Source organism: Marinifilum fragile (assembly GCF_963677365.1).
GTDB classification, from domain to species: domain Bacteria; phylum Bacteroidota; class Bacteroidia; order Bacteroidales; family Marinifilaceae; genus Marinifilum; species Marinifilum fragile.
This window is the reverse complement of record NZ_OY781962.1, coordinates 4,729,063-4,786,733: the sequence shown is the minus strand read 5'-3', so window position 1 is coordinate 4,786,733 and position 57,671 is coordinate 4,729,063. Positions and strand designations below refer to the sequence as shown.

Annotated in this window: 44 protein-coding genes and 2 tRNA genes (2 of these 46 only partly in view); 28 read left to right on the top strand and 18 right to left on the bottom strand. The window is 35.5% G+C overall.

All coding sequences use genetic code 11. The features are described 5' to 3' along the window. The 5 genes from ACKPCA_RS19445 to ACKPCA_RS19425 form a co-directional block, all read left to right on the top strand. A protein-coding gene (locus ACKPCA_RS19445) for a translocation/assembly module TamB domain-containing protein (RefSeq protein ID WP_321280591.1) crosses the window boundary here: on the top strand, positions 1-3,168 show its 3' portion. It extends 1,221 nt beyond the left edge of the window; 3,168 of the gene's 4,389 nt are visible here — the last part of the coding sequence; its start codon lies off the left edge, out of view; it ends in the stop codon at positions 3,166-3,168. A 151-nt stretch (positions 3,169-3,319) separates the two neighbouring features. Beyond that, positions 3,320-4,708, top strand: coding sequence for a sodium:proton antiporter NhaD (nhaD, locus tag ACKPCA_RS19440; RefSeq protein ID WP_054714726.1), 1,389 nt, complete (start codon positions 3,320-3,322; stop codon positions 4,706-4,708). Between the two features lie 126 nt (positions 4,709-4,834). Next, entirely contained in the window at positions 4,835-5,545 is a 711-nt protein-coding gene (locus ACKPCA_RS19435) for a MotA/TolQ/ExbB proton channel family protein (protein WP_054714723.1), read from the top strand. A gap of 6 nt (positions 5,546-5,551) precedes the next feature. Continuing rightward, on the top strand, positions 5,552-5,944 hold the full coding sequence (locus tag ACKPCA_RS19430) for an ExbD/TolR family protein (RefSeq protein ID WP_054714719.1): 393 nt from the start codon (positions 5,552-5,554) through the stop codon (positions 5,942-5,944). 3 nt (positions 5,945-5,947) lie between these two features. After that, positions 5,948-6,892, top strand: a complete 945-nt coding sequence (locus tag ACKPCA_RS19425; RefSeq protein WP_321280589.1) for a cell envelope integrity TolA family protein — start codon at positions 5,948-5,950, stop codon at positions 6,890-6,892. Between the two features lie 30 nt (positions 6,893-6,922). Here the strand turns inward: ACKPCA_RS19425 and ACKPCA_RS19420 are convergent, their stop codons facing one another. Next, positions 6,923-7,693, bottom strand: coding sequence for a sulfite exporter TauE/SafE family protein (locus tag ACKPCA_RS19420; RefSeq protein WP_321280587.1), 771 nt, complete (start codon positions 7,691-7,693; stop codon positions 6,923-6,925). A 209-nt stretch (positions 7,694-7,902) separates the two neighbouring features. Beyond that, entirely contained in the window at positions 7,903-9,183 is a 1,281-nt protein-coding gene (glyA, locus tag ACKPCA_RS19415) for a serine hydroxymethyltransferase (RefSeq protein ID WP_321280586.1), read from the bottom strand. Between the two features lie 417 nt (positions 9,184-9,600). Here glyA and ACKPCA_RS19410 point away from each other — a divergent pair, with 417 nt between their 5' ends. The 3 genes from ACKPCA_RS19410 to ACKPCA_RS19400 all read left to right on the top strand — a co-directional run bounded on the left by ACKPCA_RS19410 (position 9,601) and on the right by ACKPCA_RS19400 (position 11,370). Further along, positions 9,601-10,083, top strand: a complete 483-nt coding sequence (locus ACKPCA_RS19410; RefSeq protein ID WP_321280585.1) for a hypothetical protein — start codon at positions 9,601-9,603, stop codon at positions 10,081-10,083. A gap of 34 nt (positions 10,084-10,117) precedes the next feature. Then, a complete protein-coding gene (locus ACKPCA_RS19405; RefSeq protein ID WP_321280584.1) occupies positions 10,118-10,621 on the top strand; it encodes a hypothetical protein in 504 nt (167 codons plus the stop codon). A 137-nt stretch (positions 10,622-10,758) separates the two neighbouring features. Continuing rightward, positions 10,759-11,370 (top strand): hypothetical protein, encoded by a 612-nt coding sequence (locus tag ACKPCA_RS19400; protein ID WP_054714702.1) that lies wholly within the window; start codon positions 10,759-10,761, stop codon positions 11,368-11,370. A gap of 78 nt (positions 11,371-11,448) precedes the next feature. Here ACKPCA_RS19400 and ACKPCA_RS19395 read toward each other — a convergent pair whose 3' ends face one another. From ACKPCA_RS19395 to ACKPCA_RS19380, 4 genes are all read right to left on the bottom strand, one after another. After that, on the bottom strand, positions 11,449-13,224 hold the full coding sequence (locus ACKPCA_RS19395; protein WP_321280580.1) for a chloride channel protein: 1,776 nt from the start codon (positions 13,222-13,224) through the stop codon (positions 11,449-11,451). A gap of 786 nt (positions 13,225-14,010) precedes the next feature. After that, positions 14,011-15,021 carry a formimidoylglutamase gene (gene hutG / locus ACKPCA_RS19390; protein ID WP_321280578.1) on the bottom strand — a complete coding sequence of 337 codons (1,011 nt, stop codon included), beginning with the start codon at positions 15,019-15,021 and terminating at the stop codon, positions 14,011-14,013. 136 nt (positions 15,022-15,157) lie between these two features. Beyond that, positions 15,158-16,933, bottom strand: a complete 1,776-nt coding sequence (locus ACKPCA_RS19385; RefSeq protein ID WP_054714696.1) for a chloride channel protein — start codon at positions 16,931-16,933, stop codon at positions 15,158-15,160. A 312-nt stretch (positions 16,934-17,245) separates the two neighbouring features. After that, positions 17,246-18,943, bottom strand: a complete 1,698-nt coding sequence (locus ACKPCA_RS19380) for a chloride channel protein (protein ID WP_083464487.1) — start codon at positions 18,941-18,943, stop codon at positions 17,246-17,248. 421 nt (positions 18,944-19,364) lie between these two features. On the opposite strand from ACKPCA_RS19380, the gene ACKPCA_RS19375 reads away from it, so the two are divergent. The 6 genes from ACKPCA_RS19375 to ACKPCA_RS19350 all read left to right on the top strand — a co-directional run bounded on the left by ACKPCA_RS19375 (position 19,365) and on the right by ACKPCA_RS19350 (position 27,391). Continuing rightward, positions 19,365-20,312 (top strand): NAD(P)H-dependent flavin oxidoreductase, encoded by a 948-nt coding sequence (locus tag ACKPCA_RS19375; RefSeq protein WP_321280575.1) that lies wholly within the window; start codon positions 19,365-19,367, stop codon positions 20,310-20,312. Next, positions 20,313-21,551: a M16 family metallopeptidase gene (locus ACKPCA_RS19370; protein ID WP_321280574.1), complete on the top strand. Its 1,239-nt coding sequence runs from the start codon at positions 20,313-20,315 to the stop codon at positions 21,549-21,551. It begins immediately after the preceding gene. Between the two features lie 2 nt (positions 21,552-21,553). Next, positions 21,554-22,858 (top strand): M16 family metallopeptidase, encoded by a 1,305-nt coding sequence (locus ACKPCA_RS19365; RefSeq protein WP_321280573.1) that lies wholly within the window; start codon positions 21,554-21,556, stop codon positions 22,856-22,858. 195 nt (positions 22,859-23,053) lie between these two features. Then, entirely contained in the window at positions 23,054-25,312 is a 2,259-nt protein-coding gene (locus ACKPCA_RS19360) for a RelA/SpoT family protein (RefSeq protein WP_321280571.1), read from the top strand. A gap of 101 nt (positions 25,313-25,413) precedes the next feature. Beyond that, positions 25,414-25,872 (top strand): Fur family transcriptional regulator, encoded by a 459-nt coding sequence (locus ACKPCA_RS19355; RefSeq protein WP_054714678.1) that lies wholly within the window; start codon positions 25,414-25,416, stop codon positions 25,870-25,872. Between the two features lie 247 nt (positions 25,873-26,119). Continuing rightward, positions 26,120-27,391: an adenylosuccinate synthase gene (locus tag ACKPCA_RS19350; protein WP_054714676.1), complete on the top strand. Its 1,272-nt coding sequence runs from the start codon at positions 26,120-26,122 to the stop codon at positions 27,389-27,391. A 121-nt stretch (positions 27,392-27,512) separates the two neighbouring features. Here the strand turns inward: ACKPCA_RS19350 and ACKPCA_RS19345 are convergent, their stop codons facing one another. The 4 genes from ACKPCA_RS19345 to ACKPCA_RS19330 form a co-directional block, all read right to left on the bottom strand. Then, entirely contained in the window at positions 27,513-28,142 is a 630-nt protein-coding gene (locus ACKPCA_RS19345) for a hypothetical protein (protein WP_321280570.1), read from the bottom strand. A 207-nt stretch (positions 28,143-28,349) separates the two neighbouring features. Next, positions 28,350-29,714, bottom strand: a complete 1,365-nt coding sequence (locus ACKPCA_RS19340; RefSeq protein ID WP_321280569.1) for an MFS transporter — start codon at positions 29,712-29,714, stop codon at positions 28,350-28,352. Positions 29,715-29,971: 257 nt separating this feature from the next. After that, entirely contained in the window at positions 29,972-31,411 is a 1,440-nt protein-coding gene (locus ACKPCA_RS19335; protein WP_054714667.1) for an MFS transporter, read from the bottom strand. A 262-nt stretch (positions 31,412-31,673) separates the two neighbouring features. Beyond that, entirely contained in the window at positions 31,674-33,053 is a 1,380-nt protein-coding gene (locus ACKPCA_RS19330) for an MFS transporter (RefSeq protein ID WP_321280568.1), read from the bottom strand. Positions 33,054-33,328: 275 nt separating this feature from the next. Here ACKPCA_RS19330 and ACKPCA_RS19325 point away from each other — a divergent pair, with 275 nt between their 5' ends. From ACKPCA_RS19325 to ACKPCA_RS19315, 3 genes are all read left to right on the top strand, one after another. Then, entirely contained in the window at positions 33,329-34,747 is a 1,419-nt protein-coding gene (locus ACKPCA_RS19325) for a nicotinate phosphoribosyltransferase (RefSeq protein ID WP_321280566.1), read from the top strand. 38 nt (positions 34,748-34,785) lie between these two features. After that, entirely contained in the window at positions 34,786-35,904 is a 1,119-nt protein-coding gene (locus ACKPCA_RS19320) for an alanine racemase (protein WP_321280565.1), read from the top strand. A gap of 154 nt (positions 35,905-36,058) precedes the next feature. Next, entirely contained in the window at positions 36,059-36,508 is a 450-nt protein-coding gene (locus tag ACKPCA_RS19315; RefSeq protein WP_321280564.1) for a DUF2062 domain-containing protein, read from the top strand. Positions 36,509-36,603: 95 nt separating this feature from the next. On the opposite strand, the gene ACKPCA_RS19310 is transcribed toward ACKPCA_RS19315, so the two are convergent. From ACKPCA_RS19310 to ACKPCA_RS19300, 3 genes are all read right to left on the bottom strand, one after another. Continuing rightward, positions 36,604-38,079 (bottom strand): aminoacyl-histidine dipeptidase, encoded by a 1,476-nt coding sequence (locus tag ACKPCA_RS19310; protein ID WP_054714654.1) that lies wholly within the window; start codon positions 38,077-38,079, stop codon positions 36,604-36,606. Positions 38,080-38,332: 253 nt separating this feature from the next. After that, on the bottom strand, positions 38,333-39,475 hold the full coding sequence (locus ACKPCA_RS19305) for a DUF4831 family protein (protein WP_321280561.1): 1,143 nt from the start codon (positions 39,473-39,475) through the stop codon (positions 38,333-38,335). 51 nt (positions 39,476-39,526) lie between these two features. Next, positions 39,527-41,038, bottom strand: coding sequence for an NAD(P)H-hydrate dehydratase (locus ACKPCA_RS19300; protein WP_321280560.1), 1,512 nt, complete (start codon positions 41,036-41,038; stop codon positions 39,527-39,529). Between the two features lie 312 nt (positions 41,039-41,350). Between ACKPCA_RS19300 and ACKPCA_RS19295 the strand changes: the two genes are divergently transcribed. From ACKPCA_RS19295 to hemH, 4 genes are all read left to right on the top strand, one after another. After that, entirely contained in the window at positions 41,351-42,904 is a 1,554-nt protein-coding gene (locus ACKPCA_RS19295; RefSeq protein WP_321280559.1) for a peptide MFS transporter, read from the top strand. A gap of 188 nt (positions 42,905-43,092) precedes the next feature. Beyond that, positions 43,093-43,410: a DUF6787 family protein gene (locus tag ACKPCA_RS19290; protein ID WP_054714641.1), complete on the top strand. Its 318-nt coding sequence runs from the start codon at positions 43,093-43,095 to the stop codon at positions 43,408-43,410. Between the two features lie 16 nt (positions 43,411-43,426). Then, positions 43,427-44,332 (top strand): oxygen-dependent coproporphyrinogen oxidase, encoded by a 906-nt coding sequence (gene hemF / locus ACKPCA_RS19285; protein WP_321280557.1) that lies wholly within the window; start codon positions 43,427-43,429, stop codon positions 44,330-44,332. Between the two features lie 194 nt (positions 44,333-44,526). Beyond that, a complete protein-coding gene (hemH, locus tag ACKPCA_RS19280; protein WP_321280555.1) occupies positions 44,527-45,558 on the top strand; it encodes a ferrochelatase in 1,032 nt (343 codons plus the stop codon). Between the two features lie 59 nt (positions 45,559-45,617). Here the strand turns inward: hemH and tsaA are convergent, their stop codons facing one another. The 5 genes from tsaA to ACKPCA_RS19255 form a co-directional block, all read right to left on the bottom strand. Then, positions 45,618-46,106: a tRNA (N6-threonylcarbamoyladenosine(37)-N6)-methyltransferase TrmO gene (tsaA, locus tag ACKPCA_RS19275; protein ID WP_321280553.1), complete on the bottom strand. Its 489-nt coding sequence runs from the start codon at positions 46,104-46,106 to the stop codon at positions 45,618-45,620. A 243-nt stretch (positions 46,107-46,349) separates the two neighbouring features. Then, positions 46,350-47,756, bottom strand: a complete 1,407-nt coding sequence (gene aspA, locus ACKPCA_RS19270; protein ID WP_321280551.1) for an aspartate ammonia-lyase — start codon at positions 47,754-47,756, stop codon at positions 46,350-46,352. 296 nt (positions 47,757-48,052) lie between these two features. Further along, positions 48,053-48,559 carry a DUF4494 domain-containing protein gene (locus ACKPCA_RS19265; RefSeq protein WP_321280549.1) on the bottom strand — a complete coding sequence of 169 codons (507 nt, stop codon included), beginning with the start codon at positions 48,557-48,559 and terminating at the stop codon, positions 48,053-48,055. 174 nt (positions 48,560-48,733) lie between these two features. Then, positions 48,734-48,807 (bottom strand) — tRNA-Met (locus tag ACKPCA_RS19260). A 423-nt stretch (positions 48,808-49,230) separates the two neighbouring features. Beyond that, positions 49,231-49,304: transfer RNA gene (locus ACKPCA_RS19255), tRNA-Met, on the bottom strand. A 351-nt stretch (positions 49,305-49,655) separates the two neighbouring features. On the opposite strand from ACKPCA_RS19255, the gene ACKPCA_RS19250 reads away from it, so the two are divergent. The 7 genes from ACKPCA_RS19250 to ACKPCA_RS19220 form a co-directional block, all read left to right on the top strand. Beyond that, the gene (locus ACKPCA_RS19250; RefSeq protein ID WP_054714626.1) at positions 49,656-50,030 is read left to right on the top strand and encodes an START-like domain-containing protein; all 375 of its coding nucleotides are present in this window, start codon (positions 49,656-49,658) and stop codon (positions 50,028-50,030) included. Positions 50,031-50,186: 156 nt separating this feature from the next. Beyond that, entirely contained in the window at positions 50,187-51,644 is a 1,458-nt protein-coding gene (locus tag ACKPCA_RS19245; RefSeq protein ID WP_321280547.1) for an LptF/LptG family permease, read from the top strand. Then, positions 51,637-52,107 carry a nuclear transport factor 2 family protein gene (locus ACKPCA_RS19240; protein ID WP_321280546.1) on the top strand — a complete coding sequence of 157 codons (471 nt, stop codon included), beginning with the start codon at positions 51,637-51,639 and terminating at the stop codon, positions 52,105-52,107. Before ACKPCA_RS19245 ends, ACKPCA_RS19240 begins: the two co-directional genes overlap by 8 nt. Before the next feature lies 1 nt (position 52,108). Continuing rightward, positions 52,109-52,276 carry a DUF5522 domain-containing protein gene (locus ACKPCA_RS19235; protein WP_165836038.1) on the top strand — a complete coding sequence of 56 codons (168 nt, stop codon included), beginning with the start codon at positions 52,109-52,111 and terminating at the stop codon, positions 52,274-52,276. A gap of 2 nt (positions 52,277-52,278) precedes the next feature. Further along, positions 52,279-53,235 carry a methionyl-tRNA formyltransferase gene (gene fmt, locus ACKPCA_RS19230; RefSeq protein WP_054714617.1) on the top strand — a complete coding sequence of 319 codons (957 nt, stop codon included), beginning with the start codon at positions 52,279-52,281 and terminating at the stop codon, positions 53,233-53,235. Positions 53,236-53,521: 286 nt separating this feature from the next. Then, positions 53,522-55,306: an AMP-dependent synthetase/ligase gene (locus ACKPCA_RS19225; RefSeq protein WP_321280544.1), complete on the top strand. Its 1,785-nt coding sequence runs from the start codon at positions 53,522-53,524 to the stop codon at positions 55,304-55,306. A gap of 32 nt (positions 55,307-55,338) precedes the next feature. Continuing rightward, a protein-coding gene (locus ACKPCA_RS19220; protein WP_321280542.1) for a 3-hydroxyacyl-CoA dehydrogenase/enoyl-CoA hydratase family protein crosses the window boundary here: on the top strand, positions 55,339-57,671 show its 5' portion. 67 nt of this gene lie beyond the right edge of the window; the window shows 2,333 of its 2,400 coding nt (coding positions 1-2,333); it begins with the start codon at positions 55,339-55,341; its stop codon lies beyond the right edge, outside the window.

Sequence of the window (57,671 nt, the reverse complement as noted above, 5' to 3'; positions counted from 1 at the left end):
ACGGAAAATTTTAATCTGGGCGGATTAATCGAACAGGAAAAAGTTGGCGAAATCTCACTGAATGTTTCAATTAGTGGTTACACTTCTCCTGAAACCACCCAAGGAATCATGAAAGGAAACATTAGTGAAGTTGACTTTTACGATTACGCATACAAGAACTTAAGCCTGAACGGGTTCTTTTCAGAATCTCAATTTGATGGTAAAGTTTCCATTGAAGACCCTAATATAGGTTTTGATTTCTCTGGTAAAGTGGATTTCTCTCAAGAAATTCCAACAATGAACTTTAGTTCACACCTAAAACATGCAAAACTATTTCCATTACATCTAAACACAAGCGATCAGAAAGCGGAACTTAGCTTATCTGTTAATGCAAACTTTACTGGTAGCAGTTTCGATAATGCCAATGGGATCATAGAAATCAACAACACCAATTATAAGAATAGCTTAGGCGAATTCCTTTTAAATAAATTTACCATTAACTCTTTTACATCTCCAGAGTTCAAAAGAATGATATTAAATTCGGATGTTTCGGATGCTAATGTTGAAGGAAATTATGAAGTTGGCAAATTAATATCCTCCATTGCCAATCTTGCCTATTACTATTTACCTGCCTATGCTCCTGATAAAGAATACGAAAAAATAGATAGTACCAATAATTTTAAGTTTCAACTAAAACTTAAGGATACAGAACCAATTACTTCGGTACTATTCCCTGATTTTAGCATTGCACCAGAAACCAATTTAGAAGGTGAAATAATCGCTGTTGATCGTAAATTGAACCTTCATTTTGAAACTCCAAAGCTGGTTGTAGAAGGAAAATCTTTGGATGAATTAAAAATCGACCTAAGTACCGATAGCGATAAACTTACCTTAAAGGGAAGAACCAACAAGTTTAAATTCTCGGATAATTTTGGCTTATACAACCTTTCGCAAAAACTAATTGCTGAAAAAAACAAAATCAAACTCGATGTACTCTGGAACAATTGGGATAAAGTTACATATAGTGGATTTTTATCGGCAGAAGGGGAAGTGGAGAAGTCAGAAAAATCAGAAAATATAAAATGGGATATTAGCTTGCTGCCAAGCACAATTATTATGGCTGACAGCATATGGTCTATTCCTGAGTCCCGAATTGTTATCGATAGTACCAGTTATGAAATAGACAATTTTAAAATTGCACGAGAAAATCAATTCTTTGGTTTAGATGGTAAGATTTCAAATAATCCCAATGACAGTATAAACTTCAGAATCCAAAACATTAGTCTGAAGAATTTAAATGATTTGACACGCGAACAAAATATTGGTATCAATGGTACTGTGAAAGGTTATGTTCAGGTTTCTGACTTCTATGGTGACAGGCTATCCAATTCAAACCTAATGATTGAGAATTTAATTCTAAATCAGGATACTCTTGGTAATTTATTTCTAATCAGTGATTGGAACAAATACCAAAAAAAATTAAGCTTTTCGTCATTTACAGATTTCTCATCACGTAAAGAGTTAGAGGTAACCGGAGATTATTTCCCGGATTCTGATTCCTTAAGTATGGATATTAATATCGATAAAATGAGAATGGAATTATTGAATCCTTATCTTCAAGAAAATATATCTAATATTAAAGGCAATACTTCGGGAAGCGTGCATATCGAAGGTCGTACAGATGATTTAAAGCCAGTTGGAAAATTGAAATTTGAGCAAGCCGAATTTACTGTAAATGCACTAAAAACTACATATCACTGTAATGATAGCATTAGCATAATGCCTGGCGAGCTCCGATTCGATAATTTCACCATTAACGATCAAAATGATCAATCTGCTTTGCTTTTTGGAGCAATTACACACGAGCAATTCAATAACTTCCAGCTAGATCTTTCAGTAAATACTCTGAATTTTAATGTTCTTGATACAAAAGAAGCCGACAATGAACTTTTTTATGGCGAAGCGTATGTAACAGGTATCACTCACCTATTTGGGCCAATTAATGATTTGGAAGTAGAAATTAGAGCAAAAACAGATAAAAATACAAGAGTTTATGTTCCCATTAACAATAATGGAGATATTCAGGAAAGTAATTTCATTACATTTATTAATACCAATAGAACAGATCAAAATACTGAAGAAGAGGAATACAAAATTGATTTATCCGGAATTCGTATGAATTGCGACCTTGAAATTACTCCAGAAACTGATATTCAAATTATTTTTGACTCACAGATTGGTGATGTTCTTAAAGCCAAAGGAAATGGAAACCTAAAACTAGAAATCGATACCAAAGGGGAATTTAAGATATTTGGTGATTACACCATCCAAAAAGGAAGTTACCTTTTCACTTTGCAGAATGTAATTAATAAAAAGTTCGATCTAGCAAATGGTGGAAATATTAAATGGGCGGGCGATCCTTACAATGCTACCGTTAATATTGATGCTGTATACAACGTTAAAACAACCTTATACGACCTATTGTTGAATACACCATACATTGATATTAACAGAAAGATTCCGGTTCAATGTAATATGAATCTAAGCCAAAATCTTGAAAATCCAATCATCAAATTTAATATTGCATTTCCTACATTAGATCAGCAAACGCAAAGTATTCTGGAAGGTTTATTTACGACTGAAGATGAAACCAATAAACAAATCCTATCGCTTTTGGTTTTAAATAGATTTTACACACCTGAATACCTTCGATCTACTGATCCCGATTTCGAAAACAAAAATTCGAGCTATGCAGTTGGGGTAACTACCAGTGAGTTGTTATCCAATCAACTTTCCAATTGGCTGAGTCAAATTAGTAACGATTTTGATATTGGTGTAAGTTACCGCCCAGGAGATAACCTTACCAGTGATGAAATTCAAGTCGCTCTATCAACTCAGGTTTTCGACGATAAGGTAACCATTAATGGTAACGTTGGAACGAGCAATAGCCAGGAAAGAGCCAATGATATTGTTGGAGATGTGGATGTGAATATCAAATTGGATAAAAAAGGAAAGTTACAACTAAAAGCTTTTACGAGATCCAATGAATATTTAGTCTACGAAGAATCAAGAAACACACAGGGAATTGGTGTCTTTTACAAAGAAGATTTTAACACATTCTCTGGCCTATTCAAAAAATACATGAGCTTTTTAAGAGGCAATAAAAAAAAGAAAAATAAAGCTGAGTAGAATTCCTTTAAATTTTCTTCGTCAATGTTTCGCAGCATTAATAATTCTCGATTTTTTTCTTTAATTGCTAACTGATTTTGAAAAACAAATATTAGTATATTAGCAGTTTAAGTATCTAAAAAAATTTAAATCCCTAAAATAATCAATTATTATGTTTGCATTAATGGTTGTGGTATTTGTTCTTGGCTATACAGCAATTGCCCTTGAACATCCACTAAAAATTGACAAAGCAGCATCTGCTCTTTTAATCGGAGTGTTGACTTGGACTATTTACGTATTTGGCGGAGTTGACATCCTCTCTACAGGAGTAAGTAGAGCCTGGAATGAATACGTAGCGCATAATCCCGGAACGGATAATGCCCATGGTATGCTAGACTTCATAACTCATCATGAAGTACTTCATCACCTATCCGAAATTTCTACAATTCTATTCTTCCTTTTGGGAGCGATGACTATTGTTGAAATCGTAGACCAACACCAAGGGTTCAAAATCATCACTGACAAGATTAAAACTACTAACAAAGTAAAATTACTTTGGGTATTAAGTATTTTAACTTTCTTCATGTCTGCTGCTTTGGATAACCTTACTACTACAATTGTTATTGTAGCTCTAATCCGTAAATTAATTGACGACCAAAAAGATCGTTGGTTCTTTGCATCAATGGTTGTATTGGCTGCAAATGCCGGTGGTGCTTGGTCTCCTATTGGTGATGTAACTACCATTATGCTTTGGATTGGTGGTCAGGTTACAACAATCAATATCATCACTCGAGTGATTTTACCAAGTTTATTTACAATGATTGTTCCATTGATTATTGTAAGTACCTACATGAAAGGAAATGTTACACGTCCTCAACTTACTAATGGTGAAGACCAGGAATATACAACCTATAAGGAAAGAGTATCCATTCTTTGCTTGGGTGTTGCATCACTACTATTTGTTCCTGTATTTAAAACAGTAACTCACTTGCCTCCTTATTTAGGCATGCTATTCGGTTTAGGTGTAATGTGGGTAGTAACTGAAATTATGCACAAGGACAAGGATCAGGAATTCAAGAGCCGTTTAAATGTAACCGGTATTCTGAAAAAAGTTGACGTTCCAACAGTATTATTCTTCTTAGGTATTCTATCGGCTGTTGCAAGTTTACAATCTGCTGGTCACCTTGATATTTTAGCATCATGGCTGGATGATAACGTACACGATATTTATATCATCAACCTAATTATTGGTGTGCTTTCTTCAATTGTTGATAATGTACCTTTGGTTGCTGCTGCAATGGGTATGTATCCTATCGAGGGTGCAGAAGCTGTTGGTTATGCTTCAAACTTCGTTCAAGACGGTTTATTCTGGGAATTTCTTGCTTATTGTGCTGGTACAGGTGGATCTATGTTGATTATTGGTTCAGCTGCTGGTGTTGCTGCAATGGGTATGGAAAAAATCGATTTTATCTGGTACTTAAAGAAAATTTCTCTTCTTGCACTTATTGGTTATTTAGCTGGTGCTGGAGTTTACTATTTACAAGCGGTACTATTGCATTAGAATAAAATACAATTTCCCTTAATTTCTATAGGGGAATAAAATCAATAATATTAATTTAGCGAGATATAATATTCCTTATTATATCTCGTTTTTTTATGTATTAGATCAAACTAGAAAAAATTGTATATGAATTATCTATCGCTTATTGCAGGTGTACAGGAAATGGCTCAAAATGAATTGCCTATAGAAGGACAAGGAGCTGAAGCAACAGAACTAACTCTAAATTTTGTTGATTTAGCCTTTAAGGGAGGCTGGATCATGATTCCAATTTTTGCTCTTTCGGTAATTGCGATGTACATTTTTTTAGAAAGATATTTTGCTATTCGTAAAGCGACAAAAGAAGATGCAAACTTTATGAACCGCATTCGCGATTACATTCATGAAGGCAAGATAGATTCTGCTTTGGCTTTATGTCAGTCTAAAGATACTCCTGTATCTCGAATGATTTCGAAAGGAATTAAACGTATTGGTCGTCCGCTAAACGATGTAAATGCTGCAATCGAGAATATTGGTAACCTAGAAGTATCAAAATTAGAAAAAAACCTACCTACACTAGCCACTGTAGCTGGTGCAGCACCTATGATTGGATTCCTTGGAACCGTTATGGGGATGATTCAAGCATTTTACGACATGTCAAATGCAGGAAATAATATTGATGTTGGTTTGTTATCGAGCGGTATTTACCAAGCAATGGTAACTACTGTTGCGGGTCTTACAGTTGGTATTATTGCCTACTTCGCCTACAATATTTTGGTGGCCAAAGTTGAAAAAGTAGTTTTTAATATGGAAGCTACAACTACCGAATTCATGGATTTGTTGAATGAACCAATCAAGTAAGAAAGTATGGCTCTAAAAACAAGAAATAAAGTAAGTGCAGCTTTCAGTATGTCTTCCATGACTGATATTGTGTTTTTGTTACTGATTTTCTTCATGGTAACATCTACTCTTATTAGTCCGAATGCATTGAAATTGCTGTTGCCAAAAAGCAGTAACCAAACTGCAGCTAAACCAATAACAACGGTTTCTATCGATAAGAGTTTCAATTTTTACATTGAAACCACTCCTGTTCCATTCTCACAATTGGAACAAAAATTGCAAAGAAAACTGGCGAGAGAAGAAGATCCAACAATATCACTGCACGTGGATAAATCGGTTCCAATGGAACAGGTTGTTAAAGTGATGAATATTGCCAAGGACAACAAATACAAATTGATATTGGCAACAAGAGCAAAGTAGATTATGGAAGAATCCAAAAATAAGAGAATAGGATTTGCTGGTACACTATTTTTCCACATTGGATTAATCGTGTTATTGTATTTTCTGGGGTTTCGCACTCCCCTACCACTTCCTGAAGAAGAAGGGATTCTCGTGAATTTTGGAAACTCAAACCAAGGTGTAGGAAGAAGAGCTCCTGCACCTTCTAAAGCTCAGAAAAAAGTTGCCGTTGCCAATCCTGTTTCAGTACCTAAATCAGCACCTGCCAAAACAGAACCAGAGTCAAGCTCTGCTCAAGAAAAAGTGTTGACTCAGAATACCGAAGATGCTCCGGAGTTGCCATCTGCTGAAGAAATTGCAAAGAAAAAAGCTGCTGACGAAAAAGCAAGAAAAGCAAAAGCCGAAAGAGATAGATTAGCTAAAATAAAAGCCGAGAAAAAAAGGCAGGAAGAAATTCGAAAACAACAAGAAGCCGAAGCTGAAAGAAAACGCCTCGAAGAAATTGAAAGGAAAAAACGTGAAGCTGCAGAACGTCAGGCAAAAATTGATGCAATAAACAATAGAGCTAAAAATGTTTTTGGACAAGGCACTTCATCCAACTCATCTCAAGGTGTAAGTACTGGAAGTGGGAATCAGGGAAAACCAACCGGTTCGCCAAACTCTGACAATTACAGTGGAACTGGCCTGGGAAGTAAAGGTGTTTCCTACGATTTGCAAGGACGTAATTCCCTATCGATACCTAAACCTCAATATAACCTTCAAGAGGGCGGAAAAGTTGTTGTAGAGATAACTGTTGACAAGAATGGGAAAGTTGTTAATGCACGCCCAGGAATGCCTGGTTCTACTACCAGCAATTCAACACTTTTTGAGGCCGCCAGAAAAGCTGCGTTGAAAGCCAAGTTTAATTCAGATAGCAGCGCTCCTGCATATCAGAAAGGAACCATAACTTATCATTTCCAATTGAATTAGCAGTTCTAATGGACTGCGTTCTGACAACAGTTAAAACAATCCAATCATTTCGTAAACACCAAGAAACTTAAGGGAAGCGAATACAATAACACCTAATAAAATATATCGAACAAATTTAGCTCCCCAACTTACCGCAAAATTAGCTGCTATATAGGCTCCGATCATATTACCTGCGGCAAGAATAAAACCAATCTTATAATCGATTTGACCATTCATAATAAACACACCTATGGCAAATGGGGTATAAAGAAGAACAATGAATACCTTAATAGCATTGGCCTTAACCAAATCGAAACCAGCTCCCAATACCAAACCTGCCAATAGGAAAAATCCTACACCTGCTTGAATAAATCCACCATACAATCCAATAAAAAAGAAGATTACAATTTGCCATATGCTGGGTTTAGAACGAACCAATCCCGCCTGACCTTTTACCCAAGCATCAGGTTTATAGAGTACAATAAAAAAGAGAAATACCAATAAGCCACCAATGGTTTTCTCCATCATTTCTTCATTGATTTCAACGGCTAAACTGGCTCCTATTACCGAACCTATAATTGCAGGTATTGCCAACCATATTCCCTCTTTAAAAGTAAATACCTTCTGTTTCTTGAAACTACTTACTCCTACAATATTCTGCATCAAAATGGCAATTCTATTCGTACCATTGGCAATATTTGCTGGTAATCCCATAAACATCAACATGGCCAAACTAATAATCGATCCGCTACCAGCCAAAGTATTTAAAAATCCTGAAAATACGCCTACCAATACAATTAACAAATAATAATACCATTCCATAACAAAAGATTTTGCGCTAAACTACAGAGAATTATTGAGATTAGATATGCTCTATAACAAAATGAAAAAATCGTGGATAATTGAATGAAGATTTCTTTTTAACTCTATTTGCTCCTCCTGACTGCATTCTACAACAATATTCCTTTTAACCACAAAAAAAGGGAAGAACCTTAGTTCTCCCCTTTCACATATATTTTGGTATAATCTTCTTACCAAGCAAACATTGGACGCTCGCACATCATTTCGTTAACACGAGAACGTACTGAAGCAATTACCTCTTCATTATCAATGTTTGAGATTACCTCATCAATCATTTGAACGATTACTGGCATATCTTCCTCTTTCAAACCACGAGTTGTGATAGCTGGAGTACCAACACGTAAACCTGAAGTTGAGAATGGAGAACGTGAATCGAATGGAACCATGTTCTTGTTAATCGTGATATCAGCTTGTACCAATACATTTTCAACTTTCTTACCTGTAATTTCAGGGAACTTAGAACGAAGGTCGATCAACATAGAGTGGTTATCTGTACCATCAGAAATAACCTTGTAACCTAGATTTACAAATTCTTCAGCCATCACCTTAGCATTCTTCTGCATTTGGATAGCATACTCTTTGTAAGAATCAGTTAAAGCCTCACCGAAAGCAACAGCCTTAGCAGCAATTACGTGCTCTAAAGGACCACCTTGCTGTCCAGGGAATACTGCGAAATCCAATACAGCAGACATCATTTTAGTTTCTCCTTTAGGAGTTTTAGCTCCAAATGGATTTGGGAAATCTTTTCCTACCAAAATCAAACCACCGCGAGGTCCACGAAGAGTTTTGTGAGTTGTAGTAGTTACAACGTGACAGTGAGGAACTGGGTTGCTCAATAATCCCTTAGCAATTAAACCTGCTGGGTGAGCAATATCAGCCATCAAAATAGCACCTACTTTATCAGCGATTTCACGTAAACGTGGGAAATCCCAATCGCGAGAGTAAGCAGAAGCACCAGCAACAATCATTTTAGGATTGTGCTCTAAAGCCAATTTTTCTACCTCGTCATAATCAACCATTCCGGTTTCTTCTTTCACGTGGTAAGCAATTGGATTGTATAGGTTACCTGACAAGTTTACAGGAGAACCATGAGATAAGTGACCACCGTGAGCCAAATCTAAACCTAGAAATGTATCACCTGGTTTCATACATGCATAAAATACAGCAGCATTAGCTTGTGCACCTGAGTGAGGTTGAACGTTAGCATACTCAGCACCGAAAAGCTCACATGCTCTGTCGATAGCCAATTGTTCAGTTTGATCTACAATCTGACAACCACCATAGTAACGCTTTCCTGGATAACCTTCAGCGTATTTGTTAGTAAGGCACGATCCCATTGCGTCCATTACTTGCTGGCTCACAAAGTTTTCAGAAGCAATCAACTCGATACCATTTTTCTGACGTAGGTATTCCTGATCAATTAGGTCGAAAATTTGTCTATCTCTTTCCATTGTTGTTTGTCTTTTCCCCGATTAAATCGGATTAATTTAATGTTTTGTTAGTGTTTAAAGGGTAAAAAACCCATATTTACTGAACTTTCTTCCCCCTTGAAAAGATGATGCACCGCAAGATTCATATCATTTATCCTCTCCTTAAAGTGCAGGTTCAAAATTAGACAAATCGGGATATTAAAAAAATTATTTTGTGCTTATTTAACTTGTCAACGAACATTTCTAGAACATACAACAAAAACAATGATAAAATTTTATCAATCATAGCATTGTTCTCACATATCATGCAAAAGCACATACTCAACAAGGAAGAAAGGTATAAAATCTAATAACAGGATTATATTTTTTATACTAATCAACTTTATCGTAAATTTATCATTGTGAAAATTTATACCCTAACTCATAAATAAAACTGAAATGGAAATTGTTGAAACCAATCCTAAACAAAGACCCGGACTGTTAACTGTTTTATGTATACTTACTTTTATCGGTAGCGGATTTGGTGTTATCAATAACCTTATGGGGATGATAATGTCGCCCATAAAAAACTTTTTAGGTCCTGAGTTTTTCGAAATGGCACTAGAAGAAGTTCAAGAGGAACCAGCACGACAATTTTTAGAACGAGCTTTGGAAATTGGACAAAAAGCAATTGAACACATTTTTGAAATTTCTTTGACACAATTCTTATTGTATGCTGCTAGTTTAACGGGAGCAATCCTAATGTTTCAATTGAAAAAAGCAGGTTTCTATGTTTATGCAATTGCTCAAGTATTACTCTTATTTGTTCCTGCAATTTTTATTGGCTTCAATTTATTTGTAAACATCGGTATTTTATTCTCGAGTGTTTTTACCATTCTTTTTATTGCTCTTTATGCAATCAACCTGAAAAAAATGAACTAAATAATATTACTCATCCTACAAAACCTATTTAATTATGGAAGAAAATGTAACAACTATTGAATTGCCTAAAAAAAGACCAACTTTCTTAACCGTATTGTGTATTCTATCGTTTATTGGCAGTGGATTTCTTTTAGGAAGCAACATTTATCAGTACTTCATGTTCGATACAACATATGCCAAGCAAATGAAGATGTTGGAAACTCAACAAGAAGCATTATCAGATGCAGGTATTGAGTCTGGATTTGCATACAATAGTATCCAAAATGGAATTGTAACTCTTGAAAAAACATCACAAAACCTTGGTTTAATTTCAGGTGCCAATATTTTATTTGCTTTACTAAGTTTACTAGGTGTATTTTTAATGTTCAAAATGAGTAAAAATGGTTTTTACCTGTATACTTTTGCAAATTTATTCTGGCTGCTTGTCCCTCTTGCCTTAATAGATTTTGAAGCTACCATGATGAATACAGCGGTATTAGGTTTCTTTACCATTGTGTTTATTATCATGTATGCAGTCAATTTAAAACACATGAAATAGATCTTTTAAATTCAAATAATCTACAGAAGCTGTCTCAATTGAGACAGCTTTTTTTAATACTTTTTAAAATATTTTAACTCACAGCAAATACAGATGTTTTGTAATTTTATTGGGCAAAACCATTAGTCCTCGTTATCATGAAAAGCATAAACAAAATTTTATTTTTAACAGGTATTTTGCTGCTTACTTTTACTTCTTTTGGGCAAAACACCGAAAGCAAAAACTTACCTAAAAAAGACATTAAAGTAAACAAAGAATACGACAAAGATGGAAACCTAATTCGTTATGATTCTACCTATGTTTATTTCTGGTCATCGGATAGTACACACCAGTTTCAAAACGACTCAGCATTTTTAAACAGAATGGACATGAGTAGAATGCACAAAAGAATGCAGGAACAATTGAGTCGCTTTTTTGGTCCGGATAGCTTGAGACAAAAAAACAACAGACATCCTTTCTTTTCGGATGATTTTTTCAATGATGATTTCTTTGACAATAACTTTTTAGATTCTACAATGTTTCGAAGAAATTTTCACCAAAGGGATTCCAGTCAAAAAGACTTTCTTAAAGAGTGGGAAGAAATAATGAAAAGTAGAAGACAATTCAGACAAGAATACAATAGTAAAATGCAACAAGAACTGGACTCATTAAGAAATGATTTCCTGGAACAAAGACGAAAATATTATCAGAAAAGAGATTCAATATATCGCAAACACAATGGGATGCAAAACCAGACTATAGATCTATAATCTGAATTGCTATCCATATTTATTAATACCTTTCAAACACAGCCTGGCAATTCACATTGTCAGGTTTTTTATATATTACTAATCTGATGTAATCTTAACCAAATGCTGGCGATAAGCTGAAAATAATTTCGCCTTGGACACAAAACCAATATACTTACCATCATCAATTACCGGTAAATTCCACGCTCCTGTTTCTGTAAATTTCTTTAAAACCACTTCCATAGGATCTTTGTAAGAAATGGAAGCCGGTGGCATGATCATTACATTGCTTATTGGTGTATCATACATCTCTTTATCAAACATGATTTCTCGTACATCGTCCAATAACACAACACCAATTAAATAGCCCTCTTCGGTTAGCACCGGATATATATTCCTTTTCGATTTTGATATCACTTGGATTAAATCCTCCAGTGTAGCATCCTCGTTTATACTTTTCAAATCCTTCTCTATTACTTTCGATAGCTGCATAAAAGTAAGCACTGCCCTATCCTTGTTGTGGGTAATCAACTCTCCCCTTTTAGCCAATTGAGTTGTAACAATCGATTCTTTTTGCAAGCTTTTTACTGTTATAAACGAAATGGTCGTTGACAACATCAAAGGCACAATCAACTCGTAACCACTGGTAATCTCGGCAATCAGGAAAATTCCCGTTAAAGGAGCATGCAACACGCCACCCAATACACTGGCCATACCAACAAGGGTAAAATTACTTTCAGCTAGGGGAGGTCCCAAATTAAAGTGATTGTAAATGTATACAAACAAGAATCCAAGCATGGCCCCAGTAAAAGCCGATGGCGCAAAAATTCCACCTATTCCGCCTGCTCCCAAAGTAATGGATGTTGCTACTACTTTCAGAAATACCATACCTCCAATAAATATAACAACCATATACCAAACATGAGTGTAATTCTCGAATAGGCTGGATTGAAATACCTCATCCAAACGACCACCTATCAGTGCTTTTACCATATTGTATCCCTCACCATACAAAGCTGGAAAATAAAAAATAAGTACCCCCAGAATGAATCCACCAATAAGCATGCGATTCCTTAGCTTTTTGATATTCTCAAATTTATTTTCGATCCATAGATATACACGGGTAAAATAAACCGATATCAAACCGGAAAGTATCCCCAGCAGAATAAAAAAAGGAATATCGCTAGACTCAAATGGATGAGTAATGGCAAACTCAATTAAGATATCCTCATCTAAAAACAGTTTGGTAGTAATAGCCCCACTCACCGATGCCATCAACAAAGGAATGAGAGAAAAACGCGACAAATCGATGAGCAAAACCTCCAAAGCAAACACAATGGCAGCAATGGGCGTATTAAAAATAGCTGCAATGGCACCCGAAGCTCCACAAGCCAGCATCACAGTAATCTCCTTGTAGTTCAGGTGAAAGTTGCGGGCCATATTGGAACCAATGGCCGCTCCCGACGAAATGATGGGCGACTCCAGACCGATACTTCCTCCAAAACCTGCAGTTATAATAGATCCAATGACTGAAGAATAGGTTTTGTGAAGCTTTACGATGCTGTTGCGCATGGATATGGCATGTAACAATGATGTGATGTTGTGTTTTATGAAATCGCGAATGATATACTTTTTGAAAATTAAGGTGAGTCCAACACCAATCATGGGATAAAGGAAAAAGAGGTAATTTTGGTAGGTCCAGTCGATACCTTCCAATAAAAACTCTCTTCCACGGTATACTGCTGTTTTTAATACTAAAGCGGTCATGCCAGAGGCTACTCCAACAAAAACACTTAATATTAACATGAAGTTTTGATTGTTGATACGTTTTAATCTCCAGATTAAAAATCGTCGCCAGCGGGTTGTTCTTGCCATAGGGTTATACCATTTAAATTTCAATGTGAGCCATTGGCGAAACATTGAGATATTAAATTGAAATGCCGATATATAATTAGTTAGTCCAGTTGAAGCTAAGCACACAAAATGACTCTTACTAATTAATAATCGGTATTAAATTGGGTTGTATCTCCTAATTTAACGAATTTGATGATGAAACGAGCATGATTAAAATAATTATTAAACACGCACGCTAATGATTATTTTGATCTTGCGACTTCCATCCAACAAATGCAAGAAATTTTAAACGGATGAGTGAAAAACAAATAGCTTGTTTAGTTGTTTACAAGCAGTCTGAATATGAAAACAGACTGTACTAAATTTGAGACAAGATTCTAAATCGTAATTGTTGGAAGAGTATTTTTCTTGCGCCAGCCTATCAAAAAATTGAAAATTCACCCTCTGGCGCAATTCAGGACATCAATTTTCTGAAAATAGATCGCCTGCGGCAAGCCAGCAGGTTAATTTTTTTCTCAGCCATGTGCTGGCGCAATTTTGAAGCTTAAAAAATTGCTTGGCGAACCTCTGGCGCAATTTAGGAGGTCAATTTTTGATTTTTTGACCCTCTGGGGCGAGCCAGATGATCAACTTTTTGCTCGGCGAGAGTCTGGCTAGAGAAAAATAATCCTAGATCCCTCTAAAAATAGACATTCAAAGAAAATGAGGTGTTAATTAGGAAAAACCTAATAGGAGATTTTTAAGAAAAAAGCAACTATTCACGAATACAAAAAAGCCTGGCATTTCAGCCAGGCTATATATGTTTATCTAACAAGTACAATCCGAAGCAGAACCAAACTCGACTACCGAGTTGATGACTGCAAAAATGATAATCGCAGCCAATTTCGAAGTACGGTTGTCCTCATCGAAACGTGGAGAAACTTCGGCAATATCGAAACTAATTACCTTTCCTGATTGAATAACGGTTTTAATCAGTTTCACAATAATTTCGGGATGTAATCCAAAAGGTTGTGGTGCACTTACACCTGGTGCATAGGCCGATGATATTACATCCGAACAAAGAGTCATGTAAATCTTTTTTTGCTTCTTGGTAAATCGAACAATATCCTGCCCTACTGCAAACATACTGTCGTTGGAAATATCTTTGGCCATTAGGTATTTTACCCCCAAATCATCGGCTTTTTTAAACAAACTAACCGTATTGCCATATTGTTGGATACCAGCAACCATATAACGAAAATCTTTTTCATTCTCTTTACATCGATCAGCAATCTGTGCAAACATGGTTCCCGAGCTTGCACCATTTTGATATGGACGCATATCGAAATGAGCATCCAAATTGAATATTCCTAATTCCTGATTTTCTTGCTCTGCCAAATATCTTTCAATTCCTAAATAATGACCATAGGCAATTTCGTGTCCTCCCCCTAAAATCAATGGAAATAATCCCATTTTTAGCATTTTATAGACTGCCTCGGATAGTATATTTTGTACTTCTTCAAGCTTTACTCCATTGCTTACAATATTTCCACAATCGTATATATTGGTGCCTTTTGGAAAAGAACACGGCAGATTTGTCATTTCTTTTCGAATACTGTTGGGTGCTTTTGATGTTCCTTTACGTCCCAAATTTCGTTGAACACCTTTATCGCAACAAAAACCCAATAAACCAAAGCCATTTAAAGTCTTTGTTTGTGAATCTAGTAAATCAATTGGCTTTACTATTTGATGCCAACGAAAAGCATCGTAATCCTCCTCATCATCTATCCTTCCTTTCCAGATTTCAGGATCGATGGTTTTGTAATGTTTGTTGTTCATGATTAATAGTTTATTGCTGCAAATGTAAATATTATTAAAATCCATTTTTCAAATTCCAAGCCTCAAAATCAAGAAAAAAGCTCACTCATAACTGAGCAAGCTTTTATCTAACCTAAACTAATCTAAAATAAAACTATTATTCATCTGAAAAGTGTACCAAAACCCTTCGGTAAACATTGAAGATTTTGGCTTTGGATACAAATCCCAAATATTTTTCATCCTGCGTAACCGGTAGATTCCAAGCTCCTGTTTCTTCAAATCTCCTCATCACTTTTTCCATTGGAGCATTGGCATCTAAAATTGCAGGCGGCATTATCATTAAATTTCTTACATACGTTTCATCGTACATCTCTGGATTAAACATGATGTGTCGGATATCATCCAAAAGAACAATTCCCAATAGTTTATCATCCTCATCTACCACGGGGAAAATATTTCTCTGCGAGTGGGAAATAATTTTCACCAACTCTCCTAATGTGGCATCAGGACTTACTTTTTTCAAATCTGTCTCGATCACCTTACCCAATTTCATTAAAGTAAGAACAGCTTTATCCTTATTGTGAGTAATCAATTCCCCTCTTCTGGCCAAACGTTTGGTATAAATGGAATGGGGTTCAAAATACATAATGGTCAAGTAAGCAATTGTTGCCGTAACCATGATTGGGATGAACAATTCGTATCCACCGGTAATTTCAACAATCAGGAATATAGCAGTTAACGGAGCATGCATAACACCAGCCATCATTCCTGCCATTCCAATTAAAGTAAAATTACTTTCTGATAATTTGATAAAATTGAAACCGTTAATGAATCGGGCCACAAAAAATCCTGAAACTCCACCAAGAAACAACGAAGGTGCAAATATACCTCCAACACCACCACTGCCTGTGGTAACTGTTGATGCAATCACTTTAAATCCTAAAATCAACACAACATATCCCAACAACAACCAATAGTTATCTTTTAAAAAATAGAAGATACTATTGTTTACCAAATGGGTGTGATTTCCATCCAACAAAGCCTGAATCGTAGTATAACCTTCGCCATACAAAGGAGGAAATAAAAAGATCAGAATGCCCAATAAAACTCCACCAACCATCATTTTTCGATAACAGTTGGTAATTTTATCAAACTGACCTTCCAAATACATTGAAAATCGAGTGAAATAAAGCGAAACAAGCCCAGCAAATACACCCAAAAGAATGTAATAGGGAAAGTTACCTATTACAAATGGCTCTGCTACATGATAGGAAAGCAAAACGCCTTTCCCCATAAAGAAATAAGCTATACTAGCACCTGTAATTGATGAAATCAATAGTGGAATTAAGGAAGCCATGGTCAAATCCAACATCAAAACTTCCAAGGTGAATACCATTCCGGCCATTGGCGCTTTAAAGATTCCCCCAATTGCTCCTGCTGCTCCACAACCTACCATTAGGGTAATGATTTTTTGGTTCATGTGGAACATTCTTCCTAGATTTGAACCAATTGATGCCCCAGTTAACACTACCGGAGCCTCTGCTCCCACCGATCCACCAAAACCAATGGTTAAAGTACTCGCAAGTACCGAAGAATAGCTGTTATGAGATTTTATTAGAGAGTTCTTTTTTGATATGGCATATAAGATTCTTGACACCCCATGACCAATATTATCCTTAACAAAGAATTTTACGAACAGTACAGTTAAAAATATACCTACAGCAGGATATGCCAAATACAACAAGTTGGCAGACTCAACATGCAATCGGTGAGTTAGAAAATGGTGTGTAAAATGTATTGTATTTTTGAGTACCAGTGCAGCCAAACCACTTACCACTCCAACCAAAAAACTCAAAATTAAAACGAACTGTCGTTCTTTTATGTTTTTTACTCTCCAAATTAAAAATCGAGAAAGCAAACTTTTATTCTTCATTGCTCCGAATCAAGTTTTCTATTCCACATACATAAATTAAAAAGGTCGGATGGCTGCAGAAGTCAGGCGGCCTTAGGATAAATTACATAAAACTACCAGCCGGTTAGTTGGAGTTTATGTATTTTGCTGATTTTGGAACATTTAGAACCTACTGTCATGTAAACATCCCTCAAAAATTGAGTGCAAAAGTAATAGATAATTGGAAACAAAGAACTCTTTTTGCAAGATTTTTTCAATAGAACTTTCTTTCTACAATTAAGAAAACGTTTGCTTTTAAAACCGATATAAATTGATATTTAAATTAAGTGTACATTAATCCTCTGAGAAATGTTTCAACATCCTACGATAAGTTGAAAAAATTTGAGCACGTGAAACACATCCACAATACTTTCCATCTTTTAACACAACCAAATTAAACTTATCGGAATATTGATATTTTCTGGCAACATCAGCCATCGATTCATCGTGCTGAATTACTACTTGCGGCACCACCATTAAATCACGAACAAAAACACTATCATATTTTTCTGGCTGGAACATGATTTCACGAATATCATCCAGTTTTACAATTCCCTGAAAATTGTTTTCATCATCAATTACGATAAAAATATTACGCTGAGCTTTTGCAATAATTTTAACCAAATCTCCAAGTGTTGCTTCCGAATCAACGGTATTAAAATTCTTCTCAATCAACTTGGTAACACGCATAAGCGAAAGAACATTCTTATCCTTATCATGAGTCATTAATTCTTTTCGTTTTGCAAGCTGAATGGTATAAACCGAATGAGACTCAAAAGTTTTAACGGTTGCATAGGAAATAGTAGCCGTAATCATTAAGGGAACAAACAGTTGATAACCTCCCGAAATGTCTGCAATCAAGAATAGACCTGTTAATGGAGCATGCAAAACACCAGCGATCATTCCTGCCATTCCTATCAAGGCAAAGTTATTTACTGGCAAATCTCTTAAACCAAAATAGCCCACAACTTTTGCGAACAGAACTCCCGAATTTACACCCATAAACAAAGTTGGAGCAAAAATACCTCCCACTCCGCCAGCTCCAAAGGTGATTGATGCGGCTATTACTTTAAAGAATATGACCATTGCCATTAAAGCAACAAACACCCAAAAGTTATCTTGCAAGGCATAAAAAAATGAGTTGTTGTAGAGATATGAATAATCACCGGAAAGACATGCATTTATTGCATGATACCCTTCCCCATACAGTGAGGGCAAGAAGAAAATAATTACCCCTAATGCCAATGCACCAAAAATCAATTTCTTGTATGTATTTTCTATCTTATCAAAAATTGAATTGATAAACATGTACGACTTGGTGAAATAGGTAGCTATCAATCCTGTAAAAATACCAAGTGCAATGTAATATGGTAAATCTGTCATAACGAAACCTTCCTCTACATCGAAAGGATATAAAACATCCATACCCAAGAAGAAATAAGAAGTTACAACAGCTGATGCTGACGAAAGTAAAAGCGGAACCAAAGACCACATGGTTAGGTCAAGCATAATTACTTCCATTGCAAATACAATTGCAGCAATTGGAGCTTTAAAAATAGCGGCCATTGCACCAGTACAGGCACACCCCAATAACAGAGTAATTTGTTTGTAGTTAAGATGAAACAATCTCCCAATATTCGATCCCAAAGCTGCACCTGTCGCAACAGTTGGCCCCTCCAATCCAACCGATCCACCAAATCCCACCGTAAACGCGGATGTAACAATGGAGGAAAACATATTGTGGCGATTGATTTGTCCATTGGTCTTGGAAATGCTGTATAGAACATTTGGTATTCCATGTCGAACGGGACGTCGAATCACAAACTTGATAAATAATACAGCAACTGTAATACCAATGGTAGGATAAATTACATAGAGGATGTTCTGATACTGATCTGACGAATTGTTTTGTAATAGCTCACTGATAAAGTGTACCGAGTTTTTAATAATTACTGCACCGATACCCGATGTTATGCCGATAAGCACCGCCATAAAAGAGATAAATTGACGATCGCTCACATGCTTTAAGCGCCAAACTAAAAAACGTCTTAATAATGATTTTTTCTTCACTCGATAAACTTATAAAACCAAGCAAAACCACTTGATTGATAATGATTAATCCTCCATTAATGCTTTCCAGCATAAAAAAAGTAATATTGATTGGAAGAAACAAGAACCTTTGCACAAATCGAGCTAATATTTAATGAGAATTCAATATTCTATAATTAATCTAAAGAATAAGAGAATAAAAAGCTTCATTACCAATACTTGTATGCTTAAAATCATACTTCAACATCTTATTCTTATCAAGAATTTTTCTAAATTTGCAATCAAACAAATCATCTAATAAGGCACAAGAAAAATACAATGCTCTTGTGTCTTTTTTGCTTGTATACTAATAGAATAAAATATAATGACAAATAGAATTACATCTCTTTTTGGAATAGAAATTCCTCTTGTGCAAGGGGGAATGGTGTGGTGTTCGGGTTGGAAATTGGCATCTGCTGTAAGCAATGCAGGTGGTCTTGGTTTAATTGGAGCAGGATCGATGCACCCGGAAACTTTCAAAGAGCACATTCAAAAAGCAAAAGCTACCACTTCTAAGCCATTTGGTGTTAATGTTCCATTGCTTTATCCTGAAATGGATAAAATCATGAACATTATCATTAAGGAAGAAGTGAAAATTGTATTCACCTCGGCCGGAAGTCCTAAGAAATGGACACCTTTTTTAAAAGAGCATGGAATTACTGTTGTTCATGTCGTATCAAGCGCATTCTTCGCTAAAAAATGTGAAGATGCTGGAGTTGATGCTATTGTTGCTGAAGGATTTGAAGCTGGCGGGCACAATGGCAGAGAGGAAACAACAACAATGGCACTAATCCCTTCGGTTAGAAAAGCTACGACTCTTCCTGTGATTGCGGCTGGTGGAATTGGATCAGGACAAAGCATGTTGGCCGCAATGGTTCTTGGCGCCGATGGAGTACAAATGGGAACTCGTTTTGCAGTATCCGAAGAATCTTCAGCACATATTGATTTTAAAAAATCAGTAATTGAACTGGGCGAAGGCGGAACAAAATTGGCATTGAAAAAGCTGGCTCCAACCCGCTTGGTTAAAAATCAATTCTTTGAACAAGTAAATGATGCTGAATGCAGAGGTGCATCGCAGGAAGAAATGAGAGAGCTTTTAGGAAAAGGACGTGCTAAAAAAGGCATGTTTGAAGGAAACCTGGAAGAAGGAGAATTGGAAATTGGACAAGTTTCAGCCTTGATTTCCAAAATCCAATCGGTAGAAGAAATTGTGAGTGAGATAAAATCCGAATATAAGGAAGCATTAACTGGCTTAGCCAAATTCAATATCTAAATGATAGAATTCGATAAATTTACACTTGAAAATGGATTAAGAGTCATTGTTCATCGGGATGAAACAACTCCGATGGCTGCTGTTAACCTATTATACAATATTGGTTCAAAAGATGAAGATCCTGAACGCACAGGTTTTGCTCATTTATTTGAGCATTTAATGTTTGGTGGATCTGTAAACATCCCCAATTACGATGAACCTTTGCAATTGGTTGGCGGAGACAACAACGCATGGACAAGCAACGATGTAACCAATTATTACCTTACAGTTCCTAAAGACAATTTGGAAACTGCATTTTGGTTGGAATCTGACAGAATGCTGAGTTTGGCTTTCAGTGAAAAAAGCTTGGAGGTTCAACGAAATGTTGTAATTGAGGAGTTCAAACAAAGATATTTTAACCAACCTTACGGTGATGTTTGGTTGCATTTACGCCCATTAGCTTACAAAAAGCATCCATATCAATGGTCAACAATTGGAAAATCAATTGAACAGATCGAAACTGTACAACTGGATGAAGTCAAAGCATTTTTCTTTAAGCACTATGCGCCAAACAATGCAATACTTGTGGTGTCTGGTAATGTAGAAACAGAGAATGTAAAACACTTGGCAGAAAAATGGTTCGGACCAATTGAACGTCGGGAAATTGCTGAGCGAAATCTCCCTGAAGAACCGGAACAAACTGAATTAAGAACTTTACATTTAGAACGCAATGTTCCATTCGATGCTATTTATATGGCTTTCCACATGGGAAAAAGAATTGATGATGAGTTCTACTCTACCGATTTGGTTTCTGATGTTTTATCAAATGGTCAATCATCTAGAATTTTTCAGAAACTGATAAAAGAAAGAAACTTGTTCTCTTCTATTGATGCATATCTTACTGGTGATTTTGAACCTGGACTATTTCTGGTAACTGGCAAATTAAGCGAAGGAGTTTCTTTTGAAGAAGCTGAAGCTGCAATTTGGGAAGAATTAAATAAGATTGCCACAGAAAAGGTTACTGATTACGAATTGCAAAAGGTTAAAAACAAGATTGAATCGAGTCTTGTATTTTCCGAAATCAGCTACTTAAACAAAGCTATGAATCTTGCGACACACGAACTACTTGGCGATGCGAATGATATCAACACCGAGGTAGAGAAATATCGTAAAGTAAGCATTGATGATATACTAAACACATCAGCAAAACTTTTCAGAAAAGAGAATTGTTCGACTTTATATTATCACGCAAAAAAATAGGAATGGAAAAATTATATAGAAATACTGCTCCTGAGTTTAAAACTGTTGATAGTATAGAAATTCTTGGAGATAAAAGATATACCCTGAGCAATGATATTCCAGTACATGTAATTAATGGAGGAAGTCAGGATGTATTAAAAATAGAATTCATTTTTGATGCTGGAATATGGTATCAAAACTCACCTCTTGTTGCAAGCATGGCCAACAGTATGCTTAACGAGGGAACCAGCAAGTACAATGCTGCTGAAATTGCAGAAAAGTTCGACTTTTATGGAGCATACATTGGTTTTTCTGCGGCCAAACACGATGCAAGTGTTTGTTTGTACACATTAAACAAATACCTTTCGGAGACTCTGGAAATAACCGAAAACCTAATTAAAGATTCCATTTTCCCACAAAAGGAATTTGAAACTATTCTTTTGAATAAGAAACAGAGATTTCAAATTGAACATCAAAAAACAAATGTGCTTGCAAAAGATGAGTTCAGTAGCCTAATCTATGGAAAACAACATCCTTACTCGAATATTTTTGATGAATCAGAGTTCGATAAATTAGATATCAATACGGTTAAAGAATTCTATAAAACGCATTACATTCCTGATAACTGTAAAATTATCATTGCAGGAAAAGTAGATCAATCTGTTATCAACAAATTGGAAGAGTTGTTTGGTAAAAAAACTTGGCCCCAAAAGGATCATTTGATTGATGCAAAACACGAGATCCAATTATCAAAGGAAAATAAAAGCTTTGTATGTAAGGATGATGCCGTGCAGGCTTGTATTCGTATAGGTCGACCTATTTTCAACAAAACGCATAAAGATTATACCACACTACATCTTTTCAATTTAATTCTTGGAGGATATTTTGGTTCACGCTTGATGCAAAATATCCGTGAAGACAAAGGATATACATATGGAATTAATTCCATAATCATCTCTCATTTAAAAGGAGGACACTTTGTAATTGTAACCGAAGTTGGAAGTGATGTTTGCAAAGCAGCAATTGATGAAATCTTTAAAGAAATTAAAAGATTAAGAGAGGAATTGGTATCAAACGAAGAGTTGAATTTGGTTAAAAATTACATTTCTGGTGAAATGCTTCGTAATCTTGATAGTCCGTTTGCTCTTTCAGAAAGTTTGAAAGGAAACCTACCTTTTGGACTAGATAACTCTTACTATCAGAACTTTATAAAAGAATTAAAAACGGTTGACGCTGCAAAAATTAAGACCATTGCAAACAATTATTTTCAAGAAGAAGATCTTAAATTAGTTGTTTGTGGTCCAGAAGATTGCAGAAATTCAATCTAAAAAATTATGGTTTTTAACAAACAGATTAAATCATAGGATAAATTATAAGCAATTTGGCTTAAAAGACATTTTAATGAAGGTTTACGCAGAAAATAGCACAATTTTAAGCCTACCAAAGCATTAAAAAATAATTAGATTTCGCTACATTTAAAGATTACAACTAAAATTAACAAAGAAGAGAACTCAAGTTTATTTATGAACGTTGAAACCGAAAAAGATAAACAATTAGTGCTTGATGCTTATGAAGCTCTTTTGAAAGACTGTAAAAGAAGTCGTACAGAAGAGAGCCGTAAGATGATTGAAAAAGCTTTCCATTTTGCATGGAAAGCTCACAGAGGTGTGCGAAGAAAATCAGGAGAACCATATATATTACATCCAATTGAAGTTGCTCATATTGCTGCCAAAGAAATGGGACTTGGCACAAAATCCATTGTTGCAGCTTTACTTCACGATGTGGTTGAAGATACAGATTATACCGTTGAAGACATTGAAAATCTGTTTGGCGAGAAAGTCTCTCAAATCGTTGATGGCTTAACCAAAATTAAAGGTGTTTTTGATCAGAGTACATCAATGCAAGCGGAAAATTTCAGAAAAATGCTTCTCACCTTATCAGATGACTTACGTGTAATTCTGATAAAAATGGCAGATCGCCTGCATAACATGCGAACCTTAAACTCCATGCCATTGCGCAAACAGATGAAGATTGCCGGTGAAACTCTTTTTCTTTTTGCTCCTTTAGCTCATCGGATGGGATTATATACAATAAAAACCGAACTTGAGAATTTAAGTTTAAAGTATGAGCATCCTGATGATTACAACTTAATTCATGAGAAAATAAAAGAACAGGAAGTCAAACAAGCAAAACTTATTGAGCAAATTATTGCACCAGTTGAAGTAAAGCTAAAAGACAATAGCATCCGATGTTCCATAAAAAATCGTCCACGTTCCATCTACTCCATTTGGACCAAAATGCAAACACAAAATGTTAGTGTGGAGGAAATTTATGACATGGTTTCGGTTCGTGTTGTTTTTAAACCTGAAGAAGGCATTCCTGAAAAAAATCAGTGTTGGAATATTTACTCCCTGATTACTGATATCTATAAGCCAAAACCTGAACGCATTCGCGACTGGGTTAGCACTCCAAAAGCAAATGGTTACGAAGCCTTGCATGTTACCGCAATGGGACCTCAAGGCAAGTGGGTTGAATTCCAAATTAGAACAGAGCGAATGGACGATATTGCAGAAAAAGGATTTGCTGTTCATTCTAAATACAATACTGAAGGTTCAACCGATTCGGAACTTGATAAATGGCTAAACGATGTGAGAGAAATTCTCGATAATCCCGAAGCCGATGCAATGGCATTTTTAGATGAGTTTAAACTAAATCTGTTTTCTCATGAAATTCAGGTTTTCACACCTAAAGGTCATATTAAAACTCTGCCTAAGAATGCTACCACCCTAGATTTTGCATACGAAATCCATACGGATATTGGCAACAAGTGTATTGGCGCTAAAGTAAATCATCGATTGGTTCCTCTTAGCCATGTGTTGAAAAGTGGCGATCAGGTGGAAATTCTTACCTCTGAAAAACAATCACCCAAACACGAGTGGACTGAGTTTGTTGTTACAGCAAAAGCCAAATCAAAAATAAAGGCAGCCTTTAAAAAAGAGAGGAAAGAATATACGAGCAAGGGAGCAAGAATGTTAGAAGATCATCTTTTGGAAGTTGGCCTTCAGTTAAATGCGAAAGCTCTCCGTAAAATGCTTGAGCACTATAAGCTATCTGGTAAAGAAGAATTATTCTATAAGGTTGGTATGGGCAAAATCGATATCAACGACATAGAAGGTGTTGTTCGCAGAAAATCGCGCAGTAAATTCATTAAATATTGGAGACTTAACTTTTTTGGAAACAACACAAAAGAGGAACTTGAAGAAGAAGAACCAGTAGAAGAAACTGTTAAGGATGAGAAGCCGACCATTGACAAGAAAAAGACTTTTATGCTTAGTGAAATGGCTGCCAATGAGTCTTACAAAATTGCCACTTGCTGTAAGCCTATTCCTGGTGATGAAGTACTTGGTTATTTAGATATGGCCAATAATGTAACCATTCATAAGCGCAAATGTCCGAATGCCTTAAAACTCATGTCAAGTCAAGGAGATCGTATTTTAGCCGCCGATTGGACCAGTCACAGATTAATGTCTTTCCTTGCTGTTATCGAGCTTTCAGGTATTGATAAGATTGGAATTGTAAACGAAGTAACCAACATTATTTCCAAAGATCATGATGTAAATATGAGATCGCTTCACTTCGAAAGTCACGATGGAGTTTTCGAAGGATTGATTCACCTTTACGTGCACAATACCGAAGACCTTAACAATCTCATCGTGAAACTCATTAAGATCAAAGGCCTTGATAATGTGAAACGTATCGAAAATATCGAAGAATATTCCTAGTGAAAATTTATTCTAAATAACATTCTATTTCTAAAAAAAATTACTATTTTAGACCCATTATTTTAAATTAGATTAGATAACACCTAGGTTATTTTTAAGATATGAGCAACGAGGACACCAAAGAAATTGTTAAGAAGATGTTTACCGAATATCTTCAGAAAAAGGGACACCGAAAGACCCCTGAAAGATATGCTATTTTAGATGAGATCTACTCACGAGAAGGCCATTTCGACATTGAATCGCTTTATATTTTTATGAAAAATAAAAATTATCGCGTAAGTAGAGCAACTCTTTATAATACTATAGATTTGCTTCTAGATTGCAAGCTGGTAATCAAGCACCAATTTGGTAAAAATATTGCTCAATTCGAAAAGGCTTACGATAGCAATAAACACGATCACTTAATATGTACTCGATGTGGAAAAGTATTAGAATTCTGTGATACAAGACTTGATGATGTTAGAAGAAATGTATCTGATGATATGGACTTCAAGGTTTCACACCATTCTTTATACATCTATGGAACTTGTCAGGAATGTAGAAAACTAGAAAACAACTAGATTTATCAACAATCATATTTCTCTAAAAACCTCTTAAAGCAAGAGGTTTTTTTGTATCTGTACATTTTATCAACAAGCTAAATTTTCTTCAAAGCCATATCAAAATAATTACTACCTTTGACTGTTAAAACTTGTAACCATCCTTCAAGATTTAACAACAAATCCGAACCGTTTTATAAATCCGAAAAAAATAAGAATTCGGTCCGGTAAATTAGATTATAAGATTTAAATCAAATTATTAGACAAAATGAAAGTTGATGTGCTTTTAGGCCTCCAATGGGGAGATGAAGGTAAAGGAAAAGTTGTGGATGTACTAACCCCAAAGTACGATCTTATCACCCGTTTTCAGGGTGGACCAAATGCAGGACATACCTTAGAATTTAACGAGATAAAACACGTTTTACATACTATCCCATCTGGAATTTTCCGTGATGATAAAATCAATGTAATTGGGAATGGTGTTGTTATTGATCCTGTAATCTTTAAAAAGGAGATTGAAGGAATTAAAAAATTGGGTATTGATTTGTCTAAATCTTTATTCATTTCTAAGAAAGCACATCTAATATTGCCATCTCACAGAATTCTTGATGCTGCTTCGGAAGCTGCCAAAGGAAAATCGAAAATCGGTTCTACTCTTAAAGGTATTGGTCCAACTTATATGGACAAAACTGGTAGAAATGGGTTAAGAGTTGGTGACATTAACAGTAACTTTAAAGAAAAATACGAACTTCTGGTTGCTAAGCACCGTCAGATGCTTGACAAATTCTATGAGTTCGACTATGATATTTCAGAGTACGAAGCAGAATGGTTCGAAGGAATTAAAGTTCTTAGCGAATTCCAACACATCGATAGCGAACAATTCCTAAACGACGCATTAAAAGAAAACAAATCAATTCTTGCGGAAGGTGCTCAAGGTACTTTATTGGATATTGACTTTGGTTCATACCCATTCGTAACATCTTCGAATACTGTATGTGCTGGTGCTTGTACTGGTTTAGGTGTTGCTCCTAACAGAATTGGTAATGTTATCGGTATTTTTAAAGCTTATTGTACTCGTGTTGGTATGGGACCATTCCCTACTGAATTGTTCGACGAGGACGGACAAAAATTAAGAGACAATGGTAACGAATACGGATCTACAACAGGTCGTCCAAGACGTTGTGGCTGGTTAGATTTGGTTTCTTTAAAGTACTCTATCATGATTAATGGAGTAACTGAATTAACCATGATGAAATCAGATGTAATGGATGATTTTGAAACCGTTAAAATTTGTACTTCATACAAAGTAAACGGCAAAGAAGTAGAGCACGTTCCTTACGAAATGACCGAAGATATTGAGCCAGTTTATACTGAATTTAAAGGATGGCAAACTGATATGACTTCAATGACTCACGAAAATGAATTCCCAGAAGAATTTAATGCCTACATTGATTTCATTGAGAAAGAAACAGGAGTTCCTGTAAAAGTTGTTTCGGTAGGTCCTAACCGAGCACAAACAATTGACAGAATGATTGACTAAGATCAATATATATTGCATAAAAATCCCGCCAAAAAGCGGGATTTTTTTATACTACACGAACAACCTGAAATTGTCCGACAAATCGATTCAATATTAATTCCCGGATGATTTGAATTTCGGTCTATCTATTTACCAAATAATTCGTTCGATTTTTAAACTGCTCATTAGTTAGGTTTACACTAAAGGTTCCATTGCTGATGTCCTTGTATTCACTTGTCTTCACAAATTTCAACTTACCAGTGCCTTTTAGAAAAATTCGTCCCTCAAAGCTTCCGTATAATACATTATTCTCAAATCCAGTTAGTGTAAGTTTAATCTTGTCTTTCTTTACATTGCCCTGATATTCACAAACTCCAGTCTTATTACAAAAATATCTTTCCCTTTGTACCTCTTGTTCATTATACCAGGATACATAACCCGATTCATCAAATTCACCACGAACTACATGAGGAAACTTAATATTATTCAAGTCAATCCCTTGTACTCCAATACTAATTTCTTCAGCAATATCCAGACAATCACTGTTTGCAATTAATCCTGTCAGGTAGATTGTTTTATTCTCACGGTTCCAAACACCTTCGCAATTCTTCATTTCTACACAGCAATTGTCATTTCCTATAAACTCCATGCTAATTTGATTATCGTATTTATTGTTTATCAATTTGGAATTTATTCTTGATGTATTCGATACTGTAGAACAGGAAACAAATGAGAACAATGTTATAGCAGCATAAATTAGTCGTACTTTCATAAGGTAGATTTTTATTTTACAGATGCATCTTTAACAAAAAGGTTGCGAGCAATTCTAAGCTTTGTCTACTAATAAAACGAAGATGTAGAATATTACCCTACTCAAAATTCATTGTTCCTTATTATATTTTATTCAATAGACTAAATTTCAGACACAAAAAAAAGCTGTCAAATCATTGACAGCTTCGTTTTCTATATTGAAATATCTCTATTTACTATTCGAGGGCAACTCTAAACCGTATCCTGAGACCTTATCTTCTCGCTTCAACAAAAGAGCAAAGACAAATCCAACAATTCCCAGACAAGAAAACATGATCATCGCATAAGTATAATCTAAACTTTCTGTCCCTATAGGATTTGTTCCATCTAAAATCATTCCTGCTAAAATTGGAAAAGCCCAAAGACCTAAGTTCTGCACTGAGAACATGAAACCATATGCTGATCCAATTCTCTTTTCATCAATCATTTTAGCAACAGAAGGCCACATTGCTGCTGGCACTAACGAGAATGCTAAGCCCAAAACCACCATCATAACATATGGAGTAACTGTGGTAAAAGCAAAAGTGAGATGTACAATTGTTAATATTAATGAACCATATATCATCAAGGATGCTGCCTTCCCATACTTATCTACAAAGAATCCAAAGATAGGAGTAAACAACATGGTTCCTAGTGGCATCATAGCTGCAATATCACCACTTTGGATTTCAGTTAAACCGAATTTGTTTTTAAAGAAATCTGCTGAAAATGCAAAAAATGGAAACACTGCTGAATAAAAGGTCAAACACAAAAGTGTAACAAAAATAAACGATCGATTTGTAATCAATTTTCCAAGATCTGAAAACTTAAATGGATCGGATTTAGATTCAAGTGTACTTTTCTCAACTTGCTTGTCCAACTTCAGGTCGAACATCATATAAATCAAAAATACAAGAAGTGCTGTAGTTACAAAGAAAGCTGCAAACCATGTTGCCACAGTCCACCCAGCTTCAGCATTAATCAATCTAGGTGAAAGCATTAATGCCAACATAGAACCTGTTCTAGCCAAACCTAGTTTTACACCAAATGCCAAAGCAAGCTCTTTTCCTTTGAACCATTTTACAATGATTTTACTAATTACAACAATACTGGTTTCCGCCCCTAAACCAAACAAGAATCGACCCAATAACATCATTTTTAGCTCTGGTGAATATCCAGGCATAAAAGATGACATAAAAGCGTAGCCTAAACCTTCATTGCGGTACATATCACTGGCTCCATAAGCAGTAAGCAAAGCTCCTAATGCCATAAATGCGATAAACATGAATCCAGTTCTACGAATGCCAAGTTTATCAAGTATTACTCCCCCAAAAACTGCCATCAATAAAAAAACATTGGGCACAGAATATACCGAGACAAACAGACCAAAATCGGTACTATCGAATCCAAGCTCTCTGGTTAAGGTTGATTTTAATGGTGATAAAGCATCGTAGAAATAATAATTTGCTGCAAGAACAAATCCGACTGTAAGCAACATTGCCCAACGAGTAAAAGGATTATCTCGCAAGGAGGTTTTTAAAGCTTCTGTATTCATTAGTTTAGTGTTAGTTATAAGAAGCACCGAAAATACAAAAGCTTTTTCATATGGCATAATAAATAGTCTACCTTAGATTAAGGTATTAAAATACCCTGGCTTGGGGTATTAGGCTAATGCAATGAGCATCCTTAGGCTGATACAGTCTCTATTATTAGGCTAATGCAGTTTCTATTCTCAAAATCACAATAATGGATAAAAAGAAAACCGCCTTAAACATAGCGTTCAAGACGGTTTTAAACAATATCTTAATTCACTTATTTCTGAATGTTTGGTAATTCAAGACCGTAACCTTGCTTCTTGTCTTCCGCTTTCAATAGGAAACCAAAAATGGTAGCAAGAATCGTTAATCCTACAAAAATCAACCAGGTTGAAGAATAATCAAACATTGGAATCTCTCCGATTTCTCTTAATCCCTGAACCTTGGCAGAAATTTCGTTAGCAGGTACACCTTCTGCTCTGAAGTTTGCAATTGCAGTTTCAATTTTCTCGTTTACACCTGGATTGGTTTTATCCAAAACAACACCTAAAAGAATTGGAACTAACATTAAACCAATATTCTGTACATAGAAAATCAAAGCATAAGCCGATCCCAATTGTTTCTCTGGGATAATTTTTGGAACCGATGGCCACATTGCCGAAGGAACCAATGAGAAAGCAATTCCTAAAAGGATTACGGCAGCAATAGCAACCCAAGTTGCAGTAAGTGCAGGTAAATAGAAAATGGTATGAACAATTACAAGCAGCACAGCTCCTAAAATCATAATAGAAGCACCTTTACCTAATTTATCGTAAACAAAACCAAAAAGAGGTGTTAACAGGATTGTACCAAATGGCAAAATAGATGGAATATCACCTGCTGTTGAAGGATCAATACCAAACTTATTCACCATCAAACCTGATGAAAATTTATAGAATGGGAATACTGCAGAATAGAATAACAAACAAAGGATAGCAATGTACCAAAAACCTTTGCTCTTAATAATTAATCCAAGATCAGCAATTTTAAATGGTTCCTCTTCTTCAGCCTCATCCTCTATTTGCTTATCCAATTTCACATCCATTACACAGTAAACAATGAAAAGAATTAATCCAATACAAAGTGCCAAAGTACCAACCAAAACAGCTGTAGGAATACTAAAAGCATCTGCTAAACGTGGTGATCCAAACAATGCAAGAAATGATCCTAAACGAGCCAATGCCATTTCTGTACCCATAGCCAAGGCCATCTCTTTTCCTTTGAACCATTTTACAATGATTCTTGATACAGTGATACCAGCACCTTCGGCACCAACACAGAATACAGCAAAACCCGCAGCTGAAACAAAAACTCTAGCATCAATTCCAATAATTGTAGCGCCCATTTCAAAGTTATGAGCAAATGCATAATACTTTATAGTAGCACCAATAATCATTACCAAACCAGATCCTACTGCGGTAAATTTAATACCCATTTTATCCAGTACAATACCTGCAAATATCAACATGAATGCAAATACATTCAGATATCCCTGAGCACCTGTAACCAATCCCCAGTCGGTACCACTCCATCCGTAAGTACTTTGAATTAGTGTTTGAAGAGGAGAAAGCACCTCCATAAAGGTATACGCAATAAGCATGGTTACCGAAACGAGAATTAACACAAACCAACGGGCACCTGCGTTTTCTCTCAACGTCTTTTTAATAGCGTCTGTCATTATTAAAATTTTAGGGTTAAACTTTTATTAATCATTTTAGTAGCCCACTAAATTAAGATTAATGACTTAAAAAACAAATGACTGAATTCATGATAGAACATGAGGTACAAAAAAAGTCGCCCATTAGGCGACTTTCATAATATGTTTGATTGGTACCAAAAGATTTTTAAATACCCAGTAATTGCACTGCATTTGTTACTAGATTGTAATTCTCCATCAGCACTATTCCAATTTTTAATATTTAATCAGAAATGGTATCAAATTATTTCTGAATATTTGGAAGATCCAAACCATATCCTTTCTTGGTGTCGATTGAACGTAGGAAGAAAGCAACAATAAGAGCTGCAATACCACATCCTACCATTAAGGTCATCGAATCGGTATAGTTAAGAGCTTCGCCTTCAACTAATCCTTTGTTCGACTGATCCAATACATATCCTAATAACATAGGGAACAACATCAAACCAACATTCTGAATCATGAAGATCATTGCATAAGCAGAACCTAAACGAGATTCAGGAATAATTTTTGGTACTGATGGCCACATTGCAGCAGGAACGAATGAAAATGCAAATCCCAAAACAACCATTGCAACAAATGCAAAAGCAGTGTTTCCTGGTAGGTAAGCAAAAATTACGTGAGAGAAAATCAATAACAATGATCCTAACATCATGATACTTGCTGATTTTCCTTTTTTATCCATATATGCACCAAACACTGGAGTCAACACCATGGTTCCAATTGGTAGAAGTCCAACAATCATTCCCGAAAGTTCTTCAGCAAAACCATATTTCTGCACCATCAAATCGGGAGCAAACTTGGTAAATGGGAAAACTGCCGAATAGAATAATACACAAAGTAGTGCAATCAAGATAAATCCAGGATTCTTGAACAACAAGAATACATCCGATATTTTAAATTCATCTTCCGAAGATTCAACTGAATCATCAGCAGCAACCTCAACATCTAATTTCTTGTCCATCATGTTATGCACAAAAAATGCCAACAAGCCGATAATTAAAAGAATTACTCCAAATGCCAATGGACGTGTAATGATTTTATCAGCACCCGTCATCCATGGTGAAGCAGAGAATGCAATTAACATACCTCCACGAGCACAAGCCATTTCTAATCCCATTGCCAATGCCATTTCTTTTCCCTTAAACCATTTTACAATGATACGAGAAACAGTAATACCAGCAATTTCAACCCCTACACCAAACAATGAATATCCAATCATAGCCATCTTAAGTGAAGGTGGGTAATCTGTCAAAAATGAATCTAAAAATGCATATCCTATACCTCCATTATTGAACGTATCAGTCATTGCATAATAATTAAAGAATGCTCCAACAATCATAACTCCAACAAAGAAGGTTCCTGTAAAGCGAATACCAGCTTTATCAAGAATAATACCTCCGAAAATTAACATCAAACAGAATACATTTAATGCTGAATAAGATCCTGCAAATGTACCATAAGCTGAATTAGACCAGCCCATTTGATCTCTCAACATTCCTTGTAAAGGTGACATGATGTCTGTAAAGAAATATCCGGTAAGCATCAAAAAAGATACTGTAATTAAAACAAACCATCTGGCCGATTTAGAATCTCTAATAGATTCTTTTAATTGCGCAGTCATTACCATTTTTATAAGTTTTTGTTGTTTAATTTTTTAAAAGGTTGCTAATTTAGGATTAATACAGATAGTAACAAATTACCTCAAAACATTTTTAACTTATCTATATTGATTCCACATTTCAGGTTTGTAAGGCAGATAATCCCTATATTTGATGTGATTTTTATTTAATTAAATCTGATGAAACGAGTAAGATTAAAATAATTATTAAATATATAAGACAATGATTATTTTAATCTTGCGGCTTACATCCGACAACAAAATGAAATTATAAACGGATGAACACTTTAACAGGAAATGCTGGCTTATATACTGATTATTATGAGCTAACCATGGCACAAGGTTATTACTTAAGTGGTAAAGAACAAGAACAAACAGTTTTTGATTACTACTATCGAACGAATCCATATAAAGGCGGATACCTTGTTTTTGCCGGCCTTCACGATCTTTTGAAAATATTACAAAACTTCAAGTATGATGATAAAAACATTGAGTTCTTAAGAAAGTCTGGTTTACGAGAAGAGTTTTTAAACTATTTGAAGGATTTTAAGTTTAATGCCAGCATTTATAGTGTGCGCGAAGGTGAAATTGTATTTCCCAATGAACCAATCGTTCGTGTAGAAGGAAATATTATTGAAGCTCAGCTAATTGAAACGCTTCTACTTAACTATTTGAACTTTCAATCGCTAATAGCAACCAAAGCGTGTCGAATAAGAAATGTAATTGGAGAGAAAGCTTTCGCTGATTTTGGTTTGAGAAGAGCTCAAGGTTTGGGAGGAATTCATGCTTCACGCGCTGCAGTAATAGGAGGTGCAGATAGCACATCCAATGTCTACAGCGGGTTCAATTACGATATTCCCGTAAGTGGAACTCAAGCTCATGCATGGGTACAAAGTTTTGAGGATGAATTGGAAGCCTTTAGAAAATATGCAGAAATAAATCCAACAAGTACTGTTCTTCTTGTAGACACTTACAATACATTAAAATCAGGCATTCCGAATGCAATCATTGTAGCAAAGGAATTAGAAGAAAATGGAAATAAACTAATCGGCATTCGATTAGACAGCGGTGATTTGGCCTATTTGAGTAAAAAAGCCAGAAAAATGCTTGACGATGAAGGTTTGGACTATGTTCAAATTTTTGCTTCAAATCAGTTAAATGAATACGTGATTAAAAGTTTGAACGAACAAGGAGCAAGAATCGATGGTTATGGCATTGGAACCGAATTGGTAACAGGAAAGGATACAGGCGCTTTGGATGGAGTGTACAAATTGGTTGAAAACAATGGAATTCCTCGTTTGAAAATATCTGAGAATATTGAAAAAATAACAATGCCTGGAAGAAAGAAATTGATACGATATTTCGATCAGGATGGGAAGTTTTTCAGAGATGGAATTTTGCTTGCTAATGAAGAAGCAGCAAACAAAATTTACCATCCATTTCATAAAGACAAAAATACTGAAGTTACCAACTTTAGAGCCGAAGAGTTGACCCAAAAGGTAATGGAAAAGGGGGAAATTTTAATTGAAAATAAAACACCAGGAGAAATCAATGCATACCTAAAACAGAGATTTAATCAATTGCCAGACGAGCACAAACGCTTTATCAGTCCACACATCTACAAGGTTGGAATATCTGAAAACTTGCTCGATTTGAGAGACGGTATGCTTAAAAATATCAGAGCAAAAATTAAATAGATTTTAAACCTGTATTACTTTCACTAGACAAAGACCTGATGAATAAATTAGACTCAAAAATAATTCGCCCAACCTTATTGTTAGACAAGCAAAAATGCATGACCAACATCGAAGCAATGATTGCCAGGGCACAAAGAGCCAATGCACGATTGCGTCCGCACTTTAAAACTCATCAATCTGCTGAAGTAGGAAATTGGTTCAAAGAAAAAGGTGTTGAAAGTATTGCCGTTTCGTCAATGGATATGGCAGCATATTTTGCCAATCATGGTTGGAAAGATATTACTGTAGCCATTCCTGTTAATGTTCGTGAAATTGATTTAATTAACGAATTGGCTTCAAAAATTCAATTGAATCTGGTCGTTGAATCGAGAGAAGCCATTCTCTTTTTGGAATCGGAATTGAAACATCCTGTAGGCATTTTTATCAAGATAGATACAGGCTATCACCGAAGTGGAATTCCTGCTGAAGCAATTGGATCTATCAAAATTCTCACTGATTTGATGAAGGAAACTGAAAAGTTGAATTGTAGAGGTTTCCTGGCTCATACAGGGCATAATTACAAGGCTAGCGATCAAAATGAAATTCATAAGAACCACAGTAAAACATTACTTGATTTAAATGAATTAAAGGATGTATTCCGAAAAGATATCCCAAATATCGAAATTTCCTTGGGCGATACTCCTGCATGTAGCATAAGCGAGGAATTCTACGGTGTTGATGAGCTTCGACCAGGTAACTTTGTTTTTTATGATATCATGCAATATGTTTTAGGTTCGTGCGAAGAAAACGAAATTGCAGTTGCCATGGCCTGTCCGATTATAGCCAGAAATATTGATCGAAATGAGTTGGTGATTCATGGCGGTGGCATTCACTTCTCTAAAGAATTTATTGAGGCCGATGACGAAGGAACAAAGTTGTTTGGTAGCTTGGTTCGAATAACTGAAAATGGTTGGAGTGAAATACTGGGAGGAGGTTTTTTGGCAGAATTATCACAAGAGCATGGAATTATTCGTTGCAGCGATGATTTGTTTGATCAATTCACAATCGGCGATCTTATTGGAATATTACCCGTTCACTCATGCATGACAGTCAATTTAATGAAAGATTTTCTGACAACTGAAGGGAATTGGATTACAACAATGAATAGCAAACAGTGAACCATTATAAGCTAGCAGTAAGCTGTTAAGAATAATCATTATTGAATACTTAACAATCTAATAAGGCTAGAGTAAAACCAAAGAATTTCATTTGTATTATAGCCAAACATTTTAATTTCCGATTTATTTCTTGGAAAAGAGAAATTGGGTAGATATGAATTATCAAACATACATCGAAAAATTTAGACCTTCGAGAATTAAAAAAGCAATTGTTGCAGAAATAACGGCATCCAACAATTCCAATTCAGTAATTGCTCTTTCCTTAGCATTGGGAGCATTTATTGCTTTTTCTCCAACCTGGGGATTCCAAACTGCATTGGCTTTATCGCTGGCTGTTTTGCTGCGCCTTAACAAAGTTCTGGTTTTGGTAACGGTTAATATTAGTAGCATTCCACCAATAATTCCTTTAATTCTTATTGCTGGTTATCAAACCGGAGCTTTTGTACTAACAGGACATTTTCAAACAGAAGTTCCCGATTTAATGAATTTAAAAACACTGGGTGAAAACTACTTGCAATTTTCTCTTGGCTCCTTAATTGTTGCTAGTGGTGTTGGAAGTCTTTTTTATTTGGTGATTTTCCTTCTTTTGAAAAGATTTAGGTAGATACGCAGCAAGGCTAAGTCTATTAGAAACACGATAAATCTAACGTAAAAAAGGACGTACAATGTACGTCCTTTCACATATCTGATTGCTTTTAATTATGCCTCAACAGCTTCTTTTACTGGAACATTCTTCAAAGTTTCAATTAAGAAATCATAGAATTTAGCCACAGTATCAATCTTCACTTTCTCATCTGGAGAGTGAGGGAAGCGGATAGTTGGTCCAAATGAAATCATATCCCATTTTGGATAAACAGCTCCTAACAAACCACACTCTAAACCAGCGTGAATTGCTTTAATTTCAGGAATCTTACCATACTTATCGTTATAAACTGTTTGCATGGTTTTCAAGATTGGAGATTCCATATTTGGTTTCCATCCTGGATATTCACCTTCCAATTTCACTTTTCCACCTACCATTTCGAAAGTAGAAGAAACCATTTGAGCTAAATCTTCTTTAGCTGAATTAACAGATGAACGAATCAAAGCTTGGATTATAATTACACCATTTTCACTGTAAACACGTGCAAGATTCAATGAAGTTTCAACCAATCCTGGCATATCATCACTCATGCGAATAACACCATTAGGACAAGCATAAATAGCGTTAATTAAATTCTTCTGAGATTTTTTCTTGAATACTTTCTTAGGTACATCAGTTGCTTCAGCAAAGAATGCCAAATCTGGTTCAACAGCTGACAATTCTGCTTTGTAAGTAGCTTCGAATTCAGCAATTGCAGCTAAGAATTTCTCATTGTATTTTTCAGGTACAGCAACTACTGCGAAAGACTCACGTGGAATTGCATTACGAAGCGAACCACCATCAACCGAAGCCAATTTCAGCTTAAAGTTTTTAGTAGCATACTTCAAGAAGCGGAACAATAACTTGTTAGAGTTACCACGACCAAGAATAATTTCCATTCCTGAGTGACCACCTTTCAAACCTTTCATGTAAAGCTTGTAAGCAACATGTCCTTTTTCCAACTTCTCTTCTTTGTACTTCATGGTGACATTTGCATCGATACCACCAGCACAACCTACATAAAGTTCACCTTCATCTTCTGAATCCATGTTTAAAAGGATATCACCATCTAAAACATCATTCTGAAGACCAAAAGCACCTGTCATACCTGTTTCTTCGTCAGCAGTAAACAAAGCCTCAACTGGACCGTGCTCAATATCTTTAGCTTGTAGAATAGCCATTGCAGCTGCAACACCCATACCGTTATCAGCACCTAAAGTAGTACCTTCAGCTGTTACCCACTCACCATCAATGATTGCAGTAATCGGATCTTTTTCAAAATCATGAACTGTATCAGCATTTTTCTGTGGAACCATGTCCAAGTGACCTTGCAATACAACACCTTGACGATCTTCGTAACCTGGAGTAGCTGGTTTCTTGATAATGATATTACCAACTTCATCCTTAATGGTTTCAAGACCTAAGTCCTGACCAAATTTCATCATAAAATCCTGAATCGCATCTTCGTGCTTCGATGGACGTGGAATCTGAGTTAGAGAATAAAAATTTTCCCAGATTGCTTTAGGCTCGAGGCTTAAAATTTCTTTGCTCATTATATATTTCCTCCGTTAAATTTTGTGTTTATTATTTAAGAGCACTAAAGGTAATATTTTTTGAGGAAGGCAAAAAGACTTATTGCAAAAGTGATAAGGAATTAAGTTTTTTTAAGAAACTATTGAAGCTTCAAAACCCAAATTCCAAAATCCAATTATGGAGTTTGAGATTTGGGTTCTGATATTTTATTGATATTGGAAATCCGAACAAAACTCGTAATCCCAACTGTTTACTATTTACTGATAACTGATATTACTTTGTCACCTCCTTTATTGAACCTAAATCCGGATAGAATTCAATGCTGTAATTCTCGTTTAAAAGAACTTCAGCAGGCATTTTTGCAATTTTACCAAATTGAGCAATTGGCATTCTCTTCTTTAGTAAAACACTTTTGCCATTTGAAATGGACACATCGGCCATACCAGGTATTCTATATGCAATTTGAGTTTGCGGATTAACTCCAGCACTTGGCAATATTGCCAATTCGTTGGTAACATTTAAATTTTTAAAATCCACTCGAATTGGGCGACCACCTAAATCATTCACGCCAACAGGTCCCATTTGTGGAGACATTCTGAAAATAACGCCGCCATTTTCACCTTGCTTTGGCGCATATGAAAATTGATAAGCTTTCTGAATGCTTACTTTTTTACCCACAAACATCGAAATGTAATCTTCTTCCAATTTTGCCAATTCTTTTACCAATACTTCATAAGCCTTTCCATCAGGAGGTAGTACTTCATAATTCGAAGTAAGAATTTTAAATCTTCTCTTTCTCAATTTAAAAATCTGGTGAGCAGCTTCTTCAGCTTTTTCCTCTAACGTTTTGATAAGAGCTTGCTTCTCCAACACAGGAACTTTTACAAATGCTGTATCCGTTTCAACAACTTTGTATGTAGTATCCTTTCGATACTTCACAATAGGATCAATCGAAAATTTTCCATACTCCATCTTAACTTCATCAGATGAAAGAGATATTATCTCTTTTTCTACATTTTCAAAAGAAGAGTTCTTCACGTTAAATCCACGAATCAATCCTTCAGGAGTTAAAGAAATTAAACTTGGTTCATAATCTACTGAAGCAGTTATTTTATAGTACTGTTCAGGATCAATCTCACCCACTCCATTTAGTTCTATCGACTTTAGTTTCCACTCCACGCCATCGCTGGTTACAACATCTGAAATTCCAAGGTATTTTTCTGCATAGTCGGCAAATGGTCCTCTTTTCATGATTGTTTTTTCAGCCACTACATTCACTTTCAATACTGTTTGCGGTAAAGCATAAATAACCGTATTTGGAGTATCTAAAGTTTTGCGTTTTTGTGCATTTGCATTCCCAATTGTTCCACCAACAATTAAAATTGCGACTAGTAATTTAAAAATATTTCTGTTCATCTTATATTGTCATTTGCGCAGAAACGCAACATATTACGTCTCTACAATTCCCTATCTTTTCAATGTCATCCATGCATTAGGCAGAAAATCAATAATATCGCTGGCAGTCAAAGCCTCATACCCAACTTTTTCTGATGCCAGATCGCCTGCCAAACCATGAAGATATACTCCAATAATTGTTGCCACTTTCGAAGAATACCCTTGTGAAAGCAAAGATAATATTATTCCTGTAAGCACATCTCCACTTCCTGCTGTTGCCATTCCTGGATTTCCTGTTGGATTAAAATAAACACTTCCCTCAGGACAAGCAATTGCCGTATAGGCTCCTTTTAATACAAGAGTTACGCCATGATCTTTTGCAAATTGAAGTTGCATACAATTCCGTGTATAACTATCCTCTGATTTTCCAACCAATCTCTCAAATTCCTTTGGATGCGGAGTAAATACAGATCCCATTGGCAAGTCCGCCTTTAATTCGGGATGTTCACCCATAATATTAATCGCATCGGCATCAATTACCATAGGGATTTTTATTTCTTTCAATAAATTGATCATGGCACAATAAGAATTTTGCTTTTTATCGATACCTGGTCCTATGGCTACCGCTTTAAATTGATTTAAATCAGGAAATTCCGTAAAAATGATATCAGAACGATCGATACTCACCATTGCCTCAGGAACCGCAGTCTGCATAATTTCATATCCCAACCTTGGTATGTGAGAAGTTAGCAAGCCAATTCCGGAACGCAAACTTGCACGCGATGCCAAAATGGCCGCTCCCATTTTTCCATAGCTTCCACTAATTAATAAACCATGACCGTATGTGCCTTTATGATCGAACTTTTTACGAGGCATCAATAGAGATTTTACAAACTCACGATTCAACATTTTATAAGGAGTTTGTTCTTCTTTAATAATTTCAGGATGTAAGCCAATAGGTAAAACTTCCCACTCTCCTACATAATCTGCATTTTCCGGAAACAAAAAAGCCAACTTTGGAAATTGAAAACTTAAGGTCAGGCTGGCTTTTACAATTCCCTGATAATTATTCTTTGAATTGTCTTCCCCCATTAAGCCCGAAGGTATGTCCACAGCCACAACGCTTGCCTCACTGGCATTAATTGCTTTTATCACCTCAAAAACCAAACCTTCAATTGGTCTTGAGAGTCCAGAACCAAAAATCGCATCAATCACAATATCATCCGGAAAAAGCCAAGGCATTGCATCAATCGAAGTTAGTTCGTAAATATCAACTGTTTTTATCAATTTCAAGCGCTGCAAATTTAGCTCTGCATCTTTCGAAAGTTGATTCGTAATTTTAATGATAAACACCTCAACCGCATAGTTTTTTTCTGCCAACATCCTGGCAACCGCCAAACCATCTCCACCGTTATTTCCCGGCCCGACAAAAATTTTACAATTTCTAGGCGCAGGAAATTTCTTCAAAATCTTCTTAAATAGTTTGCTCGAAGCTCTCTCCATCAAATCTATTGATTCAATCGGTTCATTCTCTATCGTGTAAGAATCAATCTTAGCAACCTTTGAGGCAGGAAATATTTTCATTGTTCAATCGGTTTGTATTTTAGACGTAAAAATGCAATTGATATTGTATGCGAACACTCCTATTCAGATTTCTTTTTTATAACATGTTTCCGACAGGTAACACAAATGGAAAAACAGTAGTAAAAGTGCCAAACATACAGCAAAATAGGCTTTATAATCAAAGATACTAAACTTTTGAAATTCGCCGCTTCTTTCGAAAACGATTTAAAATAGATCGAAACGCTTACAAATCATTATGGACTTCTGTTTTTTTCTATATATTTGTCACTTTCATAACTAAAACGAAACTATTATAAATTAAAACTAACATTTATGTTTAAAGGACATCCTAAAGGACTTATTGCCGCGGCACTAGCAAATATGGGAGAACGATTTGGCTTCTATATCATGATGGCAATTTTAACACTATTTATTTCTGCTAAATTCGGTTTATCAGAAGTTACTACAGGAATTATTTATTCCATTTTTTATGCTTCTATTTATTTATTGGCATTGGTTGGTGGTATAATTGCCGACAAAACTCAAAATTACAAGGGAACAATTCTAACTGGTATCATTGTAATGGCTTTGGGTTATGTAATGATTGCTATCCCAACACCTACTCCTGTTCCTAACTATGCTTTATATTTGGGTATTACTTGTTTCGGTTTATTTGTTATTGCATTTGGTAACGGTCTGTTTAAGGGTAACCTACAAGCTCTTGTTGGACAAATGTACGACAACGAAGAATTTAAAGATAAGAGAGAAACAGGATTCCAATTATTCTATATGTTCATTAATGTTGGTGCACTTTTCGCTCCATTCATTGCAGTTGGAGTTAGAAACTGGTGGTTGAAAGCGAATAATTTCTTATATAACTCTTCTTTACCTGAATTGTGTCACGAATATGTAGCGCAAGGTAGCGCAATGAAAGCAGAAAGATTAGAGCAGTTAACAACTTATGCAAATGCTTCTATCGCTGACGGAAGTGGCGTGACTAATCTTGATACTTTTGTAAACAATTACCTAAATGTATTTAGTGAAGGTTTCCAGTATGCTTTTATGGCAGCAATTATCATGATGGCTGTTTCTTTGGTCATCTATATTGTGAACAAGTCAAAATTCCCTGATGTATCAGCTAAAAAAGAAGAAACTGAAGCTGACAATATGAGAGAAGAAGTCAAAATGGATGCTCAGGAAGTAAGACAAAGAATTTATGCCTTGTTTGCAGTGTTTGGCGTTGTAATTTTCTTCTGGTTTTCTTTCCACCAAAACGGTTATTCTTTAACTTATTTTGCTCGCGATTATATTGATTTAAGTGCTATCGAAATTGATTTAGGTTTTACTCAAATTATTGGTGCAGAAATCTTTGCTGCAGTAAACCCTATTTTTGTAGTAACCTTAACTCCTCTAATTGTTTGGTTCTTTGGATTTTTAGAGAAAAAACGAATTAATCTTTCTACACCAAAGAAAATTGCTTTCGGTATGGGTATTGCTGCTTTAGCATATGTATTCCTAATGGTATTCTCTTTCGCTGTACCAACAAAAGCTGAATTAGCTGGAATGAGTCCTGAGGCTCTTGACGCAATGAAATTAACACCATGGGTAATGATTGGTTTGTATTTCATTTTGACAATTGCTGAGTTATTTATCAGTCCATTGGGACTTGCTTTCGTATCGAAAGTTTCACCTCCACACATGCAAGGAATTATGCAAGGTGCCTGGTTAGCTGCAACAGCAATAGGTAACTTGTTCTTGTTCATTGGTGGTCTTTTATATACAAGCAGCCCAATGTGGTTAACATGGTTTATATTTGTTGCTGCTTGTGCACTTTCAATGTTTGTAATGTTAGCTATGGTAAAATGGCTAGAAAGAGTTGCTAAGTAAGCAAATCGAAAATATATTTATAGAAACCGTCTCAATTAGAGACGGTTTTTTTATGCTTTCTGATCTTTATTTTCTTCTCTATTGTACAATCAATAAAATCAAACAGATTTCTCAGATTCTATTTAAGACATAAAGGTATTTTATACTATATTTGCTTTATCTGAAACAAATCTAAATAATACCTCTAGATGTTTAAAAAACTAAAAAAGCGCTGGGAAATCAATTCAAACCTACAGCTGGTAATCATTCTAATTGTATTCTCGATTACTGGTAGTTTATCTGTAATGATTCGTAACCCAATATTTGAATACTTCTCGATTGATGCTGATACCAATATTTTTCTAAAAATCTTACTAAGCATTTTAATTATCACCCCTACTTACCAGGTTTTACTTTTAATCTTGGGAACCTTGTTGGGACAATTCCGATTCTTTTGGAATTTTGAGAAGAAAATGCTGAGTCGGTTTCAGCGAAAAAGCAACAAAACAGCAAGAAAATCATGCTAAACAAAAAGAACAAAATATGCAGAAACAACAAATAGCCGAAGAATTCAAAAAACTACAAGATAAAATTACCAAAGCATTGGAAAATTGCGATGGTGGTGCTCAATTTCATGAAGACATTTGGGAACGTGAAGCAGGAGGAGGCGGAAGAAGCCGTGTAATCAAGAATGGGAATATTATTGAGAAAGGTGGCGTTCAGTTTTCTGCTGTTCATGGCAAGCTGCCTGAAAAAATAAAGAGCAAATTAAAACTTGAGGCTGATGATTTTTTTGCAACAGGTGTTTCCTTAATCATGCATCCTGAAAATCCTCATGTACCCATTATTCATATGAATGTTCGATATTTTGAGCTGAGTGATGATACATATTGGTTTGGCGGAGGAATAGATCTTACTCCAATTTACGTAGATAAAAATCAGGCAAAAGAATTTCATTTGAAGTTGAAGGAAGTTTGCGACAAACACAATCCTGAGTTTTACAACAAATTTAAACCTTGGGCCGATGAGTATTTCTATTTGCCCTTCAGGAACGAAACACGTGGCGTTGGAGGCATTTTCTTCGATCATCTGAATGATTCCTCGGGAATGACAAAAGAACAGTTATTTGCATATGTTTTGGATGTAGGTGAACTCTTCGCTCCTACCTATTGCGAAATCATGCAAAACAATGCCTCGAAACGATACAGTGAGCAAGAAAAAGATTGGCAATTGCATCGCCGTGGAAGATATGTTGAGTTCAACCTGGTATTGGACAAAGGAACCAAATTTGGACTGGATACCAATGGCAGAACCGAATCGATTTTGGTAAGTATGCCGCCTGAAGTAAAATGGACTTACCAATATGAAATTAAAAAAGAGTCGAAAGAAGCAGAGACATTAAGACTTCTAAAAAAAGATATCAATTGGCTTGAACCAATTTCTGTTTAAGTTGTTTTACAGATAGTCGAAAAAAAATATTAATTTCAGAAAGGAAATGTAGAAAGCATTTCCTTTTTTTAAACCACTTTTATATACAATAATTATGGTTTAATGCCGATAGATATTTAATCTTCAAAATAGAGTTTGCGAATATTTTGAATTAATTAAATACTAATCGGTATAATTGCTGTAACTAACACACTATGTCAAAAAAAACTACTGTTCTGCTACTGAATTTAGGAACACCTAAAAGCCCTAATGTATCTGATGTTCGCACCTATTTGTTCGAGTTTTTAAACGACAGAAGGGTAATTGATATCCCTTGGTTGCTACGAAAAATATTGGTAAACCTGATTATTGTACCGTTTAGAGCCAAAGGATCATCGAAAATATACCAGCAATTATGGACCAAAGATGGTTCTCCTTTGATGATTTACGGAGAAAAAGTAAAAAATCTGCTTCAACAAGAATTGGATGAAAACTTTAAGGTAGAATTGGCCATGAGATATCAGGAGCCATCTATGAAAAGAGTTTTAGAGAAAATTCGTTTGGATATGCCTGACAAATTGATCATTCTTCCCATGTATCCACAATATGCCTCTTCTACCACCGGTTCTACTTTCGAGAAAGCCATGGAGATTATCAGAAGCTGGGAGGTAATACCGGAAATTAAATTGATAAATCAGTTTTTCGATCATGAAGGATACCTAAACACCATAGTGGATAATGCGAATAAACATGATCTTAATGAATTTGACCACTTTATTTTTTCCTATCATGGTTTGCCTTTGCGACAAGTGAATAAGGTTCATCCTAATAAAAACTGTAAGGATTGTGATTGTGACAAGCAATTCAGACCAGATACCGATTACTTCTGTTATCGAGCTACTTGTTACGAAACCAGTAAACTGCTGGCAGAAAAATTAAATATCCCTAAAGAGAAATATACCGTTGCCTTTCAATCACGATTAGACAAAAACTGGTTGGAACCTTTTTCTGATAAGATTGTAATTGAGCAAGCTCAAAAAGGAGCTAAAAAATTGATGGTATTTAGCCCTGCCTTTGTGGCCGATTGCCTTGAAACCACAATAGAAATTGGCATGGAATACGGCGAACTGTTTGAAGAAAATGGCGGTAAAGAGCTGGTTTTGGTAGAGAGCTTGAATGATCATCCCAAATGGATTGCTACTCTGAAAGATTTAGTCATTAATTATAATCCAAAGCCACTCAAGTAACTTGAGTAGATTGCTCAAACTGTTTGAGTAAAAAAAGTTCACTTACAGAATGTTTAATACTACTTATTAAATCTTTTGTCCGATTTGATATCACGGTTCTTCTCTTTCCAATTTTCATCTAACCAACCCGATACTGCATCTGGGCGATTATCAAATTTCGAAAAGAAGGGTTTAATATCAAGCAGAGGGGTTCCATCCAAAATGTCTACATCTTCAACATGCAAAATATTTTCTTCTATAGAATTAAGTTTGACTGTTGAAATTCCAATGGCATTGGGTCTGCGTGGTGCTCTTGTGGCAAACAAGCCATGGGTTTTATCATCCATAAATGGCTTTACATCCAATTCGTAGCCTTCTGATTTATGCAAATGGTAAATCAAAATCACATGAGAGAAAGATTCCAAGTCCCTTAATCCCTTAATCAAGTCTGGGTTTAATTCTACTCTTGCTTTACCCCCTTTTGCGCTTAAAGGTTGAATGGGCATATTCTCCCTGCTTTTATGTGGTGTATGAATAACTCCTATTGGCTTAAAGCTAATTTCCGACATATCATTTCTTATTTACAATCAGATAAATGTAACAATTCTTATTTGCAATCTCACACTTCGACTGTTTGACTGTTAGACTCTTTGACTATTCAAGACCTTTGAGGTAAAATAAAAGAGGTTGAAACGAAAACCGAATCAACCTCTTTAATGCGCCAAGAACTCAATGATAGAGTATTTCCCAAGTTAAATTGGAGTGTTGTTTAAGAAATAAATCTTAACCCAAACGGGTTCAGATTCTAATAATTAAGCTTCAACAAACTTCTGAGGCTTAATCATTCTTTCCGGAGAAAGAATTTCGTCTAGCTTCTCTTTGGTCAATAATCCTTCTTCAAGGATTAAATCGTAAACACTTCTGTTTTCTGCCAATGCTCTTTTTGCAATTCTCGAAGAAGCTTCATATCCTAATGTTGGGTTTACAGCAGTTACAATACCAATACTGTTTAGAACCATTTCTTTACAGTGTTCAACATTTGCTGTAATTCCTTCAATACATCTTTCTTTTAATGTTGCCATTCCATTCACCAACATTTCCATTGATTCAAAAATAGCACGAACCAAAACAGGTTCCATCACATTCAATTCCAACTGACCAGCTTCAGCAGCAAAAGTTACAGTTAAATCGTTACCAATTACTTTGTAAGCAACTTGGTTTACAACCTCAGGAATTACCGGGTTTACCTTACCTGGCATGATAGAAGATCCTGGTTGCATTTTTGGCAAGTTGATTTCGTTCAATCCACAACGTGGTCCTGAAGATAATAATCTCAAGTCGTTACAAATCTTAGAAAGCTTAATAGCCAAACGCTTCACTGCTGATGAGTACATTACATACGAACCTGTATCAGGAGTTGCTTCGATTAAGTTACCAGCCAATACAATTGGAAGCTTTGTAATTTCGTTTAAGCGAGAAACACATTTTTCTGAATAACCAGGTTCTGAGTTAATTCCTGTACCAATAGCAGTAGCTCCCATGTTCACTTCAAGGAACAATTTTGCATTTTGGTTCAATCTCTCAATTTCCTCTTCAAGATTTACAGCCCAAGCTTCGAATTCTTGTCCTAATGTCATAGGTACAGCATCTTGCAGCTGAGTTCTACCCATTTTTAATACATCCTTGAACTCTTCCCCTTTAGCTCTAAATGCTATAATCAATGATTTTAAGCCTGCCACCAAAGTCTCATTCATGAAAATCAATGCAATTTTAATCCCTGTTGGGTATGCATCATTAGTTGATTGAGACAAGTTAATGTGATTGTTTGGATGACAATGTTCGTATTCACCTTTTTGATACCCAAGAATTTCCAATGCTCTATTGGCAATCACCTCGTTAGCATTCATATTAGTAGAGGTTCCAGCACCACCTTGGATCATGTCAACTGGAAAATGTTCATGCAAATTACCCTCAATAATTTCCTCACAAGCTTTTGTAATAGCCTCTGTTAAATCGTTCGATAACAATCCAAGATCGTTATTTGCTTTGGCTGCTGCCCATTTTACCATCGCCAAACCTTTAATAAAGTCTGGATATGCACTTAATTTAACACCGCAAATGTCAAAATTTTCAACTGCTCTTAAAGTTTGAATGCCATAATATGCATCAGCAGACACCTCTTTGTAGCCAATTAAGTCGTGTTCAGTTCTTGTTTTCATGGTGTGATTATACGTTTAAATCAATAAATCAGACTTTACAAAGATCTCCAATCTTTAAAAGTCAAAAACTTATTCAAATCTGTTTTTTGTTGTTTGTTTATGCTGACAAATGTAGTAGAGAAAAGAAATTTCACCACTAAAAAAACAAAAAATCAGAACATCAATTCACACACCTTCTTTCAAGTTGATCTACTGAACATTAAACACCTATAACTTTACAGTAATAATAAGCTTACCGTATGTTTTTCAACAGAAAGCAATCGTTTCCGAAAAAAAACAGATCAGAAATTTCTGATCTATTCAAATTCGTTATCATTCGGTTCAATTTCCGAAACTGGTTTCAGATTATCTGGAATTTCTTCATTCACCTCATCACTGAAAAATGGGAAGATATCCATAATAGGACTTTCAGATACTGCCGGGATCTCATAAGGTACCAGCATGTCACTCAAACATTCTTCAAGGAATTCATACGCTTGTTTCACATTATTTGCCTGGGCAAGCATATAATTATTGCTCTTCTTTTCTTTTCCAGATGCTTCGTCCACATCAATAAATGCAACTTTAGCTTTAAACCAACGGTCACCATTGTCATTAGGATACAATTCCGTGATGTTTGATTTGCTGATATTGGTTACATTAAATTCCCCACTAATCATTTGCTCCAATTCTTTGTGGATTCTGGCCTCGGCTTCGGTAAAAGACATTGCATCTACCAAATATGGTTCAGACACTTTTTTTTCTTTTCCAGATACCTCATCGACCTTAACATACTTCACCTTACACTCAAACCAATTGTTCATACGATTACATTATTTAATTCTAAAAGCAACACATAACTCTGCTTACTTTTAACATTGATATTTTATTTTTAACGGATAACAAAGATAAAAGAATTGATCCCTATTAAAATCAACTCTCCTAAAAAATGGAGATATATTAAAACAAAAAAGGATGACCTTAAGTCATCCTTCTTGTAGCGAGAGGCGGGGTTGAACCGCCGACCTCATGATTATGAATCATGCGCTCTAACCAACTGAGCTACCTCGCCGTTTTGCTTGATTGCGGTGCAAATATAAGAGCATTTTATTTCTAAAAAAAATCTTTTTTCTGAAAATCTTTGCAAAGAAATGAAGCGATCTATTAAACTATCTGTTTTACAGAAATGTTACAAGTTGAAAAAAATATTGATTTTTTTTTCAATACGTCATTTGGCTAATGTTTGAAGTATCTATTTACAGAAAAAGGCTACTATTTTATCTTGTTTATTGTAGGTAGCGAGTCCAACTTTTCCAATAATTATTGGAACCTTCATCGGGTAGTTAAAACTAGATAATTTTATTTCATCAGATTTACATCTCCACTCTCTAATTTTCTGGAATAAATAGATTATTTGCTTTTCGATAGAATGGTTAGTAGAGAAATTTTAAGGCAAGAAAAAAGGGAGACAATATTAATTGTTTCCCTTTCTTAGTAGCGAGAGGCGGGGTTGAACCGCCGACCTCATGATTATGAATCATGCGCTCTAACCAACTGAGCTACCTCGCCGTTTTTTTCTAACGCGGTGCAAATATAGAATCCTTTTTCATTAAAAAAAAATCATTTCACATTTTTTTTAATTCTTGAATTGTAAATGATTTAATTTATCGATTTGTAAAATTTTCTTAACTTATAAGGAGTAGGTAAAGTAAGCATCTTTAGGTATTAACAATATGAGCAAACCTAAAGATTTAAGAATCAGTTTTTTTTATTAGAAAATTCTTAAGTATCTTGCGCGAAATTTAAGTATTGACTTACATTTCACCTTTTTAGTGCAGTATTTTAATACTGGGGGAATAATTTATCAAAACAAACTTAATCCCTCTAATTTTATTATCAAAACATTTATGCCCCAAACAAATGAAACAATTTGAACTGGAATATGTACTTCAAGCTTCTCAAAAAGTTATTTTCGATCGACTAAGTAATGCAAGTGGATTATCAGAATGGTTTGCTGATGATGTAAATCAAAAAGGTAAAATCTATACATTCATTTGGGATGGATCGGAACAGCAGGCTGAATTGGTTACCAAGAAAGACAATCGTTTAATTCGCTTCCATTGGCTTGACAGTGAAGATGAAGACAGCTATTTTGAATTTAAAATTGAAATTGATGCCCTTACAAATGACCTATCTCTTATCATTACCGATTTTGCTGATGAAGATGAAATAGAAGAAAGCATTGAACTTTGGGACACTCAAATTGCCGAATTAAAGCATGTATTGGGAATATGATTTTTTAACAAATCATAACACCAAATCCTAAATAATTAGCTTATTTTTGTAAGCTATGTAAGACCAGTTTCTGCAAGTTATTGGTCTTATTTTTTAGGTAGCAGTGCGATATCCTTATTATAAAATTAGGTCTCGCTTCAATTAAAATATTTTAGAATGAAACGTTTACATTCATTTATTCTTAAAAGTTTTCTTGGGCCATTGGCCTTTACTTTCTTTGTCTGCATGTTTGTCCTACTCATGCAATTCCTTTGGCGATATATTGATGAACTTGTCGGAAAAGGATTAGAATGGACTGTAATTGCTGAATTTTTGTTTTATGTTTCTGCTACTTTAGTTCCAATGGCACTGCCTTTGGCTATTCTTTTGGCTTCTATTATGACCTTTGGGAATATGGGAGAAAATTACGAATTAACCGCCATGAAAGCCGCTGGGATTTCCTTACAAAGAATCATGCAACCACTTACAACACTTGTTGTGATTATTAGCATTAGTGCCTTTTTCTTTGCCAATTATGTAATGCCAGTTGCATCATTAAAAACTACCTCATTATTAGTTGATATTAAAAATCAAAAGCCTGAACTCATCCTGAAAGAAGGTATTTTTACTAATGATTTACCCAACTTTAGCATTAAGGTTGACAACATTGATAAAGAAACCGGAATGATGTATAAACTCTTGATTTACGATCACCGAGATGAAAGAGGAAATACAAATGTAACAGTGGCTGATTCTGGTACAATGATAACTTCTCCTGATAAAAAGAATATGACTCTCACCCTGTATAGTGGCAATATGTATCAGGAGGTAAAAACCAAATCGAGGAGAGATAAAAACCATCCTTCCAGAAGAATTAAATTTCAGGAATATGAAACCAACGTTCCTCTTAGAAGCACTGAATTAAAAAGAGGTAATGAGGATAGATACAGTAAAAACTACAGAATGCTAAATTTAAAACAGTTGGTACATTCTGAAGATTCATTACAAGATCAATTACAAAATGAAAAAAATAGACTTGTTACCGGATTGCTGGCTAGACATTACTTTAAGAAAGAATCAAAATCAATGCGAAAAGATTCTATAAAATCACAAGATCTTATAATTAAAACGCTAAATGTTGATTCTCTTTTTAAATCGGCTACAATCACAAAACAACTAACATCGGTAAGTTCAGCTCTTAGTTTTGCCAGAAAAGCCAGAGAAACGATCTCTCGAAAAGAAGGAGAACTATTGGTACAAGAAAAATGGATTAAAAAATTCACCAATGAGTGGCATAGAAAATTCACACTCCCTTTTGCTTGTTTGATATTCTTCTTTATTGGTGCTCCTCTTGGTGCAATCATTCGTAAAGGTGGCTTGGGAATGCCTGTAATTGTATCTGTTTTATTCTTTATTTTCTATTACATCATTTCCATGACAGGTGAACGATTTGCCAAAGAATTGGTTCTACCGCCTGCTATTGGCATGTGGATATCATCATTGATAATTCTTCCTTTAGGGATTATATTGACATACAAGGCAACTACAGATTCTGCTGTTTTCAACATCGAAAATTATATTGATTTCTTTAAAAAGATTAACCCGACTAAATTCTTCAAAAAGAAAAATGTATAAATCTATATTCACAATTCTAATTGCAGTTTTGGGATTATTCTCTGCTTGCACAAAACAAGTATCATATTCCGAAAAAGAAGTCAATCAACTTCTTGATGATTGGCATAAGGCTGCCGCTGATGCTGATTTAGAAAAGTATTTTGGTCTGATGACTGAAAATGCAACCTACATAGGAACCGATCCATCAGAAAGATGGACAAGACAAGAATTTCACAATTTTTGCGAACCATATTTTGAAAAAGGAACCACCTGGGATTTTAAAGCTTTTGACAGAAAAATCTACATATCAGAAGACAAGAAAACCATTTGGTTTGATGAACTTTTAAATACCTGGATGGGAGTTTGTAGAGGTTCTGGTGTGCTGGTTATTAAAAACAACGAATATAAAATTTCTCACTATCACCTTTCGGTTACCATTAAAAACGAAAGCATAAAAGAGTTTTTAAAAATTAAACAAGACTAATATGTTTGACGATTTAAAACCAGATATCGATTACTATATGCATCCTGATGGATATAGAATCATGACAAAAAAATATCTTACCGAAAGAGGATATTGCTGTGGCAATGGATGTAAACATTGCCCTTATTTTCCGAAGCACAATAAAGGAAACAGGAACTTAAAGGAATAGCTATGAGTTTACGTGTAATATATATGGGTACACCCGATTTTGCGGTGGCTCCTCTTGAAGCCCTTTTAAATGCGGGCGTTAATGTAGTTGGTGTTGTTACCAATCCTGATAAACCTGCTGGTAGAGGTCAAAAAATACAAGAAGCAGCAGTTAAAAAGTATGCGGCTGAAAAAGGATTGAAAATTCTGCAACCAGAGAAATTCAGAAATGAAGAATTTCTTGCTGAGCTTAAATCATTAGAAGCTGATTTGCAGGTTGTGGTTGCCTTTAAAATGTTACCTGAGGTTGTTTGGAACATGCCAAAATATGGAACCCTGAATCTTCATGCTTCCTTGCTTCCTCATTATCGTGGTGCTGCACCGATTAACTGGGCAATCATCAATGGTGATAAAGAAACAGGTGTTTCTACATTTCTGTTAAAGCACGAAATTGATACAGGTAACATCATTTTTCAGGAAAAAACTGAGATTGGCGAAAATGACAATGCTGAGATCATTCACGATAAATTGATGAATATTGGTGCTGATTTGGTGGTTAAGACAGTCAAGGCAATCGAAGCCAACGACTATCCACAAATCCCGCAGGAAAGTATTGCTGCGGATGAATTAAAATCTGCACCAAAAATCTTTAAAGAGGATTGTAAGATTGATTGGACAAAGAATATCAATTCAATCCACAACCTAATTCGTGGATTAAGCCCATACCCAGCTTCATGGACGGAATTAATTCCAAATGAAGAAGGGAAAAAAATCGGTATTAAAGTATTCGCAACCGAAAAAACAATTGAAAATCACGACAAAAAAATAGGTAGTTTACACACCGATGGAAAAACTTATTTAAAAGTAGCTGTAGAAGGCGGTTTTCTATCCATTACAATGCTGCAACAAGCCGGCAAGAAACGAATGAAAGTCGAAGATTTTCTTCGCGGATTTCAACAAATATCCAACTATCACTTATAAAATTTCAAAGGAAGCCGAAAAGCTTCCTTTTTTTCACTTACCAAATAAAAAAGAATTCTTACCAATTATTCTTTTATTTTCAGATTCCTTTTTGTAAATTTTATGTAAGTGTAAAAAGGTTTCGGAAAATCTCCGAAATTAAATCCCAATACAACTTCTTACACAAAACTTAAATCAATACTAAATCTCTCACCTCTAACAATTAGAGATTAAGTTTCTGCGCATCAAAATGATTATAAAACCATTTTGAAATGCTGTAATGCCTTACATATCTAAATCTTTAATTATGGTTACGCGCATTTTTGATTTACTCGATAATTATCGAGAGAACTATCCTGATAAAACAGATGCTCTCGCAAAAAAAGAAGATGGCAAATGGATTAAATATTCCACAGAACAGTATCTGAAATATTCAGATTTAATTAGTTACGCTTTGCTGGATAGTGGTCTTAAAAAAGGAGACCGAGTTATTACCATTTCAAACAACAGACCCGAATGGAATTTTGTTGACATGGCTCTGGCTCAGATTGGTGTAATTCATGTTCCTCTCTACCCTACAATTAGCGCAAAAAGCTATGACTTTATCATTCGTCATTGTGAACCTAATATCATTTTCGTATCAAGTGAAGAGCTGTATTGTAAGATCGAACCACTATTAAACAATCATCCTTCTATAAAACAGGTTTATTCTTTCGATAAAATAAAAGCTGTAACTCATTGGATAAGGTTGCTTGATATGGGAAAAGCCCTTAATGACCAATATAAAAATGAATTAAAGTCTATTAAAGAATCGATCAAACCACAAGATTTAGTTACCATCATATATACATCGGGAACAACAGGCGACCCCAAAGGAGTAATGCTTTCGCATCATAATTTTATGAGTAATGTGCTGTCTTCAGCCGCACGTTTAATTCTAAACTCAAGCCATAAATGCTTGAGCTTTTTACCAATCAACCATGTTTATGAGCGAATGGTAAACTATCAGTATCAATACAAGGGAATTAGTATTTATTATGCTGAAAGTATGGAAACCATTGGCGATAATTTACGAGAGCTAAAACCTCATGGGTTCGCTACGGTTCCCCGATTGCTTGAAAAAGTATATGACAAGATCATGGCAAAAGGAAAAAGTTTGCCAACCATAAAAAAATCCTTGTTCTTATGGGCTGTTGACCTTGGTCAAAAATATGAACTGAATGGAGCAAATGGCTGGTGGTACGAATTCAAATTAAAAATTGCCAGAAAACTAATTTTTAGCAAATGGCAGGAAGCTCTTGGTGGTAACATCATGTTTATGTGTTCGGGTGGAGCTGCTCTTCAAGTTAGATTAGAACGCCTCTTTTGGGCTGCTGGCATTCCTGTTCAAGAAGGTTATGGATTAACGGAAACCTCTCCCATTATCGCGGCAAATCAAAACGCTTATCCAGATGTAAAGTTTGGAACCGTAGGTCCTGTATTAGATGGCGTAGAAGTTAAAATTGCAGAAGATGGAGAAATTCTGGCTCGAGGACCGAACATCATGCTGGGATATTACAAAAATCCAGAATTAACCAATGAGGTGATAGACAAAGATGGCTGGTTCCATACTGGCGATATTGGATGTATGGTGGATGATCGATTTCTCAAAATTACCGATCGTAAAAAGGAAATCTTTAAAACTTCTGGAGGTATTTATATTGCTCCTCAGGTAATTGAAAACAAACTAAAAGAATCTCCTTTTATCGATCAGGCAATTGTAATTGGTGAATTCAGACGCTTTCCTTCTGTGCTAATCTCTCCAAATTTTGAATTCTTGAAAGAATACTGCAAAAGAAAGAAATTGGATTTTATCAGCCCGGAAGAAATCATTAAGAATGAACGAATTCAAATGCGAATCTGGCAGGAGATTGAAAAAACCAATATAAATCTTGACCGACCGAAGAAAATTAAAACCTGCCGTTTGGTTTCAGATGTATGGACTCCTGAATCTGGTGAATTATCACCAACCCTAAAACTCAAAAGAAAAGTTTTAAAAGATAAATACAAAGACATTATCCGAAATATTTACGCCTACGAAGAAGAACTTTAAATAAATATTCACACACTATAACAAACAAAAATATGGCTCGAAAAATAAGAAAAGTTGCAGTTTTGGGTGCAGGAGTCATGGGCGCTCAAATTGCATGTCATTTTGCCAATATAGGCATCGAGGTTTTACTATTGGACATGCCTGCAAAGGAGATTAACGAAAAAGAACAAAAGGCTGGTTTGTTGCCTGAGCATCCTAAAGTGAGAAACAGAATTGTAAACGATCTTTTTCTGAAGGCTACAAGACTGAAACCCGCTCCATTGTATTTACAGACTTATTCCAATAGAATTACAACAGGGAATTTCGAAGATGATCTTCATAAAATAGCAGAATGCGATTGGGTAATAGAAGCCATTATCGAAAATCTTAAAATCAAGCAAGAGCTTTATACCAAAATTGAAAAGCACCGAAAACCTGGTTCCCTGATTACCACAAATACATCAGGTATTCCTATTCAGATGTTGATTCAAGGAAGATCAGAAGATTTTGCTGCGCATTTTTGTGGTACTCACTTCTTCAATCCTCCAAGGTATTTGAAATTGTTAGAAATCATTCCTTCCCCTAACACAAATCAGGAGGTAATAGATTTTCTTACTGATTTTGGAGAAAAATTTTTAGGCAAATCAGTGGTAAGTTGTAAAGATACTCCTGCATTTATTGCTAATCGAGTTGGTGTTTATTCCATGATGTCAGTCTTTCATTTGATTGATGAATTTGGATTTACAGTGGAAGAAATAGATAAGTTGACTGGACCAATTATTGGAAGACCCAAATCGGCTACCTTCCGTACTTGCGATGTAGTTGGTCTGGATACCTTGGTATTTGTAGCTCAAAACCTTCAAAAAGCTCTGCAAGATGATGAAGCCAAAGATGTTTTCCAGATTCCGGAATTCATTCAACACATGATGGGCAACCAATGGTTGGGATCAAAAACTGGTCAGGGCTTTTATAAAAAAATTAAATCAGAAGGAAAGAGTGAAATTTTAAGCCTAAACCTGGAAAGTTTTGAATATCAGGAAAAGCAAAGGGTAAAGTTTGGTGAATTTGAAGCTGCCAAGGCTGTACCTCATCTTAATGATCGCTTTAAAGTTCTCTTAAAAGGAAATAGCAAAGTAAATCAGTTCTACCAGAAGATGTTCTTTGGATTATTTGCCTACGTTTCGAACAGAATGTCTGAAATTACCGATGACCTGTACAAAATTGATGAAGCCATCTGCTCTGGTTTTGCCTGGGAAATGGGTCCATTCGAGATTTGGGAAAGTTTAGGTGTGAAAAAGACTTTAAGCATGATGGAAGAAATGGGCTTTAAGGCTGCCAATTGGGTGCACAATATGGTTCAGGAAGATCTTGGTTTCTATCAATTAAAAGACGGCTTGAAACAATACTATGATGTAAATACCAATGCTCATCAAACCATTCCTGGAACTGAAAATCTGGTTCTTCTTAATAACCTTCGTTCATCCAAAACCATTTGGAGTAACGAAGGAGCCAGTATCGTTGATCTCGGAGATGGAATCATCAATCTGGAATTTCATACCAAGATGAATACCATTGGAAGTGAAATCATACAAGGAACTAACAAAGCGATTGAGTTAGCAGAAAGCGATTATAAAGCTTTGATAATCTCCAACGAAGGAGAAAACTTCTCGGCCGGAGCCAATATTGGATTGGTATTTATGCTGGCCATTGAACAGGAGTTTGAAGAGTTGGACATGGTTGTTCGCACTTTCCAAAATACAATGCTGAAATTAAAGTACGCATCGGTTCCGGTTATTGCAGCTCCACATGGAATGACTCTGGGAGGAGGATGCGAACTGTGCATGCATACCGACAAGGTAATTGCTCACGCCGAAACCTACATGGGATTGGTTGAATTGGGTGTTGGAGTGATTCCTGCTGGTGGAGGAACCAAAGAATTTGCTTACCGATTGTCCAAGGAAATTGCTAAGGATGATATCAGGACCAACCGTTTCCGCGATAAATTCTTGAGTATTGGTCAGGCAAAGGTATCGATGTCGGCCTACGAAGCATTCGACTTGGGATATCTCCGAAAGGATGTGGATGAAGTAATTATTAGCAAAAAACATCAGTTAACGTATGCAAAAAAAGCAGCTTTGCTAATGCTTGAGAAAGGCTACACTCCTCCTCTACCAACCAAAGACATTACTGTTTTAGGAAGTGAAGGTTTGGCTTTGGTGTATTCGGGTGCCGATGGAATGCAAGTAGGAAATTACATATCCGAATACGATAAACATTTGTCCATAGAGCTTGGAAAAGTGCTTAGTGGAGGTGAACTAAGTGAACCCACCAAAGTTTCGGAAAAATATTTACTCGATCTGGAACGAATTGCTTTTGTGAGACTCTG

Excerpts from the sequence above, each read along its gene's own strand:
- nhaD (WP_054714726.1), top strand. The coding sequence starts at position 3,320 with ATGTTTGCATTAATGGTTGTGGTATTTGTTCTTGGCTATACAGCAATT.
- ACKPCA_RS19435 (WP_054714723.1), top strand. The coding sequence starts at position 4,835 with ATGAATTATCTATCGCTTATTGCAGGTGTACAGGAAATGGCTCAAAAT.
- ACKPCA_RS19430 (WP_054714719.1), top strand. The coding sequence starts at position 5,552 with ATGGCTCTAAAAACAAGAAATAAAGTAAGTGCAGCTTTCAGTATGTCT.
- ACKPCA_RS19425 (WP_321280589.1), top strand. The coding sequence starts at position 5,948 with ATGGAAGAATCCAAAAATAAGAGAATAGGATTTGCTGGTACACTATTT.
- ACKPCA_RS19420 (WP_321280587.1), bottom strand. The coding sequence starts at position 7,693 with ATGGAATGGTATTATTATTTGTTAATTGTATTGGTAGGCGTATTTTCA.
- glyA (WP_321280586.1), bottom strand. The coding sequence starts at position 9,183 with ATGGAAAGAGATAGACAAATTTTCGACCTAATTGATCAGGAATACCTA.
- ACKPCA_RS19410 (WP_321280585.1), top strand. The coding sequence starts at position 9,601 with ATGGAAATTGTTGAAACCAATCCTAAACAAAGACCCGGACTGTTAACT.
- ACKPCA_RS19405 (WP_321280584.1), top strand. The coding sequence starts at position 10,118 with ATGGAAGAAAATGTAACAACTATTGAATTGCCTAAAAAAAGACCAACT.
- ACKPCA_RS19400 (WP_054714702.1), top strand. The coding sequence starts at position 10,759 with ATGAAAAGCATAAACAAAATTTTATTTTTAACAGGTATTTTGCTGCTT.
- ACKPCA_RS19395 (WP_321280580.1), bottom strand. The coding sequence starts at position 13,224 with ATGGCAAGAACAACCCGCTGGCGACGATTTTTAATCTGGAGATTAAAA.
- hutG (WP_321280578.1), bottom strand. The coding sequence starts at position 15,021 with ATGAACAACAAACATTACAAAACCATCGATCCTGAAATCTGGAAAGGA.
- ACKPCA_RS19385 (WP_054714696.1), bottom strand. The coding sequence starts at position 16,933 with ATGAAGAATAAAAGTTTGCTTTCTCGATTTTTAATTTGGAGAGTAAAA.
- ACKPCA_RS19380 (WP_083464487.1), bottom strand. The coding sequence starts at position 18,943 with ATGGCGGTGCTTATCGGCATAACATCGGGTATCGGTGCAGTAATTATT.
- ACKPCA_RS19375 (WP_321280575.1), top strand. The coding sequence starts at position 19,365 with ATGACAAATAGAATTACATCTCTTTTTGGAATAGAAATTCCTCTTGTG.
- ACKPCA_RS19370 (WP_321280574.1), top strand. The coding sequence starts at position 20,313 with ATGATAGAATTCGATAAATTTACACTTGAAAATGGATTAAGAGTCATT.
- ACKPCA_RS19365 (WP_321280573.1), top strand. The coding sequence starts at position 21,554 with ATGGAAAAATTATATAGAAATACTGCTCCTGAGTTTAAAACTGTTGAT.
- ACKPCA_RS19360 (WP_321280571.1), top strand. The coding sequence starts at position 23,054 with ATGAACGTTGAAACCGAAAAAGATAAACAATTAGTGCTTGATGCTTAT.
- ACKPCA_RS19355 (WP_054714678.1), top strand. The coding sequence starts at position 25,414 with ATGAGCAACGAGGACACCAAAGAAATTGTTAAGAAGATGTTTACCGAA.
- ACKPCA_RS19350 (WP_054714676.1), top strand. The coding sequence starts at position 26,120 with ATGAAAGTTGATGTGCTTTTAGGCCTCCAATGGGGAGATGAAGGTAAA.
- ACKPCA_RS19345 (WP_321280570.1), bottom strand. The coding sequence starts at position 28,142 with ATGAAAGTACGACTAATTTATGCTGCTATAACATTGTTCTCATTTGTT.
- ACKPCA_RS19340 (WP_321280569.1), bottom strand. The coding sequence starts at position 29,714 with ATGAATACAGAAGCTTTAAAAACCTCCTTGCGAGATAATCCTTTTACT.
- ACKPCA_RS19335 (WP_054714667.1), bottom strand. The coding sequence starts at position 31,411 with ATGACAGACGCTATTAAAAAGACGTTGAGAGAAAACGCAGGTGCCCGT.
- ACKPCA_RS19330 (WP_321280568.1), bottom strand. The coding sequence starts at position 33,053 with ATGACTGCGCAATTAAAAGAATCTATTAGAGATTCTAAATCGGCCAGA.
- ACKPCA_RS19325 (WP_321280566.1), top strand. The coding sequence starts at position 33,329 with ATGAACACTTTAACAGGAAATGCTGGCTTATATACTGATTATTATGAG.
- ACKPCA_RS19320 (WP_321280565.1), top strand. The coding sequence starts at position 34,786 with ATGAATAAATTAGACTCAAAAATAATTCGCCCAACCTTATTGTTAGAC.
- ACKPCA_RS19315 (WP_321280564.1), top strand. The coding sequence starts at position 36,059 with ATGAATTATCAAACATACATCGAAAAATTTAGACCTTCGAGAATTAAA.
- ACKPCA_RS19310 (WP_054714654.1), bottom strand. The coding sequence starts at position 38,079 with ATGAGCAAAGAAATTTTAAGCCTCGAGCCTAAAGCAATCTGGGAAAAT.
- ACKPCA_RS19305 (WP_321280561.1), bottom strand. The coding sequence starts at position 39,475 with ATGAACAGAAATATTTTTAAATTACTAGTCGCAATTTTAATTGTTGGT.
- ACKPCA_RS19300 (WP_321280560.1), bottom strand. The coding sequence starts at position 41,038 with ATGAAAATATTTCCTGCCTCAAAGGTTGCTAAGATTGATTCTTACACG.
- ACKPCA_RS19295 (WP_321280559.1), top strand. The coding sequence starts at position 41,351 with ATGTTTAAAGGACATCCTAAAGGACTTATTGCCGCGGCACTAGCAAAT.
- ACKPCA_RS19290 (WP_054714641.1), top strand. The coding sequence starts at position 43,093 with ATGTTTAAAAAACTAAAAAAGCGCTGGGAAATCAATTCAAACCTACAG.
- hemF (WP_321280557.1), top strand. The coding sequence starts at position 43,427 with ATGCAGAAACAACAAATAGCCGAAGAATTCAAAAAACTACAAGATAAA.
- hemH (WP_321280555.1), top strand. The coding sequence starts at position 44,527 with ATGTCAAAAAAAACTACTGTTCTGCTACTGAATTTAGGAACACCTAAA.
- tsaA (WP_321280553.1), bottom strand. The coding sequence starts at position 46,106 with ATGTCGGAAATTAGCTTTAAGCCAATAGGAGTTATTCATACACCACAT.
- aspA (WP_321280551.1), bottom strand. The coding sequence starts at position 47,756 with ATGAAAACAAGAACTGAACACGACTTAATTGGCTACAAAGAGGTGTCT.
- ACKPCA_RS19265 (WP_321280549.1), bottom strand. The coding sequence starts at position 48,559 with ATGAACAATTGGTTTGAGTGTAAGGTGAAGTATGTTAAGGTCGATGAG.
- ACKPCA_RS19250 (WP_054714626.1), top strand. The coding sequence starts at position 49,656 with ATGAAACAATTTGAACTGGAATATGTACTTCAAGCTTCTCAAAAAGTT.
- ACKPCA_RS19245 (WP_321280547.1), top strand. The coding sequence starts at position 50,187 with ATGAAACGTTTACATTCATTTATTCTTAAAAGTTTTCTTGGGCCATTG.
- ACKPCA_RS19240 (WP_321280546.1), top strand. The coding sequence starts at position 51,637 with ATGTATAAATCTATATTCACAATTCTAATTGCAGTTTTGGGATTATTC.
- ACKPCA_RS19235 (WP_165836038.1), top strand. The coding sequence starts at position 52,109 with ATGTTTGACGATTTAAAACCAGATATCGATTACTATATGCATCCTGAT.
- fmt (WP_054714617.1), top strand. The coding sequence starts at position 52,279 with ATGAGTTTACGTGTAATATATATGGGTACACCCGATTTTGCGGTGGCT.
- ACKPCA_RS19225 (WP_321280544.1), top strand. The coding sequence starts at position 53,522 with ATGGTTACGCGCATTTTTGATTTACTCGATAATTATCGAGAGAACTAT.